The sequence below is a fragment of the Cognataquiflexum aquatile genome (genome assembly GCF_003316845.1).
Classification (GTDB): domain Bacteria; phylum Bacteroidota; class Bacteroidia; order Cytophagales; family Cyclobacteriaceae; genus Cognataquiflexum; species Cognataquiflexum aquatile.
Genome location: NZ_QMIK01000002.1, coordinates 1 through 57671 on the forward strand (window position 1 = coordinate 1; position 57671 = coordinate 57671).

Annotated in this window: 51 protein-coding genes (1 of these 51 running past the window's edge); 27 read left to right on the forward strand and 24 right to left on the reverse strand. The window is 42.1% G+C overall.

Annotation, left to right across the window (positions count from 1 at the left end; all coding sequences use genetic code 11):
* Window positions 1-158: 158 nt before the first annotated feature.
* Together DQW11_RS06425 and DQW11_RS06430 are read right to left on the reverse strand one after the other, a co-directional pair.
* Window positions 159-1835: a PQQ-dependent sugar dehydrogenase gene (locus tag DQW11_RS06425; protein ID WP_113923245.1), complete on the reverse strand. Its 1677-nt coding sequence runs from the start codon at window positions 1833-1835 to the stop codon at window positions 159-161.
* Window positions 1836-1964: 129 nt separating this feature from the next.
* A complete protein-coding gene (locus tag DQW11_RS06430) occupies window positions 1965-2495 on the reverse strand; it encodes a hypothetical protein (RefSeq protein WP_157966055.1) in 531 nt (176 codons plus the stop codon).
* Between the two features lie 318 nt (window positions 2496-2813).
* On the opposite strand from DQW11_RS06430, the gene DQW11_RS22220 reads away from it, so the two are divergent.
* Together DQW11_RS22220 and DQW11_RS06435 are read left to right on the forward strand one after the other, a co-directional pair.
* Window positions 2814-2984, forward strand: a complete 171-nt coding sequence (locus tag DQW11_RS22220; RefSeq protein WP_157966056.1) for a hypothetical protein — start codon at window positions 2814-2816, stop codon at window positions 2982-2984.
* A gap of 99 nt (window positions 2985-3083) precedes the next feature.
* On the forward strand, window positions 3084-3962 hold the full coding sequence (locus DQW11_RS06435) for a hypothetical protein (protein ID WP_113923247.1): 879 nt from the start codon (window positions 3084-3086) through the stop codon (window positions 3960-3962).
* Between the two features lie 63 nt (window positions 3963-4025).
* Here DQW11_RS06435 and DQW11_RS06440 read toward each other — a convergent pair whose 3' ends face one another.
* The 9 genes from DQW11_RS06440 to rbfA all read right to left on the reverse strand — a co-directional run bounded on the left by DQW11_RS06440 (window position 4026) and on the right by rbfA (window position 14140).
* The gene (locus tag DQW11_RS06440) at window positions 4026-4520 is read right to left on the reverse strand and encodes a hypothetical protein (protein WP_113923248.1); all 495 of its coding nucleotides are present in this window, start codon (window positions 4518-4520) and stop codon (window positions 4026-4028) included.
* Window positions 4521-4627: 107 nt separating this feature from the next.
* Window positions 4628-5134 carry a hypothetical protein gene (locus DQW11_RS06445; RefSeq protein ID WP_113923249.1) on the reverse strand — a complete coding sequence of 169 codons (507 nt, stop codon included), beginning with the start codon at window positions 5132-5134 and terminating at the stop codon, window positions 4628-4630.
* An 88-nt stretch (window positions 5135-5222) separates the two neighbouring features.
* The gene (locus tag DQW11_RS06450) at window positions 5223-5570 is read right to left on the reverse strand and encodes a hypothetical protein (RefSeq protein WP_113923250.1); all 348 of its coding nucleotides are present in this window, start codon (window positions 5568-5570) and stop codon (window positions 5223-5225) included.
* A 328-nt stretch (window positions 5571-5898) separates the two neighbouring features.
* Window positions 5899-6816, reverse strand: a complete 918-nt coding sequence (locus DQW11_RS06455; RefSeq protein ID WP_113923251.1) for a hydroxypyruvate isomerase family protein — start codon at window positions 6814-6816, stop codon at window positions 5899-5901.
* 1 nt (window position 6817) lies between these two features.
* Window positions 6818-8131: a Gfo/Idh/MocA family protein gene (locus DQW11_RS06460; RefSeq protein WP_113923252.1), complete on the reverse strand. Its 1314-nt coding sequence runs from the start codon at window positions 8129-8131 to the stop codon at window positions 6818-6820.
* 27 nt (window positions 8132-8158) lie between these two features.
* Entirely contained in the window at window positions 8159-9151 is a 993-nt protein-coding gene (locus tag DQW11_RS06465; RefSeq protein ID WP_113923253.1) for a formylglycine-generating enzyme family protein, read from the reverse strand.
* A gap of 76 nt (window positions 9152-9227) precedes the next feature.
* Window positions 9228-11294, reverse strand: coding sequence for a S9 family peptidase (locus tag DQW11_RS06470; RefSeq protein WP_113923254.1), 2067 nt, complete (start codon window positions 11292-11294; stop codon window positions 9228-9230).
* A 1230-nt stretch (window positions 11295-12524) separates the two neighbouring features.
* On the reverse strand, window positions 12525-13748 hold the full coding sequence (locus DQW11_RS06475; protein ID WP_198669858.1) for an ABC transporter permease: 1224 nt from the start codon (window positions 13746-13748) through the stop codon (window positions 12525-12527).
* Between the two features lie 17 nt (window positions 13749-13765).
* Window positions 13766-14140 (reverse strand): 30S ribosome-binding factor RbfA, encoded by a 375-nt coding sequence (gene rbfA / locus DQW11_RS06480; protein WP_113923256.1) that lies wholly within the window; start codon window positions 14138-14140, stop codon window positions 13766-13768.
* A 93-nt stretch (window positions 14141-14233) separates the two neighbouring features.
* Between rbfA and DQW11_RS06485 the strand changes: the two genes are divergently transcribed.
* The 22 genes from DQW11_RS06485 to DQW11_RS06580 all read left to right on the forward strand — a co-directional run bounded on the left by DQW11_RS06485 (window position 14234) and on the right by DQW11_RS06580 (window position 42344).
* Window positions 14234-15640, forward strand: a complete 1407-nt coding sequence (locus DQW11_RS06485) for a hypothetical protein (RefSeq protein ID WP_113923690.1) — start codon at window positions 14234-14236, stop codon at window positions 15638-15640.
* 230 nt (window positions 15641-15870) lie between these two features.
* Entirely contained in the window at window positions 15871-16530 is a 660-nt protein-coding gene (locus DQW11_RS22560) for a LuxR C-terminal-related transcriptional regulator (RefSeq protein WP_113923257.1), read from the forward strand.
* A 137-nt stretch (window positions 16531-16667) separates the two neighbouring features.
* The gene (locus DQW11_RS06495) at window positions 16668-17258 is read left to right on the forward strand and encodes a DUF4255 domain-containing protein (RefSeq protein ID WP_113923258.1); all 591 of its coding nucleotides are present in this window, start codon (window positions 16668-16670) and stop codon (window positions 17256-17258) included.
* A 2-nt stretch (window positions 17259-17260) separates the two neighbouring features.
* On the forward strand, window positions 17261-17878 hold the full coding sequence (locus DQW11_RS06500) for a hypothetical protein (protein ID WP_113923259.1): 618 nt from the start codon (window positions 17261-17263) through the stop codon (window positions 17876-17878).
* Window positions 17879-17909: 31 nt separating this feature from the next.
* The gene (locus DQW11_RS06505; RefSeq protein ID WP_113923260.1) at window positions 17910-19325 is read left to right on the forward strand and encodes a phage tail sheath family protein; all 1416 of its coding nucleotides are present in this window, start codon (window positions 17910-17912) and stop codon (window positions 19323-19325) included.
* Window positions 19326-19365: 40 nt separating this feature from the next.
* Window positions 19366-19797, forward strand: a complete 432-nt coding sequence (locus DQW11_RS06510) for a phage tail protein (protein ID WP_113923261.1) — start codon at window positions 19366-19368, stop codon at window positions 19795-19797.
* A 2-nt stretch (window positions 19798-19799) separates the two neighbouring features.
* Complete coding sequence (locus tag DQW11_RS06515; protein WP_113923262.1) at window positions 19800-20297, forward strand: phage tail protein; 498 nt, start codon at window positions 19800-19802, stop codon at window positions 20295-20297.
* Between the two features lie 10 nt (window positions 20298-20307).
* The gene (locus tag DQW11_RS22225; RefSeq protein WP_157966059.1) at window positions 20308-20478 is read left to right on the forward strand and encodes a DUF5908 family protein; all 171 of its coding nucleotides are present in this window, start codon (window positions 20308-20310) and stop codon (window positions 20476-20478) included.
* A complete protein-coding gene (locus tag DQW11_RS06520; RefSeq protein WP_113923263.1) occupies window positions 20478-21194 on the forward strand; it encodes a CIS tube protein in 717 nt (238 codons plus the stop codon). The genes DQW11_RS22225 and DQW11_RS06520 overlap by 1 nt, the downstream gene beginning before the upstream one ends.
* A gap of 9 nt (window positions 21195-21203) precedes the next feature.
* Complete coding sequence (gene vgrG, locus DQW11_RS06525; RefSeq protein WP_113923264.1) at window positions 21204-22973, forward strand: type VI secretion system tip protein VgrG; 1770 nt, start codon at window positions 21204-21206, stop codon at window positions 22971-22973.
* 6 nt (window positions 22974-22979) lie between these two features.
* Window positions 22980-23273, forward strand: coding sequence for a PAAR domain-containing protein (locus DQW11_RS06530; protein WP_113923265.1), 294 nt, complete (start codon window positions 22980-22982; stop codon window positions 23271-23273).
* 4 nt (window positions 23274-23277) lie between these two features.
* Window positions 23278-23694, forward strand: a complete 417-nt coding sequence (locus DQW11_RS06535) for a GPW/gp25 family protein (protein WP_232826698.1) — start codon at window positions 23278-23280, stop codon at window positions 23692-23694.
* A gap of 6 nt (window positions 23695-23700) precedes the next feature.
* A complete protein-coding gene (locus DQW11_RS06540) occupies window positions 23701-27291 on the forward strand; it encodes a baseplate J/gp47 family protein (RefSeq protein ID WP_113923266.1) in 3591 nt (1196 codons plus the stop codon).
* Complete coding sequence (locus DQW11_RS06545) at window positions 27291-30272, forward strand: hypothetical protein (protein WP_113923267.1); 2982 nt, start codon at window positions 27291-27293, stop codon at window positions 30270-30272. The genes DQW11_RS06540 and DQW11_RS06545 overlap by 1 nt, the downstream gene beginning before the upstream one ends.
* Window positions 30273-30274: 2 nt before the next feature.
* On the forward strand, window positions 30275-34375 hold the full coding sequence (locus DQW11_RS06550) for a PKD domain-containing protein (RefSeq protein WP_113923268.1): 4101 nt from the start codon (window positions 30275-30277) through the stop codon (window positions 34373-34375).
* Between the two features lie 11 nt (window positions 34376-34386).
* Complete coding sequence (locus DQW11_RS06555; protein WP_113923269.1) at window positions 34387-35964, forward strand: contractile injection system tape measure protein; 1578 nt, start codon at window positions 34387-34389, stop codon at window positions 35962-35964.
* Between the two features lie 12 nt (window positions 35965-35976).
* A complete protein-coding gene (locus DQW11_RS06560; protein ID WP_157966060.1) occupies window positions 35977-37425 on the forward strand; it encodes an eCIS core domain-containing protein in 1449 nt (482 codons plus the stop codon).
* Window positions 37426-37434: 9 nt separating this feature from the next.
* Window positions 37435-38748 carry an ATP-binding protein gene (locus tag DQW11_RS06565; RefSeq protein ID WP_113923271.1) on the forward strand — a complete coding sequence of 438 codons (1314 nt, stop codon included), beginning with the start codon at window positions 37435-37437 and terminating at the stop codon, window positions 38746-38748.
* A gap of 78 nt (window positions 38749-38826) precedes the next feature.
* Window positions 38827-40347 carry an eCIS core domain-containing protein gene (locus DQW11_RS06570; RefSeq protein WP_113923272.1) on the forward strand — a complete coding sequence of 507 codons (1521 nt, stop codon included), beginning with the start codon at window positions 38827-38829 and terminating at the stop codon, window positions 40345-40347.
* A 209-nt stretch (window positions 40348-40556) separates the two neighbouring features.
* A complete protein-coding gene (locus tag DQW11_RS22530) occupies window positions 40557-40685 on the forward strand; it encodes a hypothetical protein (protein WP_262511050.1) in 129 nt (42 codons plus the stop codon).
* Entirely contained in the window at window positions 40682-41455 is a 774-nt protein-coding gene (locus DQW11_RS06575; protein ID WP_157966061.1) for a hypothetical protein, read from the forward strand. The genes DQW11_RS22530 and DQW11_RS06575 overlap by 4 nt, the downstream gene beginning before the upstream one ends.
* A gap of 553 nt (window positions 41456-42008) precedes the next feature.
* Window positions 42009-42344, forward strand: a complete 336-nt coding sequence (locus DQW11_RS06580) for a zinc ribbon domain-containing protein YjdM (protein ID WP_113923274.1) — start codon at window positions 42009-42011, stop codon at window positions 42342-42344.
* A gap of 135 nt (window positions 42345-42479) precedes the next feature.
* On the opposite strand, the gene rpiB is transcribed toward DQW11_RS06580, so the two are convergent.
* The 3 genes from rpiB to glyA are packed head-to-tail and all read right to left on the reverse strand — an operon-like array spanning window position 42480 to window position 45053.
* Window positions 42480-42917, reverse strand: a complete 438-nt coding sequence (gene rpiB / locus DQW11_RS06585) for a ribose 5-phosphate isomerase B (RefSeq protein ID WP_113923275.1) — start codon at window positions 42915-42917, stop codon at window positions 42480-42482.
* Complete coding sequence (gene tatC, locus DQW11_RS06590) at window positions 42910-43767, reverse strand: twin-arginine translocase subunit TatC (RefSeq protein WP_113923276.1); 858 nt, start codon at window positions 43765-43767, stop codon at window positions 42910-42912. The genes rpiB and tatC overlap by 8 nt, the downstream gene beginning before the upstream one ends.
* A 17-nt stretch (window positions 43768-43784) precedes the next feature.
* Window positions 43785-45053, reverse strand: a complete 1269-nt coding sequence (glyA, locus tag DQW11_RS06595) for a serine hydroxymethyltransferase (RefSeq protein ID WP_113923277.1) — start codon at window positions 45051-45053, stop codon at window positions 43785-43787.
* A 390-nt stretch (window positions 45054-45443) separates the two neighbouring features.
* Between glyA and DQW11_RS06600 the strand changes: the two genes are divergently transcribed.
* Complete coding sequence (locus tag DQW11_RS06600; RefSeq protein WP_113923278.1) at window positions 45444-46283, forward strand: ABC transporter six-transmembrane domain-containing protein; 840 nt, start codon at window positions 45444-45446, stop codon at window positions 46281-46283.
* A gap of 12 nt (window positions 46284-46295) precedes the next feature.
* On the opposite strand, the gene DQW11_RS06605 is transcribed toward DQW11_RS06600, so the two are convergent.
* From DQW11_RS06605 to DQW11_RS06615, 3 genes are all read right to left on the reverse strand, one after another.
* Window positions 46296-46979, reverse strand: a complete 684-nt coding sequence (locus tag DQW11_RS06605) for an SGNH/GDSL hydrolase family protein (protein ID WP_113923279.1) — start codon at window positions 46977-46979, stop codon at window positions 46296-46298.
* A 20-nt stretch (window positions 46980-46999) separates the two neighbouring features.
* Window positions 47000-49267 carry a TonB-dependent receptor gene (locus tag DQW11_RS06610; RefSeq protein WP_113923280.1) on the reverse strand — a complete coding sequence of 756 codons (2268 nt, stop codon included), beginning with the start codon at window positions 49265-49267 and terminating at the stop codon, window positions 47000-47002.
* A gap of 72 nt (window positions 49268-49339) precedes the next feature.
* Window positions 49340-49702, reverse strand: coding sequence for a hypothetical protein (locus DQW11_RS06615; RefSeq protein ID WP_232826699.1), 363 nt, complete (start codon window positions 49700-49702; stop codon window positions 49340-49342).
* 146 nt (window positions 49703-49848) lie between these two features.
* On the opposite strand from DQW11_RS06615, the gene DQW11_RS06620 reads away from it, so the two are divergent.
* A complete protein-coding gene (locus DQW11_RS06620; RefSeq protein WP_113923282.1) occupies window positions 49849-50223 on the forward strand; it encodes a UDP-glucuronosyltransferase in 375 nt (124 codons plus the stop codon).
* On the opposite strand, the gene DQW11_RS06625 is transcribed toward DQW11_RS06620, so the two are convergent.
* A complete protein-coding gene (locus tag DQW11_RS06625; RefSeq protein WP_113923283.1) occupies window positions 50220-50450 on the reverse strand; it encodes a hypothetical protein in 231 nt (76 codons plus the stop codon). The genes DQW11_RS06620 and DQW11_RS06625 overlap by 4 nt on opposite strands.
* A 142-nt stretch (window positions 50451-50592) precedes the next feature.
* On the opposite strand from DQW11_RS06625, the gene DQW11_RS06630 reads away from it, so the two are divergent.
* On the forward strand, window positions 50593-51498 hold the full coding sequence (locus tag DQW11_RS06630; RefSeq protein WP_113923284.1) for an AEC family transporter: 906 nt from the start codon (window positions 50593-50595) through the stop codon (window positions 51496-51498).
* Window positions 51499-51535: 37 nt separating this feature from the next.
* Here DQW11_RS06630 and DQW11_RS06635 read toward each other — a convergent pair whose 3' ends face one another.
* The 6 genes from DQW11_RS06635 to DQW11_RS06660 form a co-directional block, all read right to left on the reverse strand.
* On the reverse strand, window positions 51536-54520 hold the full coding sequence (locus DQW11_RS06635) for an AsmA-like C-terminal region-containing protein (RefSeq protein WP_113923285.1): 2985 nt from the start codon (window positions 54518-54520) through the stop codon (window positions 51536-51538).
* A 75-nt stretch (window positions 54521-54595) separates the two neighbouring features.
* Window positions 54596-55393, reverse strand: a complete 798-nt coding sequence (locus DQW11_RS06640; RefSeq protein WP_113923286.1) for an inositol monophosphatase family protein — start codon at window positions 55391-55393, stop codon at window positions 54596-54598.
* Between the two features lie 168 nt (window positions 55394-55561).
* Complete coding sequence (rsmI, locus tag DQW11_RS06645) at window positions 55562-56245, reverse strand: 16S rRNA (cytidine(1402)-2'-O)-methyltransferase (RefSeq protein ID WP_113923287.1); 684 nt, start codon at window positions 56243-56245, stop codon at window positions 55562-55564.
* 1 nt (window position 56246) lies between these two features.
* Window positions 56247-56474 (reverse strand): 4a-hydroxytetrahydrobiopterin dehydratase, encoded by a 228-nt coding sequence (locus tag DQW11_RS06650; protein WP_113923288.1) that lies wholly within the window; start codon window positions 56472-56474, stop codon window positions 56247-56249.
* A 12-nt stretch (window positions 56475-56486) separates the two neighbouring features.
* Window positions 56487-56753: a DUF493 family protein gene (locus DQW11_RS06655; protein WP_113923289.1), complete on the reverse strand. Its 267-nt coding sequence runs from the start codon at window positions 56751-56753 to the stop codon at window positions 56487-56489.
* Window positions 56754-56862: 109 nt separating this feature from the next.
* Window positions 56863-57671: the final stretch of a SurA N-terminal domain-containing protein gene (locus DQW11_RS06660; protein WP_113923290.1), read on the reverse strand. The gene runs 1306 nt beyond the window's last position; 809 of the gene's 2115 nt are visible here — the last part of the coding sequence; its start codon lies beyond the right edge, outside the window; it ends in the stop codon at window positions 56863-56865.

Here is a 57671-nt window from a genome sequence, read left to right on the forward strand (position 1 = left end):
GCGGCTGGGCCGCATTCCCCCCAACCCCCTATGATATCACGGTATCAGTCCACCGAGCTTGCCGAGGTGGAGAAAAATGTTGTTTATCTTCTGGAGTAAAAGTGGTTAGTAAATATCAATTCATATCCACTAGTATCTACAAATATCCAATATCATTCTCAATCCAAAACCCTATAAATCTTCCCATCCGCTTTGGTCAAAACGTAAACCTGACCTGATTTATCCTGACCGAATTTCAAATCTACCCTAGGCTTGCCACATAATTCCTGTAAAGTAGGCTCCCTTCCTTCATACTTGATTCCGACTTTCTGCATTTTAGGACTCGCTTCATTCAGATCGGAAACAAAAACCTTTCCCGATGGCACATCTCCGAAAAGGAATTTCCCCTTGAAAATCCCCGAATTAGGGAAATAACCTGCAATGATCGCCAAGCCCTCGTCATGGTCAAACTGCAAAAAAGGGTAAGTCGCTCCTAATTTTTCATCATCTGAAGGCAATGCATAGACCTTATCCATATCTCCTTTTGGATTGATTACAAAAGATCCTTCCCTCCTTGGCCAACCATAAAACTTCTCCGGCTCGATCAAATTGATTTCTTCGATGTGTTTGTGTCCTATTTCGGAGGCCATCATTCTTCCCTTTGGATCCCAAAAAATCCGGTTGGGATTCCTGAATCCATAAGCAAAAACTTCAGGTGCTTTATTCATTTGACCGACAAACGGATTGTCTTTTGGGATGCCGTATTTTCCGTTTTTGCTGTTATTTCCTTGCGGATCTATCCTGAGGATGCTGCTCCAAACGGCATTTCCTTTGTGGTCTGAAATAAAGTCGAAACCATTTTCGGCACTGCCGCCATCACCGATACCGATATAGAGCAAGCCATAATCTTCTTCCCCTTTTTTGGCATGGGGATTAAAGGCGATTTCCTGCATGCCATGAATCTGTGTGACGACATTTACGCGGAGGAGCTCGCGGCTTTCACCAACAAAGGATTTTGAAGAAGGATTTGCTGTTTTCCATTCGGTCAGGACCCACTGCATCGTCACTTTGATGCTGTCGGCATAGGCAAAATCCGCAGTTTTGGAACCCGGCTTCTCTGTATGGGAAGTATAGAGCAATCCATTGTCGACAAATTCGGGATGAAATGCATAGCTGCCAAATCCTGTGGCCAATCCCGGTTTGGATACAAAATCCGGCCGAAGGGCTCTCAGGTCAAAGAATAGCTTTGGCTTTCCATTGACCAGCTCATACATTTTTCCATGCTGATCCTGCACAAACAGCCTCCCTGAAACAGGTTCACTTTCCATTTTGGTGATTTTGGCCAATGGTGAAATAGAATCGGAGGCGGGAATTTGGGTAAAAAATTCAAGTTCTAAAGACAATCCCGAATCCATTGTTTTCTCCGGAATCGGGTCTTCCAAGGCTTCCCCGGCTGCACTTTCTAATTCAGCCGCCGGCCCAAAAGAATGCATGTAACTTAATAAAGCATCTATTTCGGCCTCTGAAAGCTGACTGAAAGCCGGCATCAGCACCTTGTATTCATCTAACAATATTTTGGTCCGCTGATCTCCGTTATCCAAGAGCTGTTGTGGATTTTTGATAAAGGATTTGATCCAATCAGCCTCGATTTGGGTAGTCAGGCCGGTGAGATTGGGACCGATAGTCTTTTGGGTGAAGTTGTGGCAGGAAGAGCAATTTTGCTCAAACAAGGACTTTCCAAAGGCTATCTGTTCTGAGTCAGTACTGATTTCCTGACCAAAAGGATGGTTATTTTTTGTGTTGCATCCAATGATCAGCAGTAAACCTAAAGCAATGGAAAGGGCTTGTTTTTTCATTAAAGCATTTATTGGGATTACCTTAAACCTAAAAATTTTTAGTCAAGATTGAAATATAAATATTTTGGAGGTGGGACTTATTTCGAACGTCATTCTACACGAATCCAGATACAACTTGACGTAAAACACCTAATTCTTTTTAGACCTATCCATAAAAACTATTGGAAATTGGGATTGAAAAATTTGTCTCGGTAAATCGTTTAATAGAATATCCCATTCGTTAGCCATTAAACATGTAATAAACAAAGATTTTCCATCCTTTAGGCATAATTTCGTGTAATGATATGAATCCCATGGAGTAAAACCAGTAGATTTCCTATACAATTGAGGACTCATGTACACTTCAATCTTTTCTATTTCATGAAACCCAAATTGTTTCCAAGCTTCTTTTTCAAAAAAACGAATTGATTCTTTCTCCGGATAAATTACCATTTCAGTATTTTTATTTACAAAAAAATAGTTTAAATGAATGATTATCGTTGGCAAAACCATTAAGACTCCGTAAAAGAACACACCAATTTCGATAAAGGCACGTAAATCAGATACACCAAAAATAAATGCCATCACCAAAACAAAAACGACAATTGCAATCAGGTAATAAAAAACTGATCGAAAATGGCTTAATGAATTTTCAAAAGTCATTTTATATAGTAAATTCATATTTTTTAGTTTCCTGCGCCTGGGTGTAGTTTAGCGACTGATGCTGCGACTGAGTGTATGTCGATAGTTATCGGCATGAAATTCCACCTTTTATGACTCCATCCACGATAGCCATCGGGATACAATTGGACTATTCAACCACACGCTCAAACGAAAGATAGTTCTCAGTAGGTTGAATTACAAATTCACCTAGAGAAATGCCATTATTCACCTAGGTGGGGCAATTTCCAGTAATAATTATAGAAAAATTAAGAGTTATGCATTCCTTTCTAACATAACTTAACATGCCTGAAATTTCTAATTCCTTTAAATTAGGACATGAAATATTTCACCTGCCTGATTCTTGTCGCAGCACTGATTGGTTGCGCAAAAGATAAAAACACAGATCAATCCATTTCAACAAATTATAAATTTGAAATTACGGATTCCATCAGAGTCAATCACCTGGAAGAATTGAAATTGATTGATATGGAAGACGGAATGTTCTAGGCAAAAGAAGATGGGCTTTCAACCTACATTATTTTTGACAAATCCGGTACCATTACCTCTCCTATTGAGCTCAAAACAGACGGACCAAATGCGATAAACATGGTCTATTCAGGAGGTTTTTTTGATGGGAAATTTACCATAATGGATTTACATAAGGGATTGATTCAGTTTTCAAATGAAGGAGAGATAATCAAAAATATCCCTATACCCGAGGATTATCTATATATGCATCCTTACAATAGACCTGCCTTTAGATTGGGGAATAAAATAGCATACTACCGTCCTGAGAGGGATCTTAAAGATTGGGAAGACCAAGAGAAATTCTATCGAAAATATTACAATGAACCACTGCTCGAAGTTTTTGATCCCATTACAAAAGAGGTAGCGCTGAAAATGGAAATCCCCGAAACTTCAATCTACAAAGACGGCAATTTTCATTTCTTATTTCATCCGAAAATCATAAAAAAAGGGAAACTTTGGTATTTATTCCTGATGGCTGAAATGAAGTTTTATGTCTATGAAGAACAGGACGAAGAGCTGATTTTTAAAGAAAGTGTCAGTCTGAATGTGAAAGATCAAATCCCTTTTCCACAAGCCAATTTACAAAACACATCGGAGTTATTTTCCAAGCTGGAAATGGTAGTCCCATCCATGATAGAACAACTTTATGTGATCGAAGACAAAATCATTCTTATTTACAAAAAAGGCGCTGGCGAAAATATCGTGAAGAATTACGACAGGGAAAACCAAGCTGAGTGGATGGATTTCTTAGGATCCTTACCGATATATGCGGCAGTTTTTGATTCAGATTACAAATTGCTCCAAGAAAATATTGAATTGCCATCAGGAACAATCTCAACCCCTATTGTAAACAAGGAAGGACAAATTTTTGTCCAAAAAAATCAGAGGCTTCTTGGGGAAGAAGATTGGAATACATACTATTTATTAAAGCTAATTGATGGAAACAAAACAGATTGATCATTTCAGTTTGGCGGAGGTAGGCTATTCTACAACTAAGTGGTGTGAGATAAATAATTATGGTTATAATTCTTTATCACGAAAATAATATGTCCTAATTTTTTTATCTGAAATCATACTTATAAAAACTCTTGGAGCCCCTAACACAATTCCTTCATTATCCTTTAACTTAGTAGTATCAAATTTTTCAACTGTATACTTTAAATTATCATTAAAAACATCATATTTACCTTTATTTAAAACTATTCCCTTTGCGCGGCGGACTTCATAGTATATTACCGTTTCTCTAGCCGAAGTCCATACAATTGAATAAGAACTTCGATCTACTTCAGCAATTCTTTCTATCATCCATAACGTATCAAATTCACTATTTAACAATTCTTTAAAATCATTGTCAAGAATTGCTTGACTTCTCGAATAATATGCAGAACCCGCATATCCCGGAAAAATTTTTTTTTGCTCAATAAACAACTTATCGAAAAGTTTTCTATAGTTTTTCGAAGAACAACAAGAAAAGATCAATATTACTACTACAATAAAACTCAGGTTACATTTCATTTTTTATACAAGTATGGTATGGAATAAGGGCCAACTTTCATAGGATAGAAAAGACTAAATCCCCACCTAGGTGTAGTTTAGCCCCTGATGCTGCGATTGGTTGAGGATCACATTATGAATAGGACCAAGACAAAAACCTTTCGCGGTCGATTCTTTTTTGACTTTAGGTTTATGGATTCCCAATTTCCTTCAATGTAATTATAACAATCTTCGGATAATTCAAAACGCAGAAAGTGAGCTTCCCTTGCAAATCGCATAACATAAATATTGTCAGAAATCCTTTCCCTAGGTTTGAAATAATCGAAGTCCAATCTAGGGAATTTGTGGGGATCGAGATAAAAGTATGGGTTATTGGTGGCAAGATAAAGACTGTCTGAGTTTAGAATAGCTTTCATTGACTGATCCAAAATACTCTCCAGCTCGCGTTCTGGGAGATATAGTGAAATTCCCTTTCCACCTTTTACCACACCGACCGCAATTGGGTCAAATATTTTGATGGTGTCTACCTTTGAAATAGAAGATCTGCATTCTGCATTATGATCTTGAGAATATCCAGAAATTGATAAAACTGATGAGAAAAACGAAAACAGCAACTTAGATACAAGATTTTTCATTTGTTTTTGATGATTTTCCCGCTAGGTGTAATCAAACGTTGGATGCTAGGACTGGCTGTATGCCGATGACAATCGGGATGCAATTGAATTAAGCTTTTTTCTGCCGAACTAGCCTATATTTCTTGAATTTCAACTTATTTTTACTCAAAACCTTCATAGTGAAATTGCGCTCGGATATATATCCTGATATAATAGCTGCCATTGGTCTTGGATCGGGGTCACATTTGAAGAAAAGTGTGTTTTCCTTTATTTCCCATATGCCGGTGCATGATGATTTTATACTACCCCAATCAAAAATGTATAAAAATTCCCCGTTTTCCTTTAGTTCTAACACGTAATCGCCGCCCTTTCCTTTTTTCCTTTCAAATACACCCGGTTCAAGGGTTGTAGTGCGGATAATCAGTGAAAATAAAACAATTGATATCAAATTAGTCATTATCCTTAAAGTGGGGTTCGATAGGGTATTTTTCGGGTTTATCCCTTAATCGAAAGGTAGTTCTCAGTAATTTGAATTACAAATTCTACTAAACAAAAAGGTGAGGTCCAAAACCCCACCTCTTCACAATTATTTTGACAGTACATTCTACCTAAACATATCCGCTTTTCTGTAAGCCGCAATCAATGCTGTTTCCCTCTCCTCTTTTGTGACTATCTTCTTAGCGCCAATGGCGTCTTTGCGGGCTTCATTTTTCTTTTTATCTCCGTGCCTTGGCTATTTTTTTCCTTTCTCTCCGTGCTCTCAGTGTGCTCTGCGGTGATTTTTTTTACTTAAACATATCCGCTTTTCTATAAGCTGCAATCAGGGCCAACTCGCCTTCTTTTCCGGGAATGGCATTGCCGTGTTCCATCCCGCAGACGCCTTTAAATCCTTTGTCATCGATGTGCTTGAAGACGTTCAGGTAATTGATTTCACCTGTTCCGGGTTCTTTTCGTCCAGGATTGTCCCCGATCTGAATATAGGCTATTTCATCCCAACAGGCATCCATCATCGCGATCAGGTTGCCTTCGTTGCGCTGCATGTGGTAGGCATCATAGAGGATTTTGCAGGAAGGACTGTCGACCGCCTTGCAGATGGCGTGGGTTTGGTCAGAAAACCTTAGAAATAGCTCCGGTGTATCACTCAATGGCTCCAAAACCATCACCAATCCACTTGGTTCCATGACCTCGGCACCACGCTTCAGCGCTTCGATCACATGGGAAGTCTGGATTCCCATGGGCAGTTTTCTTTCAAAAAAGCCAGGAACAACCGTTGCCCATTTGGCATTGACACGCTTGGAGGCCTCCACGGATTTTTTGCAGGTAGCAACAAAGTTGTCGATAAACTCCTGCTTGCCGGAGGCGAGGGAAATTTTCCAGTTGTCACCTCCGTCTACCACAAAAACCCCCATGCGCATGTTGAGCCTTTCGAGGGTTTTGCCGATGAGATTTTGGTCTTCTACAGGACGGACAAGCAGTCCATTGTCCTCCAAAGACCGGAATCCCTGATCGGCCATAAATTCCAATTGAGACAAAAGTCCGTCTCCGGCGTGGGCTTTGAACATCCCAAAGTGGGGAGCATAATCCAGGTTAAATGGCTTTCCGGCCTCATTGCTTTTTGCAAAGGAGGAAAGGCTTGTGCCACCGGCGAGAGCAGCAACTGCAGATCCCAAACCAATATTTCTAACAAAATTTCTCCTTTTCATATCAGATTACTTTTGTTTTGCCCGGAATCGCAAAAGGATAGTAGCCGTCTGCATTTGGCAGGACTTTCGGCATCGCATCCCAAGCCAAAGTATTTGGCATCAGATTGACATCAGAATTAAGGGCCTCATCCCATGTGACAACTTTGCCCGAATAGGTTGAATTTCGGCCAAGAATAGCTGTCATCGTACTTTTTGCAGCATTTTCCGCATCAGCAAATTTGTATTCTCCCTTCACAATGGCAGCGAAAAGTTCGTCGTGCTCCACCTGGTATGGATTTGGATTATTGTCCCTATTGTGGGAATAAATGGCGTTTCCTTTGTAATCTGAAATATTCCCATGGTTTCCGGCACTTAAGAAAACCTTTCCTTTTGTCCCTTGGAAAGACTCATCAACCCTATTGGCTGCTCCCGGGAAATGGCGGCATTCGCTGAAAATTACCGTTCCGTCAGCATAAGTGAAGGTGATGCTATGGTGGTCAAAGATTTCGCCGTGCTCTTTGCCGGTTCGGACCTGACGGCCTCCGGTACCGTAAGCCGACACAGGGTAACTGTTTTTTACCCAATTGGCCACATCGATATTGTGGACGTGCTGCTCGTTGATATGGTCACCGCATAGCCAATTGAAATAGTACCAATTCCTCATTTGGTATTCCATCTCGGTCTGACCAGCTTGGCGTGGATTGACCCATACACCTCCGTCATTCCAATATACCTGTCCACCAACTATGTCACCGATGGCGCCGTCATGAAGACGCTTGATGGTTTCTCTGTAATTGTCCTGATAATGTCTTTGAAGACCAACCACGACATTGAGTTTTTTCTTTTTGGCTTCTTCGGCTGCTGCAAGCACTTTTCGGATACCGACTGCATCGACGGCTACAGGCTTTTCCATAAAAACCTGCTTGCCTTGCCTTACTGCTTCCTCAAAATGGTCCGGTCTGAATCCCGGAGGTGAAGCCAATATCACTACATCGGCCAATTTGATCGCTTCTTTGTAACCTTCAAAGCCCACAAACTTCCTGTCTTCCGGAACATCGACTTTGTCTTTTCCATATTTTTCGAAAATCGGAGTATAACTTTTATCAATTCTGTCTCTGAAAGCATCTGCCATCGCGACGAGTTTGATATTGTGTCCTGTGTCAAAGGCCTGGAAAACGGCACCCGTTCCCCTGCCACCACAGCCGATGACGGCAAGTTTGATTTGATCAGTTCCTGAGGCATAAGCCCCCGGCATGCCAAAAGGCTGAAGTATTATTCCTCCGGCAAGGATTGCGGAAGTTTTGATAAAGTCCCTGCGTTGATTTTGGTTATTCATGAGTGTATTGTTTTATGGTTATTTGCTTTAATAATCTGTAATCGGAGCTCTGTCATAATAGGCCATGATCTCTGCCTGACTTGGTGGATTGAGCGGTCTAACAACCCTCAAACCAAGGAACGGAGCTTCAGGAAACCACCATTGGCTTTTGGGAATCTGTGGATCTATCCTCTTCCATTCTGCCTTTGATGCTGTTCTTTTGGCGGTGCGAAGGTCTGTAGCAGGGCTGTTATAATGTCCTCCCCGAATCGCTCCCGGATATAGTTTTTTGATTTCAATGGTAGGATCTTTCACTTGCTTATCCTTCCTGCTCTGGTAGGTATCCGCTGCATATTGATCTGAGGTCCATTCCATTACATTGCCAAGTACATCGTACAATCCCCAAGGATTTGGCTTTTTCTGCCCAATATTGTGGGTTATGTTTCCACTGTTGGCAGAGTACCATGCGTATTGATCCAAGAGTTTTTCATCCTCTCCAAAAAAGTATTTGCTTTTTGAACCTGCCCTTGCGGCATATTCCCATTCTGCCTCAGTAGGCAATCTGTAAAAAACCCCTGTCTTAAGATACAGCCACTTACAGAACTGAATCGCACCATAATTGGTCATTCCGATGGCCGGCTTCCCTTCTTTGCCCATCCCGGCTGTCATGTCCAAGTATGGAATACTTGGTCTGCTTAGCCCGTCTACCTGTGCGGGAAGTGCTTTTTCTGCAATGGCGGTCTCATAATTTTTATCCAAAAAGAGTTCAAAAATATCCCAGGTAATCTCATGAGTTCCCATCCAAAAGGGAGAAATCTCTACCTCATGGACCGGACTTTCATCAGGCAATGTTCCTTCGCTTCCCATCATGAATTTGCCTCCTTGGATCGGGACCATTCCGAAACTTTGACCCGAATCAGGAATCTTTTGGGAATAGGGAGTAAAAGCTTCTTGCTCGAAAAACTTCCATGAAGCAATTGTCACCAATACGGCGGAAACCAACATTACCAGGAAGCCACTTCTTTTCAATATATGATTCATATCATCGGTTAATTTGAGGTTCTTAAGCTAATTATGGGATTCAAAAGAAATTGATGGATTGGTTTTTTGTCTATGGTCATTTGCTTTCTCCTGTCGGTAATTCGACTTCTTCTCCCCAAACATATTTGGCAAACCATTGCCAGTTGTGCCAAGTGGCTGCCAATCTTTCCTTGGGCTTGGTGATGCCGTGTCCAAAACCTTTGTACACCACCAATTCTGCAGGCACATTTTGATCCCTTAATCCCTGAAGTAATTCATAGGCATTTGGAATCGGAACCCTTTGGTCAAATTCCCCGTGTTGGATCAATGTAGGGGTTTTTGCGTTTTTGATGTTGGTCATGGGGGAAGTTTTGCGGTAAATTTCCTCATTGTCCCAAGGATTGGCTTTGAGATATTGGATAGTAAATGGATGGATATCCGTGTTGACATAGTAAGTCATCCAATTGGAAATCCCGGCACCGACACTCACCGCTTTGAACCTGTCAGTATTGGTAGTCAAAAATGCCGAAATATATCCTCCCTGACTCCATCCCATGACACCCATCCTTGTCGTATCGATCAGATTGCTTGCGCTGAGATTATCAACGCCGCTCAGGACATCCCAAGCATCTCCTACTCCTAGATTTTCAACATTGAGAGATCTAAATGCCTCTCCGTATCCTGCCGACCCACGGTAATTGGGTTGGAGGACAAGGCAGCCTTTGTTCAGCCATTGCACAATCGGATAGACATACCCAGGAACAGGGGATGGTGTATCTATCCCCGTTGGACCGCCATGAATTACCACCATCAAAGGATATTTTTTGGTAGGATCGTAGTCCAAAGGCTTGTGCAAGACACCTTCTATCAGGGCTCCGTCTTTACTTCTCCAGACCACCACTTCGCTTTGGGATACCTTCCAATTTTCAATCTGCTTTGTCAGGTTGGTGACTTTTTTTGCAGCAGGTTTTTGGACGTTGCTTACCCAGATTTCATTGAGTTGGTTTCCGTTGCGGGCATTGACAGCCAGTTTTTCCCCAGTTTGGGAAAAAGAAACCCCCGTCACCATTTCCGGAAATCCTTTCAAGATCGTGAAGGTACCGTCTTTGGGTTCAATCCTATAGAGATGTCTCTGGGTCTTTTGCCAAAAAAGTCCATAAATCCCTTTGGGATTCCAAGTCAATCCTGATGGATTTTCATCAAGATTTGATGCAATCTGCCTGCTATTTTTGGATCCCACATCAATGACAAAAATTTTCGAATTGGTATAAAAATTTGAAACAGTATCATCCACATAGCTTGTGTACAGCAATTGTTTGGAATCGGGTGACCAGTCCTGAAAGCTATCAGCACTTGGATTTTGGACCAAAATCTGACTTTGTCCGCTTTCCAGGTCCAAAATTGAAATATCAGATTTAGCAAATGAATTGATCAGGGGATTGGGCTGATGATTGAATGCAATTTTTTTTCCGTCAGGAGAGACTTTGAAACCGTTTACATTAAAATCCCCTTCGGTCAGTCTTTTTGGCTTGGCTTTGGAAATGCATCCATTTGCAGTTTTGAGGGAATCGGCCGTTTCATAACAAGGCAATTCAGATGGATTGGGCTGATCGGGATCAAATGGGATTTCCCATATATGGGTCAAAGAATAATCTATATCATCCAAGAAAAAAGCACCATATCTGCTTTCGATTTTCTTTTTGGAAGGATCATCTTTTTCCCTTTTGGTAAAAATTATCCTCTTTCCCCCCGGATGCCATTGAAATGCACTTACCCCATCGTCTTCTTCGGTTAGTGGTATTGATTCCCCACCATTCAGGCGCATAGCATAGACTTGGGTCTTATTGCCCTTATCCGCCAAAAAAGCCAGCCACTTGCCATCGGGTGAAAATGTCGGTGCAAAACTGCTGTTGCCCGGATTGTTGGTAATCTGAAAAGGTTCGCTTCCATTTTTGACGATCCATATCTCTGTGTCAAACCTATTGTCCTTCCAGTCAGAAGTCTGTTGGGTAAAGGCCACCAATTCCCCACTCGGTGACATCACCACCGCACCTACGCTCCTGAGAGAGATTACTTCTTCAAAAGTCGGGTTCTTTTTCTCGTTTTGGGCCGAAACCTGAACAGTGAAAGCAAGAACAAAAGCTGCCAAAAGGAAATATTTCATATAATTCGTGTGGTTAAGGATCTAAAAAGATTGAAAGAATTTCAATTTAACATTTGGAACCAGAATTTCATACCAAATTTTGATTGCCGATTTTTTAACATCCCAATAAATCTAGATTGATATTTTTCCATATCATTAACAATAATGGTATTTTATTAAATATAATGTATATTTTTAGCTATTTTATTGAATTAATTTTAATGTAATGGATGTTTTGCTAACTTTGATTCATCAAGAAAGACAAATGGTCTTCTCACACATTGTAGGGTGTTGAAACTGGCAGACAAGCCCTCCGGTCTCGGGGGTAGGGATCTCAGAATAAAGCAGACATGGAGCTCGTGTTTTGCCTAACTGCCCTGTGGAGGTTCGAATCCTTCTCCTACAGCAAGAATAACAAAATCAAAAGGAGTGCAAAAGGCACTCTAAAAATTGAAAAATTTATATTGTAGGATGTTGAAACTGGCAGACAAGCCCTCCTTTCTCGGGGGTAGGGATACCGGCATAAAGCAAACATGGAGCTCGTGTTTTGCCTAACCGCCCTGTGGAGGTTCGAATCCTTCTCCTACAGCTGGTTATTTTGGGTTTATTGTTAATTGACTAAAGCTGTGAGCATGTATTCACAGCTTTTTTATTTTTATAGCAATCGGAATTATTTACCACAGAGTGCACCGAGACCGCGGAGCTGGAGGGAGCAAAGAATAGAGCCCGGCATTCATAAATCGTAATTCCCAATTTAAATTGTACTTACTACATTTCACCTCCCACCTTTTTTCTCTGTGAACTCTGAGGCTTTATTGGTGATTATTTTTTTTTATCGCAAGGAGCGCAAGGGTTTCGCAATGGTCGCAAACGGAGAAGTGTAAATTGACCACAGAGATCACTGAGAACCCAGAGAAAATCGCAGCAGATTTTTGCTTTTTCCAAAGCATTATTCATTTAAATTCCTTCTGCGCCAATATTTGTTTCTCCACAAACATTCCTCATTCTTAATTTCTCCCTTTTCCTCTAAGCCCTCTGAGTCCTTTGTGGTAAAAATTTTTTTTTCACCGTAAAGGAAAAGAAGGTTTCGCAATGGGCGCAAAGGGAGAATCGGCGAGAATAATAATTTACAGCAGAGCTCAGGGAGGAAGCAGAGTTTCTTTTCTCTTTTTTTCTCCGTGTCCTCTGTGGGCTCTGTGGTGATTTTATTTTACTCTGTGGTGATTTTATTTTACTCCAAATATTGAGAAATCAAAGATCAGTAGGCGTGACCTTCGAGGCTATGAACGCAGGACGGAAAGAGGCAAAAAAAGTAATCGCAAAGACCGAAATACTCGTCCAGAAAAAATCCGACCAAATCATTTTGACAGGATAAGCATCCACAATTGAAGATGAAATCCCCAAAGTGACCAATCCAAACCGGTCCTGAATCCAACAAACAAGAAAACCCAAAACCAGGCCGATTACTGCCCCACTCAATCCGATGATGGCTCCCTGCTTCAGATAGATTTTTCGGATGAGACTTTCTTTGGCACCCATCGCAAACAAAATGGCATTGTCTTTCTTCTTTTCAATGGCGAGCATAGACAGGGAAAAAAAGATGTTAAACGAGGCGACAGCCAAGATGAAACTCAAGGTCAAAAAAACAAAAAGCTTTTCGATCTTGATCGTCCGGAGGATTTGGGCGTGCTGTTCATCGGTATCCTTGACGGTATAGTCTTCCCCCAAAAAGGAAATCAATCTGGATTTGACGTTTTGGATATTTTCTCCTTCTTTAACTTTTACTTCTAGGGCAGTTCTCTTTTGGCCGTAATTGAGCAGGTTACTCACAAATCCTATCGGCGCAAGGATGAAATTGTCGTCAAATTCCTTTTCAATACTGAAAAAAGCGCCGGGTTTCAAAATCCCTTTATTGTACAGCTGACTTGGATCAATGGAACCGGCACTTCTTGGGGCCTTGGGATAAAAAACCTGAAGCAGATCCAGGTCATTTTCCAGGTCTACAGACAGAAAGTACCCGACACCTCTGCCCATGATGGCTTTAGGCTGATTTGGGGTCCCCAAACTGAGATTTCCCCAGGTAAAACCTTTTTCAAACCTCCCCTGTTCCATGTAATTGTCAGAGACACCTTTTAATCGCGCCAAATGCTGGTAATCCCGGTATTTGAACAAGGCATTGTCCTCGATCACTTCTGTCAAAACTTCCACCCCTTCAATCTTAGAGATGGATTCGATCCAATCTTTTTCGGCCAAAAATGACTTACCAAACTTGGATTCAATCTTCAGCTCCGCATCAAATGAAGCATACAATCCCCTGACAAGCTCTTCCAAGCCATTGAAAACCGACAATACGATTACCAAAGCCATGGTTCCTACTGCTACCCCAATCATTGAAATGCGGGAAAGCACAGTGATAAAGTTCCGTTTCTTTTTGCTACGGAAATAACGATAGGCTATAAAAAAGGAGAGGTTCAAGGATCCTGAAAAGTTAATTATTCTTCTTCATCCTCGTCCGAAGCTTCGGGAATATCCAATGCTCCGATCACCTTGTCCATGTGCTGGGCATATGTCGCCGAATCATCGATAAAGAAAGCAAGTTCGGGTACAATTCTCACGGATTTTCCGATTCTGTTTCCCAAATGCTTTCTGATCTCACTTTTTTTATCATTCAATATTGCAAAGACAGCGCGGTCTTTGTCTACCAAAAAACTGAGATAAATTCTTGCCACACTCAGGTCCGGGCTGATAATCACCCTCGAAACTGTGATGAAGGCAGATCCGATAATATGCTTTGCTTCTTTTTGAAAAATTCCACCCAATTCCTTTTGGATAAGTTTATTGAATTTCTGTTGTCTTTTACTTTCCATATCTCTAATTATTGTGACAAATTTAGTGAATTTAAATGCGGAACACTTAATTTCGACCCTGCAGTTTGTCCAATCCTTAGAAATAGCCTCAGTTTGTTAAGTTTTTTTAGAATCAACGATCCGTTCAGATTAATCGCCATTTTGGTGATTATGCTGCTGATGAGCACCGTTTATATCTGGTTTGTGGATATCCCGCTTCTTCAACCCGAAATGATTTGGATGCTTTTGGGTGAGCGGATGGCGGACGGTAAGCACATGTATATAGACATCATTGATGACTCCGGTCCGCTGTCTGCAGGCGTATTCTGGGTTGCCCACATGATTTTTGGCAAATCCGCGCTTGCTTATAAGGCCCTGGCGGCTTTTATCGTGCTTTTTCAAGTTGTGTATGTCAATTACCTATTTATCAGATACAAGTCATTTGAGGACAATACCTACATTCCGGCTTTTGTGATGGCATTGTTGTTTTATGTTTCTTTTGACCTGGTGACACTTTCTCCTGCCCTGATGGGAAGTACTTTCATTGTTTTGGCATTGGGACAGTTGTTTTCCCAAACGGTCCTGCAAAAGGAAGGCTCCGATGCAGTTTTGTTGGTGGGGATTTTTGGCGGGATTGCTGCCTGTTTTCATTTTCCTCTGGCGACATTTCTTCCGTTCTTGTTGGTCTCGGGGATTGTGGTCAGCGGTTTTTCTTTCCAACAGATCATTGTCTCCCTGATAGCCTATGCCATGCCATTGGTCTTTTGTGCTTTATACTATTTTTGGATAGATGGATTTGAAGCTTTTTTCTATGAGTTTATTATCGCACCGAGATTGATCGAAAGTTATGCGCATGTCAGGTACAGGGATTTGGCTTTGCTTTTTGCCTTGCCATTGTTTTTATCTGTGATGGGCTTCTTTGTTGGATTTATTTTCAAGTCTCAGACTGTCAACCAACAGAAACAGCTTCAGCTGAATCTCATTTTTTCCATTTTTGCGGTCTCCTCCCTGTTATTGACAAACAGGCGGACACCCTACCAATTTATCGTCATCCTGCCTGCCCTGACCTATTTTATTTCATTGCTTTTGGTAGTGTACAAAAAAGGGATTGCCATCCAAATCCTGACAGCGGTTTTTGTAATTGGAATACCGGCGACCGGGATTACCTGGACTTTGCTGCAGATCAATTCAGGAAAAATCGAATCTTATGCAGTATCCTTTGAAGAAAAACATGAAGTGACCAAAGGCAAACAAGTCCTGGTGCTTGGAGAAGATATGGGATATTATCAGAATGCCACCCTTGCTACACCCTATCTCCATTTCAGGCTTTCCAAAAATGTCCTCCTAGACCAGGAAGATCTTGGGAACACTGTGAAGGTTTACGAAAATTTTTTGAAAGAAAGACCGGAAATTATCATAGATGAAGAAGGGGTTTTTGCCCGGCTTTTAGAAAGAATTCCCGTTTTATCGCAGCAATATGAAAAGCATGGTACAAGTTTTTTTCTCAAAAAAATCAACTAGCAGTTTATCTTGATAATTAAATAATTTTTATTTTTTTAATTCAATAATTTTGAAAAATCCAGTTGTAGAAAATGGATTTTTATTGTTAAATTTATAATCCTCTCAAAAATAAGGCTTTATCAAAAAGTTATTTCAATTGGATTAATGACCAAGGCTTAACCCAAACAAGCCTTACCAAAGCCAAAAAAACAGAGGCCATTATCTTGGATCATTTTTAAACCCTCTACGCCATGCAAAATCATTTTATTATAGGAGAAAATACCCTATTGTCAAAAGGATTAAATTTAGTGTTGGAAAATCTGGGGCAGACAGAAGTGGGGAATTTAAGTTTTGAGGATATCAGCAACCAAATACTCAAACTCAGCGAGAAGACGGAATTCCTTTGGATAGTGGTTTCAAATGAAAAAAATTCTCCTCTAAAAATTTGTAAGCAGATCAAAATAGAGCTTCCCAAGTCCAAAATCTTTGTGTTCTGCGAAAGCAAGGACCCTATCTTGGTCAAGGATTTTCTAAAAGCAGGAATTTCTGGCTATTTTTTACCGGACTGTAGCGTTAAGAATATCAAAGAAGCCATTGGTCAAAGTGAAAAAGGCAAAATCTACATAGATCCCAAGCTGAGGTTGTTCCTGACGCAAAATCTCCTAGACATAGGCCAATCCAATACTACCCTCCGTGCGCTGACAAAAAGAGAAAAAGAAATCCTCCAGCTGATCGTGGAGGAATATACCACCCAAGAAATAGCAAATAAACTTTTTATCAGTTTTTGCACGGTAGAAACCCACAGACTCCACCTGATCCAAAAAATGGGCGTACGCAATACCGCAGGGCTTGTACGGGAGGCAGTTGCACGCAATATCTACCAGACATCCATGAATTCCATGACTTTTTAAAATCCATATTTTCATGGATTTTTTTGCAGGATATAATGGTCAAATTTGAATATCCACACGAAGCCGGAGGTTTTTGATTTTCAAAAAATTAACCACGGAAACTGTTTCATTTCATTTTTGACATTTTATCTCGCAACATGATAGACCAAGTATTAAATACGGTAATTGTTTTGTTGAACGACCATATCGGTACATCCGCGCCGGATGTCATTCTTGGTAACTTATCCATGGTAGATTCCGTGCAGGTTGATAGCGAAAACAGTATTGCTGACCGAGTAGTATTATCAGTGGTCAATATCCAGCAGGAAAGTACCCTGCGAAACATGGCTGCAAACAGACAAATTTTTGACAATTCAGGGTTGCCTAGAGGTGTCGCTCGAAATCCGGGGATATTTTTGAACATTTACCTGCTGATAGGAGCCAATAAGTCGCAATACAATATTGGACTTCAAAGGATCTCCCAGGTAATTTCTTTTTTTCAGCGTAACTCAATTTTCACTGTTTCAGAAATTCCAAACCTCCCCGATTTCGGCCTTGAAAAGATCATTTTTGATCTCCATTCGACCAATTTTGAGGAACTCAACCAGCTTTGGGGCATCATGGGAGGAAAATATATTCCCTCTGTAGTCTATAAAATGAGATTGGCATACATAGACAGTATCGAAGAGGGCATGGAGATTCCTTTGGTCAAAACGATCGATGCGCAGTTCAACAACAAGACACTTTAGCCATGGATAGGATCATTTGGAAGTTCGAAAAATTGTTTTCAATCCGGTTTGACAACCAGGCATTCCCCTATTCCGGCGCCAATGGAGGTTTGATCACTGATTCCCTGACCATCGAACCTGACCTGCTGACTGCATCCTTATTCAAAAAACATGATATCCATTTCAGAGTCAGGCAGGACATGTTGTTTTGTTTTGTCCGAATCAAAAACAACGAAGACTCTCCCTATTTCAGGTTGCCAAGTAATTTCAGCGCTAGATTTTTATTCAGTGTCAAAAATCCGGTCAAGGAACAAACAGGTGTATCCGTCACCCATGGCAAAGAAAACCTCTATAGGTTTAGAATCAATGTCAGGGCCTCCGCCACCTCCATGTCACTTTCAGGGGCAACCATGGGTCCCCTTCCATCCAGAGATTTGGCCCATGTTTTTACCCCGGGAAACCCCGGCAGCTGGGCTACCAAATCAGTCAATCTCAGTGGAAGTTTTGGAGTGATTGATATCGTCACAGAAGGTTCAAGTACACATAGAATATATACAGATGTAAGTACCCAATCCCTATTCTATACCGCTGCAAATGGTAATGAAAATGAACATTTGTTCACCATTCATTTAAACAACTGAAAATAACAAGAAACCATAAAACCATTATCCAATGTCACAGATCAATGAATCCGCAATCAAGACACCGGGAGTCTATATCAATGAAATTCCCCTCTTTCCTCCATCCGTAGCCCAGGTCGAAACTGCTGTTCCGGCTTTTATCGGCTACACGCAGAATGCCATCAACGAAATCGGAGAATCACTGGAAAATGTCCCTACCAAGATCTATTCTCTAAAAGAATATGAAAACTATTTTGGGAAAGCTGTAAATGAAGAGGGCATCGAAGTGTCCGTCGATATCACCACATTAAACGGGGTGAGGATATCCATGACAGGAGATGCAACCATCACAGATTCATCGGAATTTACGATGTATTATAACATCAGAATGTATTTTATGAATGGAGGGGGACCTTGTTATATCATTTCGATAGGAGATACCTCCGGGGCAGCGAATCCTGACGATTATGACGCCGGGCTTTTGGCCTGCGAAGCCGAAGATGAACCTACCCTCATCGTTTTTCCCGATGCTGTAAACACGCTCAATCAAGCTGATTATTATACTTTGATATCCTCAGCTATTGACCAATGTGCCAAACTTCAGGACAGGTTTACAATTCTGGATGTCCATACCGCCGGAACCAACAACACCACCACCATCAGTGGATTCAGAACTGCGTTCACAAAAAATGACAGCCTCAATTATGGTGCAGTCTACTATCCATTCCTAAAAACAACATTTGATTTTGCCTACACTGACGCAGACGTCGATGTTGTAATTACCACCAATGGAGTCGCTGCAGCGGCTGTAGCTTTATCCACTTTGGTCAATACCGAAACTTCCGTCTACAATTTTGCACTATCCAAAATAAGAGAAAAATTAAGCCCTACACTTCCTCCTTCCTCAGCCATGGCCGGTGTATTTGCCAAAGTCGACGGATCAAGAGGAGTATGGAAAGCTCCGGCAAATGTCTCCCTCAATGGGGTATATGACCTTTCCGCCAAAATCAGCGAAGCCGAGCAAGGGGGAATGAACATTGATCCCACCTCAGGAAAATCAGTCAATGCCATCAGGCTTTTCCAAGGAAAAGGATTTTTGGTATGGGGAGCAAGAACTTTGGCAGGTAACGACAACGAGTGGCGCTATGTCAATGTCAGGAGGTTTTTTATCATGGTGGAAGAATCTTCCAAAAAAGCAACGATGCAATTTGTCTTCGAACCCAATGACGCCAACACCTGGGTCAAACTCCGTGCAATGCTCGAAAACTATCTGACCCTCCTCTGGAGACAGGGAGCTTTGGCAGGTGCCAAACCTGAGCATGCGTTTTATGTACGATGCGGTTTGGGTCAAACGATGACGGCACAGGATATTCTGGAAGGAAGGCTTATTGTCGAAATAGGAATGGCCGCTGTCCGTCCAGCTGAATTCATCATCCTGCGCTTCTCTCACAAAATGCAGGAATCATAATTCTCTCAATTAATTCTAAAAACATTTAACCAAAAATATCATGGCTAATTATCCTCTTCCCAAGTTCCATTTCCAGGTTGACTGGGGAGGAACAAAAATCGGATTCAGTGAAGTCACCGGACTAGAAGTGACCATCGAGCCCATAGAATACCGGGACGGTGCAAGTCCGGAATATTCCAAAATCAAAATGCCCGGCATGCAAAGTTTTTCAAACATCACCTTGAAGCGGGGCATCTTCAAAAGTGACAACCAATTCTACCAATGGTGGAATACTGTGGCCTTGAATACCATCGAAAGAAGGGATTTGATCATCTCTCTTTTAGATGAAGGCCATAAACCGGTAGTGGTATGGCGCGTAAAAAACGCCTGGCCGATCAAAGTCCAATCCACGGACCTCAATGCAACCGGAAATGAAACGGCCATTGAAACCCTGGAAATTGCCCACGAAGGTCTCACCATGATAAACGAGTAGCCATGTTCTCATATCCACCGGTAGGTTTCCATTTTTTAGTAGTCTTTCAGCTATTTCCCCAAACCCCAAATGATTTCAGGTTTCAGGAAGTCAGTGGATTAGACATGGAAATGATGATGGAAACCGTCATTGAAGGGGGTCAAAACAGGTTTACGTGGGAACTCCCGGTAAGAGCCAAATACTCCGACCTGGTTTTGAAAAGAGGAATGTTCATTGGATCGGGGATTTTGATGTGGTGCAAAAATGCTTTTGAAAATTTTGTTTTTGAACCTGTCAACATCATCATCAGCCTTCTCAATGAAAATCATATTCCCATCCAATCCTGGTATGTGGTCAATGCCATCCCAAAAAAATGGTCAGTCTCCAGCTTCAATGCTGAACAAAGCTCCATTGTCATAGAATCCATTACTCTGAGCTACCAATATTTCAATATCATCAGTCTGGATTCTGCGCTCTCTGTGGCAGGAAATATCAGTGCATCCGGCAGTATCGGAATTTAACCATTCTCCTATGCCAATAGAAATCAAAGAACTCCAAATTAAAGCTGCTGTGGGCAACAATCCAGGGAATCAAACTCCAACAAATCCCAATCCACCGGATTTGGAGCAATTGAGGCAGGAAATTGTAAGGGAAGTGACTGAAGAAGTCTTAAGAATGATACAGCTAAAACTCGAAAGGTAATGATCGATCTTGGCCAAAAAGCCGAAAAATTATACGTACAGGCCTACAGCGATGCAGAATTCAAAATCCCTGTCCCTGACAACAAGTTCAGTGCATTGGTCAACCCTGCGACCTATAATGTTTCCTACAAATTTGAATTTGACTCCACCCAAGCGCCGGGGACCTCAGGAGCAAACATGAAATTCAACAGAATTCTTCCCGGAGATTTCCATTTTGATTTCTTGTTTGATGCCACAGGGGTGGTCAAAGACATGTCTGTCCTGAGCCTTGGCATTGCCAATCCTTTTGAAAAACCAGCCAATGTCACAGAGCAGATCGAATCCTTCAAGCACAAAATCATTGATTACCAATCAGACAAACACCGGCCATACTACTTAAAAATCCATTGGGGAGAGCTCTTGTTCAAAGGAGTGTTGAAGCAGATGGATATTGAGTACAAGGTTTTTGCGCCTGACGGCAAGCCGATCAGGGCCGTTGCCAAATGCCAGTTTGCAGAGAGTATCGCAGATGTGGAAAGAGCGGCGGAAGAAAACCGGGAAAGTCCGGACATTACCCACGAGCGGATTTTTAAAGGAACAGACCGATTGGATTTACTTACAGAAAGAATCTACGAAAATGATATCCACTATATCAATGTAGCCGGATTCAATTCCCTTGACAGTTTTCGAAACATTCGAACAGGTACGAAAATCTACTTTCCCCCTTTAGCTAAATAAACCCAAGAAATGATTTCAACTGCCCTACATGAACTTGTAACTTCGAAAATCCTTTTGGGAACCGGTCCCGGTGCGCCTCCAGATCAGGAAGTTTCGGGCCAAATCCAAATCCTGGACATTACGGTCTACAAGGAACTTAACAAAATCCCTTTTGCAGTTATCAAACTGGCAGACGGTTCGGCTGCAGATTCAGATTTTTCGATCGGCAACAGTGGTGAGTTTGCATTGGGCAAGAGCATCGATATCCAACTCGGATACAGTACTGATGACCAGTCGGTTTTTAAAGGAATCATCATTGGGAATTCCCATATCATCAGCGGCAGTCAGACAACCTTTAACCTGACCTGCAAACATGAAACAGTCAAAATGACTGTGGCCAAGAAAAACAGGCATTTCAATGAGCTCAAAGACAATGAGATTGTCGAAAATCTCCTTCAGGAAAATGGATTGACAGATTTTGATATCCCCTCTTTTGGAAGTTCACATGAGCAATTGCTTCAGGCAAATGTCAGTGATTGGGATTTTATTCTCAGCAGAATCGACTCTAACGGTATGGTCTGTAAAATCCAAGACGGCACTTTTTCCGTCTTCAGGCCAGATCCATCGCAAGATCCTCTTTTATCTCTGACTTACGGGGCAGACATCATTTCTATGAAAATGGATACCGATGTAAGGTCTCAGTCTACGGCAGTAAAAGCGTTTTCTTGGGACTATGCCAACCAAACACTTTTAGAAACAGAAGGGGCAGACGTGGAAGATGCTTCCCCCGGAAATATTCAGACTTCAGATTTGGCAGACATCAATGGGCAGGAATTTGAAATCAAAACCCCGGTGATGCTAACGAATGAAGCCCTCCAATCCATTGCTGATTCCAAAAAGCAAAAACAGGCACTCTCCAAAATCAAGGGAAAAGTTACCTTCATGGGCAACTCCGGGGTAAATCCCGGTGACTGGCTGGAACTTAAGGGTATAGGAGACCAATTCAGCGGCAAAGCCTTTGTAAGTGCAGTACAGCATCGGTCGAGAAACGGCAATTGGGAAACTGAGGCAAGCCTAGGCTGGGAGGAAGATTTTTTTACCGAGAAATACAATCCCTTTTACTCCAGTTCAGGAAGCGGTCAATTCTCAGCTATCCAAGGACTACAAATCGGAATCGTTACTGATATCATTGATCCCCTAGGGGAAGGCAGAGTCAAAGTCCGCCTGCCGATGGTCAATATGAATGACGAAGGCATTTATGCCCGAGTGGCAACGTTGGATGCCGGAAACAACAGGGGAACATTTTTCAGACCTGAAATAGACGATGAGGTAATCATCGGTTTTATGAATGGTGACCCTTCCCATCCTATCATTCTTGGGATGGTCCACAGCAGCGCCAAGCCGACACCACTTGAACCCGAAGAGTCCAATGACAAAAAAGGCTATGTCTCAAGGTCTGAAATCAAAATCACGATCCACGATGGGGATAAAAGCGTCGTCATTGAAACTCCCGGCGGAAGGAAATTTACCATGGATGATACAGCAGGAACAGTACAGGTAGAAGATCCTATCGGTAATGTCATGTTGATGGATGACAACGGTATTTCTATGGAATCCCCAAAAGAAATCAGCATCAAAGGCGGAACCAAAATTTCACTCACAGCTCCGGAAATGGCCTTCAAGGCGGATATGAAAATCAGTATGGAGGCAGGTGCCACCTTAAATCTAAAAAGCAGCGGCACTGCGGACCTCGAAGGTGCCATGGTCAATATCAAAGGAAGTCTAGTCAAAATAAATTAAAAATATATGCCTCCAGCAGCAAGGATCACAGATATGCACATTTGCCCAATGGTGGAACCAGGGCCTGTTCCTCATGTGGGTGGGCCCATATTGCCTGCCGGCGAACCAACAGTCCTGATCGGAGGGCTTCCTGCCGCAAGAGTAGGGGACAAAGCAGTGTGTGTCGGACCCCCGGATACGATTATCGCCGGTTCAGGTACGGTTTTGATCGGTGGCAAACCTGCCGCAAGGATGGGGGATTCTACGGCACACGGAGGAGTAATTATACTAGGTTGTCCCACTGTAATCATTGGAGGATAGAAATATGGAAAATATACACCGGTCATTTCTTGGAACAGGTTGGAGTTTCCCCCCACAATTTGAAAACGAGGGAAGCAAAACCAAGATGCTCAACGACGAGGCCGATATCCAAAGCAGCCTCGAAATCCTGCTTTCGACCAAAAGAGGGGAAAGGGTGATGCGCTCTGACTATGGCTGTGACCTCCACGAACTGGTGTTTGAGCCGCTTACGACGACATTCAAAACCTACATCACAGACCTGATCAGAACCTCGATTCTCTACCATGAACCAAGAATCGAAGTCGAAAAAATCGAGCTCAATGATACCGGGGAACTTGAAGGAAGAATCTTGATAACCATTTCCTACAAGGTCAGGGCCACCAATTCAAGGTTCAACTTTGTATTTCCATTTTATAAAACTGAAGGCACTGAACTGACTTAAAGCATTATGGCCTGCAACGACAAAAACCCATTGACCAGAGAAGGAGTAGACCGGTTGACAAGAAAACTGGAAGCCCTTCCTCCCACCTTTGCCAAGGTGGACGAAAGGTCTATGGAAGATTTGATCCTCTTTGCAAAAAAATATGCAGCCTACATCAAATACAAGGATTTGGATAATACCGATGCAGGCACTTGGGAATCCTTAATGAAAGTGGATATTTCGGTAGTGTTGGCTGTTTTGCTTTCACTTGATATGCTTGAAGTGTCGGACTATATCAAGCTCCTTTACAAAAGAACCAAACTTGGGATCGCTGCTTCTGATGATGCGGAAGCAAGTTTACAGTTCAAATTCCTTTTCGATTTACTCTTTTCTCTGGCCAAAACTATTGATGAGCAGTGTGGATTTTTGAAGGAGGAAATAGACCACCAACAAACCATCAAGTCTGTTATCCAAACCAAACTCAATACACCATTTTCAAAACTATATAATTTCAGGGCGGACAATATAGCTTTGTTATCCACGTCTAATCAGACCGACAATACAGCTCCGCTGAACACCATTGATTCTCACCAAGCGCTGACATTGAATTATTTTTCTCTCACTTCTGAAAAACTGAAAATCACCATTCCAGGAACCGAGACCAGGGAAAAAATCAGCCATGTCATCAACCACAATCTTTTCAATAACCAGATTTCCCTATTGCTAAGCGGAATATCTTCCATTCTTCAAAAAGCCCAAGAACTTTTTACCAAATCCCTGAATGAATATTCCAACCACGAACCACATTATGGCTTGTTCTTGGCATTTCTGAAACTTTTCAACACTGCACAAAACAGCCTCAATGACTTTAGCGTCAGACACCTGGATTTCTATTATAAGGATGTTTTGAGGCTTAAAAACCAAAACCCTGTTCCGGACAAGGTCCATCTGACCATCGGACTTCAAAAACACATCCAACAGCATTTGTTGCCGAAAGGAACGCTTTTAAAAGGCGGAAAAGATCCAAACGGGAAAGAAATGCACTACAGCCTGACCGAGGATGTGGTCTTCAATCAGGCTGAAGTGAAGGAAATCAAAGCCTTTCAAATCCATAACAAAAGTCTTTTGGCATTTCCTGCCATCAATAGTCCTGATGGACTCGGTGGCAAATTCGAGGGAGAGGATAAAAGTTGGTTTGCCTTTGGGGACAGAAAAATGATGCCTTCCCAAGAAGCAGGATTTGCAATAGCCTCCAATCTTCTCTTTCTCAAAGAAGGAGAGAGAACGGTCAAGATCACAGTCAACTTTGAAAATCCGCTCCGATCAAAAACGGCCATTTCTAGATTTGGAATACTCAGAAATCAAAAATCCATTCCATTCGATATCACCCTCACCGGAGAAAAAGATTGGGTTTCGAAAAGGGTGGATGCCACATTTTCCGAAAATCAAAATGATTTGAACTTTGAGTTTTTTCTAGGGGTGGAGGAGCCCCCGATTCTTCCATACCTCGAAAAGACCCATAAAAAAAACTTCAATACCGCTTTACCCTTGTTGATGGCATATCTCGATCAGGGAGCAAGCCATATTTGGTATGCCGATCTGATGAATAATCCCATAGCCTCCATCAAGGTGGAAGTCAATGTGATTGGTGTCAAAGACCTGGCACTGAGCAGCGACGGCGGTTCTATAGATGCGTCCAAACCTTTCAAACCTTTTGGTGATTTTCCCAAGCTGAATGCGAGTTTTTACATTGGTTCCAGAGAAATATTCCAAAAAAAGCTGGACTATATCAAAATCAACCTTCCCATTTCGGTACCCATCTATTGTGAATACCTCCATGGAAACGATTGGGAATCTTATCCATTTCCCAAAGATGGGAATGGCTATCTGGTTCAGAAAAACACAGCCGGCAATCTTCTCAAACAGGCTTCCCTAGACTTCAGAAGCAATGAATTCCTTCGAGCCAAATCCTATGAGGGTTTTCTCCGAATCAGGCTAAATACCAGTGCATATTCCCTTGCAACCCATATGTCCGATGTCAATAAGGCACTTGACAACATCGTGATCAATTCTCAACAGGGAAGTTTTCAGCCGATGGTTGCTTCCAAAGTTGAAACTAAAACACTTTCGGCAAAGGCCTTAGCGGTGGAGAATATAGGACTTGAGCATAACATAAGCGCCCAATTTGAAAAAATAGCTGAGATTTCGGGTTTGTTGAAAGTATCCGGCAATTCCGTTCCTGTTCCCAAAGAAGTCATTTCGGAGTCTTTTTCCATAGATTACAATGCATCCGAAAGCATCCCGATCAATGGAATATCAAATCCAAAACATGCATTTTTTAACCTCTCTCCTTTTGGGTATTATAAGCCTATACCCGGAGAAATGTCGCTTGTCCCCCGGTTCAGCCAAGAAGGGGAGCTGTTAATAGGAATAGCAAAAACCGAAACTCCTATAACTATTAATTTGCTTTTTCTTCTTGCTGATGGCAGTTCCAACCCTTTGAAAAACCAGGAAACCGTCACTTGGTCATTCTTAATTGAAGAAAACCTATGGTCGGTATTTGAGGACAATCAAGTCATCGACGGGACAATCAACCTCACAAGAACAGGAATAGTAACCTTGAGCATTCCAAAAGAAGCGGGATTGATTCATACTGCTTTTACTTCAGGGCTCATTTGGGTCAAGGCTTCCGTCGCTGCAAACACAGACGCAGTCTGTAAAATCATAGATATCAAAGCCCAAGGTGCCTTGGCCGAATTGGTCCAATCCGAACAGGAAGGCATTGAATTCAGAAATCTCCTTCCTGCAGGCACGATCAGCAAACTGAAACTTTCTGACAGTGCCATCAAATCCATATCCCAACCTGCTGATTCTACAGGCGGAAGGGAAAGGGAAAGCGACCCTGACTATTACCAAAGGGTCAGCGAGCGGCTAAGACATAAACAAAGAGCTATCAGCATCTGGGATTATGAGCATTTGATTCTACAGGAGTTCACCTCCGTCTACCAGACAAAATGTCTCAACCATACCGGGTTTTATGAAAAAAACGGAGAGAATATTTTCTGCGAAAACTTCCCCGGACATGTGACTGTTATCTGCATTCCCGACCTCAAAAACAAAACCAACATCAATCCCCTTAGACCCTATACTCCCATTTCCACACTTACCGATATCAGTCTGTTTCTTGAAAAACTGAAAAATCCATTTGCGCAGCTACATGTGGTCAACCCACAATTTGAGGAAGTGCAGCTGGAGTTTGAAGTCAGGTTTCATGACAACATGGACGAGGTGTTTTACAGAAATCTCCTCGACATAGAAATCGAGCAGTTTCTCTGTCCTTGGGCCTGGGATAGCAACCAAAAGATCACATTCGGAGGAAAAATCAACAAGTCAACCCTCATCAATTTTGTGGAAGAAAGACCCTATGTGGATTTTCTCAGTTGCTTCAAAATCCACCACATCATCAGAGACGAGGAGGGTAAAGTCGCCAAGAAGAACTCTGATTTAGAGGAAATTACCGCATTGGGTTCGAGATCGGTATTGGTTTCGCATTTTGAGGAATCCAATCCATCCGCTCCACGCCATATCATCCAAGTAATCCAAACCTGCGACTGCTGATGAAGACCTCTCCGACCATACCAAAAAATCCCATTCTAGCCCATTCTTTGGACTTTGAGCGGCTACGTCAGGAAGGATTGGGCTATATCGAAAAACTGTCTAGCAATATCTGGACGGATTATAACAGCCATGATCCTGGGATAACCATCTTGGAGGCACTTTGCTATGCCATCACAGAACTCGGGTACAGGTCCCATTTTGAAATCAAAGACCTCATAACCCAAGCTACCGGGCAGACTTTTTTCACGGCTAGGCAGATCTTGACTTCTGCGCCTTTGACGATTACAGATTATAGAAGACTGTTGGTAGACATCCCCGGAATCAACAATGCCTGGCTTTTTACCGACGCAAAACAGGAAGTCCCCATTTTCCTCAATTGCAAGGAGGACAAACTACAGTACGGGAAAACAGATCAGAAATTGGTATTAAAGGGACTTTATACGGTCTTGGTGGATCTTTCCATTGACCTCGAACTCGGAGACCTCAACACCGGGGACATTGAATTGGAAAATATCCCCTTTTCTTTTTCTCCCATGGTCGATATGGAAGCCGGCGAGTTTCAACTCAAATTTGAACTACCCAGCATCAAAGAGGTAAACAAAAAAGTTCTCACGGCTGATACTTCCATTTTTACTATTGAAAAAAATCCTGCTAAGAATTGGTTCTATCATTTCAAAATCGAATTGCCGGATGGAGAAATCGTGGAGGTTCCATTTAAAGTGAGCATCCCAAAAAACCCATCCAAAGGAAAAATTCTTGACAGCCATGTGGCTTTTATGTTGCAGGACATTCCATTTGCAACCTTGATTATGGGAAGCTATTTGGAAAAAATATCCAAAGCCGATACTATCCTCAAAAACGCCATCAAGACCCTCCATGAAAACAGAAACCTGTGTGAGGATTTTGTAAGCGTAGAACCCATTGATTCTGAGGAAATCGCATTTTGCTTTGATGTCGATGTCACCGCAGATACCGATATCGAGCAAGTGCAGGCTGAGATTTACTACACCATTGAGAATTACCTCAATCCTCCGGTTTCATTTTTTACCTTAAAAGAAATGACGGAAAAAGGCGTTCCGACGGAAGAGATTTTTGAGGGACCTAGACTGGCACATGGCTTTATCGATACCGAAGAAATAGAAAACGCACAGCTGAGATCAGTCATCTATGCCTCCGATATCATCAATTTACTGATGGATATCAAGGGAATAAAGGGGATCAGAAATTTTCTGATGACGAAATATGATAGCGGTGGAAAACCGGTCGCCGGCCAAAAAGGAATTTCTTGGAGCATGCCTGTAGCTTCCTTGCAAAAGCCTGTGATGAGTACCGGTTTTTCAAAAATCCTTTTTTTCAAAGATGGTTTTCCGTTTTTGTCCCAATATGAAGAAGTACGGGATACCGTTCAGTTGCTTCATGCCCAAAGGTCCATCGGAAAGTTGGTTCCCACTTTTGCCGATCTCCCTGTTCCCAAAGGACGACAAAGAGATACCATGAACTATTGGCCGGTCCAATACGACTTGCCGATGGTCTATGGCGTAGGGGAATTTGGACTTCCCTCACATGCAGACAATCTCCGAAAGGCACAGCAGCAGCAGATGAAAGGGTACCTGATGTTTTTTGAGCAACTCTTGGCCGATTTTAATTCCCAGCTTTCCAATGCCAAGAGCCTCTTTTCTACTGACGAAATCAGGCAAACCTATTTTGCCCAATACCTTGGAAACATCCGGGAAATAGACGGTGTCCTTCATACAGATTTGGAAAAAGCCATAGCCAACGATCCGCTCGATCCTGAAAGTCAGGCATTATGGCAAAGACTTTACGAAAATCAAAACCTGTTTTTTGAGAGAAGAAACAGGTTTCTAGACCATCTTCTTGCCCGGTTTGCAGAGTCTTTCAATGACTATGCCCTACTCATGTACCGAATCAACCTCGACAACATCAGTCTTGAAAAAATCGAACCTCAGGAAATCATCGACATTAAAATCCGGACCCTGCAAGCCTATCCCGAAATCAGCTATTCCAGGTCCTTGGCATTCAATTATTTTCCACAGGATGAAAATTTTGAACTTGATGAAACCAGGCTTTGGGATACCGATAATGTGTCCGGACTGGAAAAACGAATCAGCCATTTGACCGGAATCAGTGATTTTACAAGACGGTTTCTGTATTGTATCAAAAATGTTGAGATCATTTGCGCGGAAAAAGAAGTCGGAGAAACAATCCACTGTATGCATTCATTTTCCCTGACTTCCAGGAACGGAATCAGACTGGTTTCCAAGAAATTTGAGGACAAAGCACAAGCTGAAGCGGTATTGACTGAAGTGATGGAATTGGGAACCAACCCTGAAAATTACCACTATACTACCAAAAAAATTAAGCTCAAAAAGCAGAATGTGATCATTCTTGAAAGTGTAAATACTTTTCCAACCGAAGCAGATGCCCTTGCCATCATACAGGACATCACCGAAGAAATGGCCATGGACTGCAATGACCCGGAGGGCTTTCACCTGATTGAGCACCTACTTTTGAGACCCAAAAGCAAGAATTTCAAATTGATGGAAGTCTGTCTGCAGGATTGTGACTGTCCCTGCGAGCAGGATATCTATTCCTTCAGGGCTTCGGTGGTTTTGCCACATTGGCCAAAACATTTCGACGACATGGCCTTTCGTCAGTATTTCGAAAAGAAAATCTGGGAGGAAGCCCCGGCCCATGTCCAACTGAAAATCTGTTGGGTCAGCAATGAGAAGCTTCGGGAATTTGAATCAAGTTATAACTCCTGGATCAAAGAACTGGCAACTTTCAAAGCGACAGGAAATAACCATGCAACGTATCAGGAGGCCAATGACAGGATGCTGTCAATATTGGCAAAACTCAACTCTGTGTATCCAAAGGCCACACTCCACGACTGTGAAGAAAGTGATGCCGACAAAAACCCGGTCATGCTGGGCAAAACCATTTTAGGAACTCAAAAATTATAATCATGCAGCCTTTACAATCATACCCCGTTTTTGAAGCTGATCAGGTGCTGTCCAATGGACACCTGAACAACTTGTTGAACTACCTGGAGCAGCAGGAAAGGCTGACGCGTATCAAGCTCGTGGGCAGAGGTATCGTCTGCGGACTGGAAATCAACACTTCCAATGCTGCCATCAATATCAGTAAGGGCTGCGGATTGACTTCCCAAGGATACCTGATGCAGTTGTGTGATACCAACTACACCCATTTTATCTCCTATTCGCCGCTGGTTCTTCCAAATGACCTGTATTTTTTGACCCAATGTGGCGAAGAAAACCGGGACAAAGTTCCTTATTTTGGCACCAAGGATATCCTCCAACTCATCCCTGACAGCGACAAAGAAACTGAAGGGAAAAAGTCAATAAGTACTATTAATAAACAAGATTATGCCGTTGCCATATTTCTTGAAGCCGAACAGATAAACCTCAAAAACTGTGACACGCAGGATTGTAATGACAAGGGCAGTAGAATGGACTTCATTCTCAGGGTTCTTTTGGTCAAAAAGTCACTTTTCGATTCCGGCAAGGCCATTACTTTCAATTCCATTCTTCTCAAGCGCTTCAATGTCCCTGTTGCAGATATGAAAACCTCGGAGGATATTTTCAACGGATTTCTGGCGATCACCGATGACAGTACCCTGACCAAGCTTTCCGAAAACCTCATCCGAAGTTGGGATAAATTTGCAGTTCCCCTTGGGCTTCCTGCTGAAAATCCACTGAAAGGTTTAAACCTGATAACAGTCAAAAAGAAGCTGTCCGGCAAAACAGGCCAAAGGATTTTTGTGCAGTATTTCTATGATTTTGTGGACGACCTGCTCAAAGCCTACATTGAATTCAGGGCAAAAATGAGAGAGGTTTTTGGTGAATGCTGTGCGGACGAAATGGATTATCCCATGCACCTGACCTTGGGATTGGCAAATGAAAACACCCTTCTGGGAAAAAGGAATACCAACAGACATTATTTTGAATCCTCTCCGATATTAAATGGACAGGGGAAAAATGCTGACGAAGCCATCTTACTTTTGGAAAGATTGGTGGCCATGGTCAAGGGATTTATCGGAGATAAACTTCAGAACAGCGAACCCATCACCATTACCCCAAGTACTTTGGGAAATGATTTTATCGGCTACAGGGCCATTCCTTATTACTATGATTGGAAGGCGGTCAATCCTGTCTGGTACTTTAGCAGAAGCTACAGCGGCAACCAAAGGTACAATCTCGGTTACCGTGCCGCACAACAAACCGATGCTCCGGAACCGATCAAAAATCCGCTTTTGTATGACCTCGAAAGGTATAATGCATTCAGGATTGAAGGCCATATCGGAAAAAATTACCGAACCGCCTTGCCAGAAATCATCCGTCAAAAACAACGTTTCAACCTTCCTTTTGATGTTTTGGCGCTCAATGCCATTGACTTTTCGGCAATATTGAACGGCAAAGAAATCCGTTGCCATGTGGAAGACCTCGAATCTGATTATCGGGTGATGATCACCGGCATCGTTTGCCAGTTGCAGCAAATCATGGCCTATGTCGGTAATCTCCGCCCCAAAAGAACCATCGAACCAAATAGAGATCTGGGTGGATTGACCTTGAAAAGGGATTTCTATATATCCAAAAATCTGGTGGACATGCAAAAAACCATCAAGGCTGACATTTCCAAAAACCAGGCTATCAGTATTTCCAATGGAGACATCATCAAAAATCTTGCGCTGCGCGATGTAGAGGAAGGAGAAAAACTGGCTGATTTTGTGTCCAATAATGTTTCAGATTTCATAGTTGGCCAAAAGCCATTTTTCGAATATATCATCAAGCAACCGGATTTGTTGTTGATTTTCCTGCAGCAATTGGCAGAAATAGTGAAGTACCTGCTTTCCTTCGATTTGGACAAATTCGATGAAGATGCATACAATAAATTGTGGACTCCATATTCCAAGACCGTTGCCAGCCTGATCAAAGAAGCTGCAAACTCTGAAAATGAAGAGATCAAGAGGTATTTCTCCCCAAGCAACAATGAACTGCTTTTCAAATGTGCCAATGAAAAACTCTTTGCCTTGAAGGAAGAATACCTCAAAAGGTTGGAGCAATACCATGCCGCCATCAATTTCAATGAGTATTTCAAAAAACATCCGGGATTGGAACATAAGGCCGGCGTGACCAAAGGGGGCACTTTCATCTTGGTATATAACGGTGAAGTAGAAAGAGTTTTGACTTTGCCGGAATTGGCAAATCCAAACTTAAACCTTGACTTATTTACTAGAAATAACATGACAAACTTGTTGGCAAAAGAGAGTTTGGCAATAAAATCAGAACCTCAAAAAGCCAGTATTTCTAAAAACATTGGAAAAGATATACAAGAACTTGCCATCACCGCAAAACGCACAGAGTTTGAATTTGCCTCTGACCTGATCAAAAAACTGAATCTCGGAGACGCAGCCAAAAGTGTACTTGATGCACTCAATATCAGAGACAAAGAAATCCGGGATCAGGCTACTCCGATCGCCAAGGGAACGGTAATAGCTGATTTCTATCTTCCCTATCTCTGTTGCAGTGACTGTCCACCGATCGCTTATGTGATCCCTGAAGAAAAAAAACCTGAAAATAAAGGTCCTGTGGCCAATGCAGGTCCGGATCAGAACATAACGATTAATGATACTGCTACTATTACCTTGAATGGATCTGCATCCACCGACCCAGACGGAACGATCGTTTCATTTTCCTGGACCCAACTAAGCGGACCAACAGCAGTCATCAATACACCTAATCAGGTGCAGACCACTGTCCAGTTCCAAAATCCGGGGCAATATGTATTTGCGCTCAAAGTCACAGATGACAAAGGCGCTTCTGCCCAAGACTCCGTAATCATTATTGTAAATCCCCCTGTAAATAACCCTCCTGTTGCAAACGCCGGACTGGATCAGGACATTGACTTTAATCCTACCACTCCGGTGACTGCCATTTTGAATGGATCGGGATCAACGGATGGAGATGGCACAATTGTAGGGTTTTCCTGGTCTCAGCAAAGCGGTCCTTCAGCTGTTATCAATACCCCCAATCAGGTGCAATCCACAGTTATATTCCAAAATCCCGGTCAATATGTTTTTGTACTCAAGGTGACCGATGACAGGGGTGCCGATGCCGAAGACAGTGTTGCCATCACCGTAGTGGCTCCGCAAAACAATCCTCCTGTGGCAGAGGCAGGAGAGAATCAGTCCGTTTTTGTCAGGAATCCCAACACTGCTGCGACGGTTATATTGGATGGAAGTAATTCCTCCGATCCTGAAGGAGGTACACTTGCTTTCAGTTGGACATTTGAAGGCGGACCAATGAACCCGACAATCACCAATCCGAATCAGGTGAAGACAACGGTTACCGGACTTTTGATCGGGGAATACAAATTCGGACTGAAAGTGACTGATGTTGGCGGAAACAGTGCCGAAGATTCGGTCGAAGTAAGGGTAGCAGTAAGAGATGGTGGAGACGATATCAGGACAAAAACCTGCGGACCACTCAGCGATATAATCAAAGTCTTTGAGACATTTGACAATACTGACTCCAATGACCTGTTTAAAAGGTTTATCGAAATTTATTCCCCTTATGGACAGATCAAGGAGTTCTTTACTTTGATGAGACAAATAGCAGGAGAAACGACAGACAAACAGATCGAATTCTTTGTCAGTGAATTTGTCAATACCGGATTGCTTTCCCAATTCGTGGAGTGGCTTCAGTTATTGCATAATATTATTATGGAATTTAGAGAACTCAGAAGTTTGGCTTTTGAACTATACCGGATCTTAAATCTCTTGGCGACATATATAGTCTGTATCCAAAAAGAGGATTTTGATCAGGCAAAAATCCCAATGGAAAATATCTTCTCATTTATAGAGGAGCATGCTATGGTGTGGGCATCCATGCGGGGAACCGGCGCATTTGGGCGAATTGAAACCCAGCTTGTCCTTAGGATTGCCAATGATATAGGAGCGGCAATAGCACAGACAGAGGAAAATGGGGAAGTGAGCACCAAACCAAAATATCTAGAACGACTTCAGAAAATTGGGAGTATCATCTGACTTGAAATACGATGTCCGGAATCCAAAACCATAAAATCCATACAGCTTCCCTTCAGGTAGATTTTGAAGGGATGGAGGAAGGATTGGGAGTGCAGGACAGTCTTGATTTGTTGTTTTACGAAAAAATAAAACCTGCTTTAGAAAAAGCTTTTGACAAATATGGAGATCCAAAAGCCACCGTTGTCTTTGATAAACTTGAACTGGATTGTGGGCAGATTTCATATGAAAACTGGGAAGAGGATTTATTGAAACAGGTTCTTATTCAACTGGAGCAAAATTTAAAATCCCTTCCTAAGGGAAAAAAAGAAACTGTTCCTGCAGAAAAAAAAGCAGAGGAAGTTTTTTTCTATTTTCTGAGAAAAGGATATTTCCCTTGGAACAGTCCTTTTTCATCACCGATAGTTTTGGAAAACGCAATCCTCCTTGATACTCCTTTTTTTGAAAACCTAAAGAAAACAATTCAAAAGTCTTCAGTTCCTCTGGATAGGATTTTCCTTTCTTTCTCTTCTGCCTTTATTTCAAAAATTTTTGAATCCTTAACCCAAAAATCAAATCCCACTATTGTCTCCTTGGTGAATTATTTCCAAACCCAGGCTCCTTCAGCTTTCCAAAAAGAATTGATGGTGGCTTTGCTTCATTCATTTCCAAATCAACCTCCATCTTCAGTTACCTTTTTTTTACAAGTTCTGATTGGAAAATTTTCAACAGCTAGCTTGTCCTACTTGGCGGAATATTTATGCCTGAAATTGGTTGGAGAACAGGAACTCAGAGAAATATTGGATTCTTTGCTCTCCCAAACACATGCACCTGATTTTAGAACCAATCTTTTCTATTTGATGGAATCGATGGTTAAAATTGATCCTATGGTTTTGCAGAGAAATGGAATTGGGCTTCAAAAGGCAGATTCCGAAAACAACCTTTCTTTGACAGAAAAAGTGGTGGACAGCAGTTTAAAAATTATCCGGGAAAAGGACTACATCAAACCTGGACTTAGCAACAATCCATTTGAAAGTGAGAAAAACATTGCACCATCAAAATTGTCTACCCCTGTTTCGGATCCAAATTATAACCCGGATCAGGAAATAGAGGAAGAGATTTTTGTCGAAAACGCAGGCTTGGTTCTTTTACATCCATTTTTGGCCGGGCTCTTCAGCAACCTACAACTGACAGAAAACGGAAAGTTTGTGGCTGAATCCGACCAATCATTGGCTGCAAGGATGCTTCAATTTTTGGTATTTGGAGAAAATGAACATTCTGAAAATTTCTACCCTCTCAATAAAATCCTTTGCGGGATGGGGGCTTCTCAGGTTTTGGATGTGGAAATTGACATCAGTCAGGAGTTCAAAATTGAAGGTGAAGAATTGCTTCAGGCGGTTATCGGACATTGGTCTGTATTGAAAAACACAAGTATTGACGGTTTACGGGAAACTTTCCTGCAGCGCAACGGCAAAATAAGCCGGGTAGAAAAAGGGTGGAAACTCCAAGTGGAGCGCAAAACAGTAGATGTACTTATGGCTAAGCTGCCATGGGGAATGGGCATCATCAAACTGCCTTGGATGAATGAAATGATATTTGTCGAATGGGAATAAATCAAAATGACTATGGCCATCACCAGTTCCAAAGAAAATAGAGAGCAGAAAAAGAATCCCCAACAAAGCGGGACTTTTTTCCAAGCAAAACTTACCGTCAGCAGCCCCGGTGACCAATATGAAAAAGAGGCCGATGAAGTTGCGGAAAAGGTGGTATCGACGGAAGGAAAGAATTTGGATACGCAGCCTGCCGGGATGTCGGGGTTGAGACTGTCACCTGTTTCCTCAAAAGACATCCAAAAAAAATGTGCCGAATGCGAAGAAGAGGAAAAAGTGCAGATGAAAGGCAATGGACAGGAAGGTCCGGTAAACTCCGAAATTGAAAATGCAATCCAAACGGCCAAATCAAGCGGCCAAAAGTTGCCTTCCGATACCGAATCTTCCATGTCGGAGCGCTTTGGGACAGGATTTCAAGATGTCAAAATCCACCATGATACCAAATCGAACCAGCTGAACAGAAAACTCAATGCCCGGGCATTTACTACGGGAAACAATATTTTTTTCAAAACCGGGGAATATAACCCAAAGACATACGAGGGAAAGAAATTGTTGGCCCACGAACTCACCCATGTCGTGCAGCAGAAAGGAAAAGGAGGTTTGGCAGAAGATTTGGATGAAAACGTCGGAATCGGTGGTGCCATGATCCAAAGGGATTTGGCAGTGGAACCACCAAACGAAACAGCGGAAGCAGTGGAATTGACCGAAGCAGAGATCCAGGCAGCCATTACTTGGAACCAACGAAGATTCCATGATCCATTTAACATCATGAATGTGCGGGATGTAATCGGCATCGATAAATACCCTGCGGTGATTGACCAAGAGTTTGTAGAAGCATTGGTAAGATGGCAGGCCATGTTTGATTTGACCCAGGATGGAAAAATGGGTGCAGATACCACACAGACGATTTTGACAGAACTCAATGCGGAAGGTGCTGCACATGAAGCAGAAACATTGGCCGTCGACAATACCGTGGATACAGTAGATGTTGTCCCGAGAACATACAATACCTGCGCACCGGGACTTCCATTTGAGTTCAACTGGCAAGTGGCCTTCAGGACTACCATGCGAAACGGCTTCATAATCCAACGCATCGACAACACTTTCAATGCACAAATGTGCAACGGTACAGCATACACCGGCTGGACCCCGATCCGAAGGTATTGGGAAGCTTGGCGGGTGGATGCAGTCGGAAATGTCCGTCCTATGGTTGCCGGAGTAAATGACATGTTTACCAGACCATTGAGGCCTGGTTCGAGCGGAAATTGGGTGATGAGAGGGACGCTTTATACCACAAAAACACTTCCTGCCACATTTGTTGCAAGTTCGGTGGCGGATGCCGGTATATTACAGGCCACGCTCACCAATCCCGGAGATGACTTCTTGGGTTATGTTGCAGGCAGGAGAAGAGTCGGGGGAACATGGAATTGTTGCACACCTATACCAACACACGTTGCTTCTTAACAGAAATGTATGGCGAGTACTTTTAATCAGGTTTTCAAATATTTAGAAAGTACCGTTCGGTCAAGACTGGAAAATTTTTTCCATGAAAAGCCTTTTCAAAAAGAGCCTTTTGATCTTTCCGCCATCCAGAACCCAGATCCGATTTTTTCATTTATCGACCATTACAACTTAAGTGATGAAAACATCATTCTGCTTTCCGCTGCTTTGGTTCCGCATCTGTTACCCGGTTTTTTTGATAGGGTTATAAGAGAATATCTGCCTCAGGGCGGGGATTTTCCAGAGTTTGGCGGGACAAAATCCGATCAGCACAGAGGCCTGATTCCCACTGGGGAAACCGTTCTTTTCATTTTGGCGGGGATGGATATTCAGGCAAGATTAAACTACCTCCCGATCCTTGACCAATCCAATCCATTGATAAAACACAGGATTCTGTCTTTGGAGTCTGTCAAAACCGGCGAACCCCGAATGAGTGGCAGACTGGTCATGGACCCCGAATACGTAGAAGTATTGACAACAGGGAAAATTTCCCTTCCGACATTGAGCATCAATTTCCCGGCAGAACATCTCCAGTCGGGGTTGACCTGGGAAGACCTTGTGCTTCCTGATCAAGTCTGGCATCAAATCAATGAACTTCAGTCCTGGCTCAGGCACAAAGACACTTTGTTCTCGGATTGGGATCTGGGGAAAAAGATAAAGCCGGGTTATAGGGCATTGTTTTATGGACCACCTGGAACAGGCAAGACCATCACGGCTACACTTTTGGCGAAATACACCGGAAAGGAAGTATTCAGGATCGACCTGTCCATGGTCGTATCCAAATACATTGGGGAAACCGAAAAGAACCTTTCAATGCTTTTTGACAAAGCAGAAAATAAAGATTGGATCCTCTTCTTCGACGAGGCAGATGCGATTTTTGGAAAGCGGACCGGGGTCAGAGATGCACATGACAAATACGCCAATCAGGAAGTTTCTTACCTTCTCCAAAGAATCGAAAGCTACAACGGGCTCGTGATTTTGGCTTCCAACTTCAAAACCAATATTGACACTGCCTTTATCAGGAGATTCAACGCCATCATTTATTTCCCTCCACCCAAAGCAGAAGACAGACTGTCATTGTGGGAAAAATCCCTGCCAGGCCAATTCAAGCTGGGCAAAGAAAACGGACTGAGGGAAATCGCCGAAAAATACGAACTGACAGGCTCCCATATCATCAACATTGTCCAATATTTATCTCTGACTGCTTTGGAAAGCAATGATTTTTTATTGACCAAGGATCAATTGGTAAAAGGGATAAAGAGGGAAATGGAGAAGGAAGGGAAGTAGGGATTGAGAATTTGAGCAACAAGTGTAAAACCCCCAGGAACATCGCAATTCTTTTTGGGTAAAAAATATTTTTGAGAGATGGAAACTGTAAAAGAAAATAAGAACTCCCAGTCCAAGCCAAAGAGTCTTGGAAAGGAATCTTTTTTTCCGGCCTCTCATGTCCAGACCAAACTTCAAGTTAACCAACCCGGTGACAAATATGAGGTAGAGGCGGATCAAGTCGCTGAACAGGTAATTCAAAAAATCTCGGTTTCGGCAAGCGATACTTCCTCTACAAACCCAAGAAATGAAAACAATTTTAATCCGAAACCATCAAATTCTCCAGAAACAAACGCTCCAAAAACCCACGTTTCGTCTTTGATTCAAACCAAATGTGAGTCTTGCGAAACAGAAGAAAAAGAAAATCCTAAAGAGGAGGAAATCCAAAGAAAGCATGAACCTCATGTTTTCCTTCAGGCTGATAACAGTCAAGAATATTCCACCCTGATGGCCAAAAGACAAACTTCTGATTCCAATACAGTTTCCCCTCATACCACCGCCCAACTTTTTGCCTCTAAAGGAGGAGGTGATCCTTTGCCCAAAAATACCCGATCAGAAATGGAACGGGGCTTTGGTGTTGATTTTTCAAATGTAAGAACACACACCGGAGCCTCTGCTGTGGACATGAGTAAGAACTTGGGTGCACAGGCATTTACACATGGCTCAGATATTTATTTCAATTCGGGAAAATTTGAGCCCAATAGCCAAAGTGGTAAAAAGTTATTGGCGCATGAGCTGACGCATGTGGTGCAGCAGGGGAGTGGGATAAACCGGATGATAATGAGGAAAGTCGGCGGCAAAACCAAACTCGAAGAGTTTCAGGAAAAAACATATAGTTTGAAGAATCATCAGCCTTCAACAGGAACAGGGCTTTTTGATGTTTTTTTTGATCCATTTGGGGGTTATGGGTTTTTAATGTTGGATGTAAATTTGAAATTTGATTTTATAAATAGTGGGGCGGGAAATTATCCGAAAGCAAAAGCAGCTGATTTAAATTGGACTGATACAGAGAAAGAAACTTGGAAGAATAATTTTATTGATACGATTTATTTTAAATGGAGTCAAAATTTCAGCTTTCGCTCTACTGACCCAGATTTGAAAGGGCAAAAAGCTCATGTATATGTTAGCCCTATTGCCGTGGATACAAATTTTCATTATGTCGTAAACGTTAAAAAAATTCCTAAACCTAAAGAGCATGGTCCGGAGTCATCGGTGACAACGAGCTTGACAAAGGATAAAATAAATTCTGCAGAATTTGACTCATATGACCTTGAATTTGAATCAAAGGATCCAAAGGATTCAAGCATAAATGAAAAACAACAAGCCGCTACGCATGAATTTGGGCACATGCTAGGCTTAGGCGATGAATATGTTAGTCGTTTTACTAATACAGTTAGGCATTCTGCTTTGGTGCAGTCCACTCTTGGGCATACTGTCGTCAGAAGTAATAGCAATAATATTATGTCGTTGGGCGATACGATTGAGAAACAACATTATGTAACTGTCCTCGAAGCTTTGCAAAAAGTAACTGGAAATAATAAATGGGAATTCGCTCCTTAACCTTTGGGGTTAGCTCCGCTTTGTGGAATTAATAATTCCACCACTTTATTTTTTAGGAATGCCCCGCCAAGGATTCGCATAGTGCGTCTGGGGTTCATAACTCTTATTCAGAATTTTAAATTTTTAATTCATAATTGTCCTAAGACTATAATGCCTTTTCACCTGAAAAACTTATCTTAATCCCCTGAAAAAGAAAACATACTTTGTAGATGATTTTAAAAGTAAAAAAACCAACCTCCGTAACTACCAACCCAGAAAACCAAATCGATCAATTGGTTTACCAGCTTTATGACTTGACAGAGGAGGAGATTTGGATCGTGGAAGGGGGTGAGGGATGAATAATTACATAAAAGAAATAAAAGCAATAGCGATTTTTCTAAGTTTTATAATTTTTTCCTTTGGCATTATATACTTAATACAAACGTATGATCCTGATTATACATTTATTTTATATTTCATTGCTTACATAAGTTTTACAATTATTTTATCATTTATTGATGGACGAATAAAAAGTAAATTTTTTAAAAAGTTAGTTTTTTATATTTCAATGCCTGGAGCAATTTTGATTGTGATAGGAGTTTTGATTTTTCCTTTCTTAAATTTGATAAAAAATGCATTGATTTATTTTGTATTAGTTGTTGGAATCCCAATTTCCATATTTTCCATTTTCGAGTATTTGCAATTTGATTTTTTTTCTAATTCTGTCACTGCTGTGTATGTGAAATGGACTTTAACTGTTTTTATTGCAGTCTTATTTAATTTCCAAATAAGGAAATTTATTAATTTCATGTCCGAAAGTTCTTCTAGAAATTCTGAAAGAGAAATTAAAATTGTAGAACAAACAGACTATTTACTTTCTGAAAAAAACATCAAGTTCACTATTTATTCTATTTATTTTTTTGTAATAATATTTTCCAATATCTCTTCTTTTGAAGAATGGTTTCACCAAGAACAAATAATTAATAATAAAGCAATTGTGCAATCTTTTGTAACCTTTATAGCTTTTGATAGGGCTCTTTCGATTTTAAATACATTGGAATTTAAACCTTCTGATTTATTAAATAAAATAATAAAGTCTTCTTTAAATGCATTAAATAGAAAAGACTAAATCTAATCAAAGGCTGTTGCCCCAACTCGGCGTAGTCTATTGCCTTTTAGCTTTGAGGTTCAAGCATGCGTAGGGTGGAATTTGTAATTCCATCCCCTTATTTTTAGGGATTTAAAATCCCAATTTTGAGAAGTTCAATCCTTGGCTACTTCCCACTGAAAAAAAATCCTATGCCACTGAAATGCAATTCCCAATAACCGGGAGGCAGAACCATTTCATCCCTCCGGAATACTTCCCAAGTTGAGGGGGGTACTTCCGAAGTACCCCCTCCCACTTCATTACCTACCCATTTCACCTTTTTACTGACACGGGTCGCCTTTTTGCTGACAGCGGTCGCCTCGGAGGTGACCTGTCTCGACTATTTGGTAACCTGTGTCGCCTTTTTGGTGACACGTCTCGTCATTTTGGTAATCCGTGTCGCCTTTTTGCTCCTCGCTGTCGCCTCGGAGGTGACCCGTCTCACCTTTTTGGCTCTCGCTGTCAGCTTTTAGGCGACACGATGATTCTCTACCTTGATGTGTTAAAATAGCCAGACTTCCCTTACCTTCACCCCATGGAAAATCTACCCGCTTGCCCGGCCTGCAAATCTGAATATACTTACGAATTGGAAGGCAAATTTGTCTGTCCGGAATGTGGCTTCGAATGGGAAGCTGAGGAAGCAGTTGCTGAAGAAGGACTTGTTGTAAAGGATTCCAACGGAGCAATTCTGGCAAATGGGGATTCAGTGACCATTATTAAAAACCTACCCGTCAAAGGTGCTGCTCATCCCATCAAGGCCGGCACAAAAGTCAAAAATATCCGGCTTGTAGAAGGTGACCACAATATAGACTGCAAAATCGAGGGATTCGGTTCCATGGCCTTGAAGTCAGAATTTGTCAAAAAAGCTTGAGAAGGAAGTAGGAAGTCAGAAGTAAAAATTTCTAAGATTTAATGATCAAAACTAGAAATCTGGTGGCAGTGGACTGTCGACCGTGGTCGGTAGTCTCATAAAAAACATCCTCCCCATTTTCATGAGGAGGATTTGTTATTTACAGGCGATCTTATTCACCCTTGTGGCATGCCTGCCCCCTTCAAAATCTGTCGTCAGAAATATATCCGCAAGCTTGGCTGCCAAATCAAAAGGAATAAACCTTGCAGGCAAAGCCAATACGTTGGCATCGTTATGTTGTCTTGCCAAAGCTGCAAGATCCTCATTCCAGCAAAGTGCTGCCCGGATTCCCTGATGCTTATTGGCGGTGATGGCAACACCGTTGCCGCTGCCGCAGATCAGGATTCCCTGCTTGAATTCACCTGCTTCGATGGCATTGCACAGCGGATGGACAAAGTCAGGATAGTCTGCTGAAGCTGCGGTATATGGACCAAAATCTTTGACCTCATAGCCCGCTGATTCCAATACTTTGATGAGCTCGGTTTTATATTCAAAACCGGCATGGTCTCCTCCTATGGCGATTCCTTTATCCATTGTCTTTGTATTTCAGGTTGTCCTCCAATTCCTTCTGAGCCCTTTGCTTTTCCAATCTCTTGGCAACTAGGATCCCAACTTCATAAAGCACCAATATCGGCATGGCAATCAAAATCTGACTGACCACATCAGGCGGAGTAATCAAAGCGGATACAATCAAAATTACCACGATAGAGTGTCTTCTATAGGCTTTCAACATGGCAGCGGTGACCAATCCTGACATGGATAGGAAATAAATCACTACCGGAAGTTGAAACATGATGGCTGAAGCCAAAACAAGCATACTCAAAGTCCCTATATAGGAAGTAACGTCAAATTCATTGAGGATACTTGGATCCAATTGGTAATTGGCCAGAAAATTAATGGAAAGCGGCGCAAGGATAAAATACCCAAATGCAGTTCCTAAGAAAAACAGAAGACTCACAAAAAACACCGCACCGCGTGCAGCCTTTCTTTCTTTGGAATACAATCCAGGTGCGATAAACTTCCACACTTCCCAAAATATATAAGGAAATGCCACGATCAATCCCACGACCATACTAGAAGTCATGTGCATGGAAAACTGACCCGTCATCTGCCTACTTTGAATCGTAAACGGCAATTCATCAATACACAAAGGAGGAACAGATAATAAATCCGAAAGCTGACAAAGAACCCTGTAGGTGATAAAATCAACTTTGGAAGGTCCAAGAATGATTATCCCAAAAACAAACCCTTTTGCCAGAAATGCGGCTACTGAAAATATTAATATGGCTGCAGCCGACCGCAGCAAATGCCACCTCAACTGCTCCAAATGGTCCAAAAAGGACATGCCTTCTTCTTCCTCTTCTTTATACTGATCTAAGGCCACGTTTTTTTCTAAGAAATTTAATACAATGGAAACTGAACCATCCAGTCGTTGACTTCGGATTTTATTTTGGCCAATTCAGCCTCTTGGTCGTGGTTTTTTAGAGCTCGGTCTATCAACCCGACTATTTTGCGCATGTCTTCTTCTTTCAATCCCCGTGTGGTCACCGCAGCGGTTCCCACTCTCATTCCGGAAGTGACAAATGGCGATCTGGTATCAAAAGGGACCATATTTTTGTTGATGGTGATATCCACTTTGCCCAAAGTCTCCTCTGCAAGTTTTCCTGTCAGGTCTTTGTTGCGGAGGTCGATCAGCATCATATGATTGTCAGTACCACCGGAAATGATCTTATATCCCAAACCTACAAAAGTATCCGCCATGACCGCCGCATTCTTTTTGACCTGAAGGACATAATCCATGTAGTCATCAGAAAGAGCCTCTTCAAATGCGATTGCTTTGGCTGCAATGATGTGCTCCAAAGGTCCTCCCTGTGTTCCGGGAAATACACCTGAATCCAGCAAAGCTGACATTTTCCTCAATTCACCTTTAGGCGTCTTCAACCCAAACGGATTGTCAAAATCATCACGCATCAAGATCAATCCACCTCTTGGACCTCGGAGAGTTTTGTGGGTGGTGGTAGTCACGATATGGCAATACTCCAAGGGGTCATTCAAAAGTCCTTTGGCTATCAATCCTGATGGATGTGAAATATCTGCCAATAACAAAGCGCCGACTTGGTCCGCAATGTCTCTCAACCTCTCATAATCCCAATCCCGGCTATAGGCCGAAGCGCCACAGATCAATAGCTTTGGTTTAACTTCCAACGCCTTCGCTTCTACTTTATCATAGTCGATGACTCCTGTCTCTTCTTCTACACCATAAAAATGAGGTTGGTATAATTTTCCAGAAAAATTGACCGGCGAACCGTGGGTCAGGTGGCCTCCATGCGAAAGATCAAAACCTAAAATAGGATCTCCCGGATTTAGTACCGCCAAGAAAACAGCTGCATTGGCCTGGGCACCGGAGTGGGGCTGGACATTGGCCCAAGTAGCACCAAAAAGCGCTTTTGCCCTATCTATGGCAAGCTGCTCAATCTGATCCACAATCTCACATCCGCCGTAATACCGCTTGCCGGGAAGCCCTTCAGCATACTTGTTGGTCAACACGCTTCCTGCTGCTTCCATCACCTGCTTGCTGGTGAAATTTTCCGAAGCAATCAATTCAATTCCGGTTTTTTGACGGTTTTCCTCTTTGGCAATAAGGTCAAAAATGGCCTGGTCTCTTTTCATGGGGGGGTATTTTAATAGGTCGGCCAAAATTAGTTTTATTCGACGGATTATCCAATGAAATCAAGGAAGAATAGGGCAATCAAAATCAAAGACCCCTTGGATAATCTTAAAAATAGCAGCATTAACCCTTAAATGGGTATTAGGTCAAATTTTGATAGAATTTTTGTTAAAAAACCATTTTGGTTTTAAGTATTCCCCTTTCTTCCAAGGATACTATGGCCTTATCCAGTACAAAGTGAAAGGCTCCATAAATTTGTTTAAGCCAATGACCCCACTATCAAATATGGGTTTTTGACGCTATCCCTTTCCAAAGCCCTTTCTGTTAGAATATGAATATTTCTTAATTTTAAGAATTCCAGCATCAAAGCTTTTAAAGAACCTTCCATTTGTATGAAAAAAATTTTCCTCAGATTCAAAAACCGCCTTAGTGTGACTTTTGGGTTGTTGATACTTGAATCAATTGGAGAATTGCTTTTCCCTTTGGTAATTGGATTTGCGATTGACGACCTATTGAATAAAAGCTACGAAGGATTATTCCAATTATCAATATTGGGTTTTTTTACAATTTTGATAGGAGCCGTCCGACGTTTAATTGACTCAAGATTTTATGGATACATCTTTGTCAATCTGGGAACGGAATTAGCAAAGAGTCAATCCAAACTTTCTCCAAGTAAAAAATCGGCACAACTAAGTTTGCTAAATGAAATTGTTGAGTTTTTAGAAAATTCAATGCCATCACTTTTTACATATGTCGTAGGCCTATTTGGTACAATGTTTATTCTATTTAAACTGAATCTTCCGGTGGCAATTGGATGTTTGATATCTTCTTTCATCACGCTAGGAGTTTACATAGCGACATCCTCCAAAACTACCCGCCTAAATTCCGGGTGGAATGATGAGTTTGAAAAAAGAGTTGATGTTATGACAAAGAATAATGACGCTGAAACAGTACAGCATTTACAAAGATTTATGAAATGGAATATCAGGCTTTCAGACCTGGAAACTGTAAACTACTCACTTGCATGGCTTACCGCCATTGGTTTATTGGTTTTTACGGTTATGACGACTTCGATAGAATCAATAGAATATGGGGCGATTTTTTCGGTAGTCATGTATGTCTACCAATTTATAGAAGGCTATACAGAAGTACCATTGCATTACCAAGAATGGCTACGTCTTAGAGAAATCTCTTCAAGAATAAATATCAGCCTTGCCCAGAATAAAGGTTAAGGATTAAATCATTCAAATGAAACTTTTCAAGGTCTCAAATATCCTTTTTGCTATCCTTTCCATTCCCAAATCCCCCGGATGCCTGCCAACACTTTCATTTGCAAATAAGCCAATGGCCATATTTTCTTCCTTAAATCCTAAATCTGTTAGATGGACCAATTTCCAATTATTGGCCTGTGCTGACAAGGTCAGTTGCTGATTCACTTTTTGACTGTACCAAAAAGTAGTCGTTACGATAACTTCCATTTTCCGGCCGTTGGCAAGGTAATCAACAAATAACTTTATTGATTCAGAGAGCTCATTTCCGCTGATCTCAGCTTCTCCAATATTTTCTCCAAACCTGATAATGAGTATATCAGGATTAAAATCCCTGAGGTGTTCATAAAAAGAAAAGTCAAAGGAGGAAAAGCCCCTCTCAAAAGGGTAAACGTTTTCACTTTTTAAATTGGCCTCAGGTTTTTTTGATTTGACCAAAGATTCCAAAACAGAAAAATAATCTTTGCCCGGAGCACTTGCTGCCATCCCCCAATTGCCGTTCCATCCAATTTCGGGAGCCGGTGGATGCCAGGTGATACTATTTCCTATGGCTAATATGTTGGGGTCAGTTTTTGTAATTAAAGGGTTTTCTTTCGGTTCAATACATGCGTAAAGACCCAAAAAGAAAACCCAAAATATTACCTTGATATTTTTATTCATTCATGATTTTTATATTCTTATCAGAAAGGAATCCTCACATTCAGCGCGATATTCCTTCCCATTTGGTTGACTCCAAAAGGCCTGAAAAGGGATAAGTGATCCAAATAAGCTTTGTTCAACAAGTTGGTACCGCTGACATAGACGTCCATGGTGTTACTTCCTACTTTAAGATTTCCTCCGATATTCATCCCCAAAAGGAAATATCCCGGTGTCGCTTCCTCCAAAGGCGCTGCTCTTTCCTGGTCAAAAACCAAAGAACCCAATACACTGATGTATGGTTTTTGAAGAATTCCGATATCATTCAACCTGAAATCCACATTTTGGTTCCAACGGAAAGCAGGAATGTAAGGAAGGTAGCTAAGGTCACTTCTTCTCTGACCGATAACCATCGCATAAGAAGTCGACCCGCTGATCCATTTGACGGATGTCGGCTGGATGTCCAACTCTATTTCACCGCCATAAAGCCTGGCATCTGCCTGCTCAAATGACCAAATATCCAAATCTTCCTGCACTTCTCCGGTAGGGGCAAAGAAAATATAATTGTTGATGCTGTTGTAGAAAACTTCTCCGGAAAGCGCAAATCCTTTGCCGCTGTAACGGATACCAAAGTCAGTCTGAATGTTTTGTTCTCTTTCAAAAGATGCATTACCCTTTTCAAATCTTCTTGTTCCGGGATGGACACCGTTGGAAAACAATTCCGCCAAATCGGGTGCCCTGAAACCCTGAGCGATGTTTAACCTGAATCTCCATTTGTTGTCTGGTCTGAAAGTCGCTCCTCCACTGGTAGTCACACCGTCAAATGTCCTCTCAAGCTTCCTGTCCTCAGGTTCTCCCGGTAAGATAAATCCGAAATCAATGAAATGTGGAGCACTTGCATCTACATTCACTTTTCTGTAATCATACCTTATGCCTCCCTGGATCACCCATTTGTCTTTGTTATAATTCAATAAGCCATAGACAGATCGGTCGTCTTTTCTGGCATCAGGGATCAGAAATTCCAATGCATCATCGTAGTTGATGGTATTGAGCACAAAGCCCTGAACACCAAAAATCGCTTCCAAATGAGGATTAAGTGTCTTGAAGTACTTGAGGTCATACATGACATTGGTCTGGTTCAGGCCCAAATCCACATTGGCACCACCGGATTCCAGTTCCTCTCTCAGGTTTTTGTGCAAACCAAAAGTGGCTTTGAACTTGTCCTCACCCAAAAACACATTGGTCTCCGAGGAGAAAAAATGGTCCGTTACGTTTTGGTAAGGAACCTGAGTACTGCGGTCTCCCCTAAAAGTCGCCAATTCATCGATTCTGTTTTCATCGAGTATACCGAGCTTCTGCTTCATGTAAGTATACCGGAGTCGGGTATCTCCCCATTTTTTTTGAAGTCCCACACCTGCTTTGAGGTTTTGGGTATTGAACCTGGTATTGCCCATGGTCCTGCCATTTCCGTCAATGTAATCGGCATGGGATTCCAAGGCACCGTTCATGGACCAAACAAATCCATTTTCAGCAGCTCCTTTGACACCGACTTCAGATCGTAAACCAAGGTTATTGCTGTATCCCCGCAGGTTGACATAGCCATCTACATCACCCTTGGCAGCATCGTTTTCCTCAATGAGGTTCACAACACCTGCCATCGCCCCTGATCCATAGATCAAAGAAGCGGGGCCTTTGATCAACTCGACATTACCGATACCTGTCTCTGTCAATCCCAAACCATGGTCAGCTCCCCATTGTTGGTTTTCAAATCTTCCTCCCTGATATACTGACAACACCCGGCTGAATGAAAGCCCCCGGATGACGGGTTTGCTGATCCCGGGTCCCAATGAGATTTCATTGACTCCGGGAGTTCTGGTCAGGGCAGTCATCAGACTTGGTGAAGGCATTTTGAGAATTGCCATCCTGTCAACTTTTTCGATGCTGATAGGAGAGCTTTCCTTGCTCATGATATAAGCTCCTGAAATCACAACCTCATCGATATTGGTCGTAGATTCCTCCAATTGGATCACAACAGCCTTCCCTGCGGTACTTGGTCTCACGGTCTGAACTTGGGTGGAATATCCGATATAGGATATTTGGAAGGTGATGTTTTTTTCCGGTAGAGAAGTAATTTTAAAATTTCCTTCGAGGTCAGTTACTACCCCGCGATTGAGTTCGGGAACGAAAACTGAAACACCCGGCAAAGGTGAATTGGTGTTTTTATCAAGGACTCGTCCTATGATGGTAAGGTCTTGTGCTGCCAATACCCCAACTGAAATCAGGGTAAGGGCAATTACGAATAGTAGTCGCATTGCTTGAATTGCTAGAAAAGATGAATGGAAATGAAAATGGGTTGAGTCGGGATGAACTCAAAAGAATAAAAATCAGGCAATAGCAGGCGGACCCCGGTGGTCAAATCCAATCTGTAACCAGGTAAAAAATTCTGTTGAAGTAAATTTGGAATCAAAACTCTGATCAAATACGACCAATTCAGGTACTGGAACTTCAAATTGATAAACGATATAATCAGCATGTTCTATCAGATCCAGGATAATGAGTTCCTCTTCTGTATGTCCATGGTCAGGAAGTGATTCCTGTTCGTAAGTAAGAATCGGGTGGGCGTGGGTGATGATCTTCCCATTCAGCTCATGAGAGTGAAAAAACAACACGCCATTCGCCAAAATGCTGAGCATCAAAGCCAAGCTAAAATGACTGAGGAATGGGACTATATCGCGGAATTTTTTCACTTATCTCAATAATTCAAACAGATAGCGCAAATATATATAAGATTGTTAATCAAAAATTACCATTCATAATTTTATTCCCTGTCGAATTAAATTTTTAGAATAGTCTAAAAAACAACCTTTTGCCATATTTTGAGTAGTTTTCCGGTATGGTTGATTTCAGATTCAGACCCGAAACCTATTTTGAAGCCGAGCTTACATCGGTACTTTTGATAAGACTGGACTTTCCTGAAAGTCAGTGGGGGGAGGTAATCAGCATCTATGCCAACCTTTTGGATGGGATAATCCACTATGAAGCGGTGGATTTTTATGGCAATGACATCAACCTGAGTCCATCCAAAAGTCTTGAGCCCTTGTCTACTCAAGAAGTGATTTTTATGATCGAAACAATGGAAACAGATTGGGACAGTGCACAGGGGAATATGGGACTGACACTTTTGGGAATCCCGGAAGTGGAGAGCAAATACTATCCTGATCTAAAAAAATATTTTTCTGAAAAGAGGAAAGGATTTGGGTTGGATTAAAAATCCAGAATCGTCTCGTAAGCCCTGCTGAGTGAATGATAGGTTCTGAACCAATACTCATATGTCTCAAAAGAGATACAATCACTGATTTCCAATCCTTGAAAAGTCACTTTCTTGATGCTGTTTGATGGAAGCCAACTTCTCAGGTCATTGGCCTGATCGATGGTGAGTTGGGAGAGTTGGACGATTCTCTTTCCTTCAATTACCAAGGGGATCAATTTCATCATATCTGATTATTTTTCTTACAAATGAAAAGGAATCACTTTTGGAATTGGTTAATTATAAATTACGATTGTGTTAACTTTAAAATTTACTCCTTATTTTGATTACCAAAATTCATCCTGGTCAGAAGCTTTGGCACCTTAGTACATGGTAAACATCATTCTCATTGTTGTTTTTTTGCTTTTGGGCTTTTTCTTGCAGCGGTTCAAATTTGTTCCCGCAAATACCTCCAAGTACCTGAACAGTTACCTGATTTACATAGTCCTACCGGCTTTGGCATTGCTGTATTTACCCAAAATCGAATTGCGGACTGAGTTATTGTTGCCGGTGGCGGCGGCATGGATTGGATTTGGGCTTTCTTGGTTGATTTTTGGATTGCTTGGCAAAAAGTACAATTGGGGAAATTCCGTCACAGGATGTCTTGTGATTACAGCCGGCTTGGCCAATACCTCTTTTGTCGGAATCCCGATAATACAGGCACTTTATGGTGAGGAAGGCGTCAAAATTGCCTTGCTGATAGATCAGGCCGGGTCATTCATTATTGTCAGCAGCGTGGCAGTCATCGTGGCATCGATTTATAGTGTCGGCAAAAAAAGAAAGAGAGACATCACAAGAAAAATCCTCACATTCCCACCTTTTTTGTTCTTTTTGATCGCCTTTGGTCTCAACTTTTATGGACTTGAGGTAGGCTCAAAATTGGATTCATTACTTCAGCTTGTTACAGTTACTTTGACTCCTGTGGCCTTGACTTCTGTAGGATTGCAGGTAAAAATGGACTTTGCTGCCTTGAAGTCAAAGTTTCTCTGGTATGGACTTTCCTACAAACTTATTCTGATTCCTTTGGTGATTTTGCTTCTTTTCAAGTATGTGTTCCGATTGGAAGGTTTGATCCTGCAGGTATCCGTCATGGAGGCTGCCATGGCGCCGATGATTACGGGATCGATCATTTCCATCACCCACGACCTCGAACCCAAACTTGCTTCTCTCCTAGTAGGAATCGGGATACCGATTTCATTTTTCACTTTAGCTATCTGGTATTTTATCGTGGCCTAATAACCTTACCCCCAATAACAAATAACCAAATACCCAATTAATCCAGCTTCGTCGAATCCGGCTTGGCTGGTTTTGGCTTCAATAATCCTTTCAGGACTTTTTTGGCTTCGTCCACAGCTTTGGTTTTTGTCTCCTCTATTTTCTTATCGGCTTCTTTCTTGACGCTGTCCTGAACCATATCTGCTTTGAGTTTCAGTTCTCTTTTCAAACTGTCTTCTGCCGCTTTAAACTGTTCTGTAACTTCCTGTTGGATAATTGCGGTTTCATTACTTACCCTTGATTGGAGGGCTGTGGCCAGGAGGTTTTCAATGCTGTTACCGCCGGCCAAACCAACTTTAGGCGCATTGTAAGTGCCACCGAGCCTGATCGCTACAGGAATAATCGTGGATTCGCTGACCTCATTTCCTGAAATAGCTGCAAGAAGGGTATTGGCCTGTGCGCCAAACTTTCCGGCAGGAACCTGCATATTGACCAGGTAATTGATCGTCCCGTCAAATCCGGTGCTGCCTTGGATATTGGCCTGGTAATCCCACAGTTTGACATCAAAAGGCTTCACGTCAAGAACCCCATTATTGATTTCTATGGGAATAGAAAGGTTCTTGAATTGGATGGTATTGGTATCATTCAGCTTGGTAAGACTGGTTACACCTTGGATGATCGGACTGTCTTTCAAGGCGGCTTCGGCGATTTTCAACAGACCTTTAACATCCAGGGAAGAAAGAATCGGCATCATATCCTGTCCCAATTTTCCTGAAAAAGCCAAAGTGGAGTTGAAATTTCCTGTCAGATGCTGGGCAATCGGTGCAAAAGCCTTGATTGTATTGAAGGATTGGAAGGCTTGCGGAATGCTGAGGTTCGCAAGGTTCAGGTTAAAATCAAACTTGGGTTCTGACAAATCTGTAGGGTCATAGGAACCGTTCAGGGTCATTTGACCGCCCAATGTACGCATCGATGCATCAGAAAAACTCAGCACGCCATTTCTCAACAACATGTTTCCTTTTACTTCTTTCAAAGTGAGGTTGTCATACAAAACCTCCTGTGCAGCCACAGCCATAGAGAAATCGATGTTTTTTGGCAACTCAATGACAGTCAATGCGGCTGTGTCGGCAGCGGTAGACTCTGTCATCCATTCATTTACGTTGAATTTGCTTGAAGTCAGGCTAAGTTGTCCTTTCAGGGTCTCATTTTCATTGAGAAAATAATTCATGTAGTTGGAAAGAAATCCCGTCGCCTGAAGCGGACTTTGGCCAACCTGCGCATCGAACTTGCTTAGATTGATTCTGTCAGGGGAAAAATCCGCAATCGCCTGATCGATTTTGATACCTTGGGGAAGGTCAGTTGACGAAAAAACAAATTTACTGATACCTACATTGCCGCGGGTATCGAGTTTATTGTATCGGCCTTCCTCCACATCTTGGTATGAACCTTTGGTCTGAATATCTGCCTGTATTTTTCCTTCCATATCCATGTCTTCCATTGGGAAAATGGCAAGAATCTTACCCAAATCCACGGTTCCATTGACTGCGCCATCCCAGTTGAGTTGGGTAAAATCACTGATCTTCATGCGACCGTTGATGGATTCATCTTCCAAGACAAATCCAAATTGACTCAGGTCCACAATAAAGTCATTCATTTTTCCGGTGTTGTTTTGAACCGAGGCTGAAATGTTCAATTTGTCTATCGGCGCAGGATAATCGGCACTTTTGATGTAGGCATTGCTGAGCAATAATTTGGCATCGATATTTGGGATTACCTGTGCGACAGAATCATATTTTCCTTTGGCCTGTGCGTTGACATCCAATAATCCTTTCAGGGTCATTCCTTCGATTGGGAAAACAGAAGTCAGTTCCTCCAGATTCAGTTTTCCGACCAAAGCTCCGTCCATTTCATAACTCGTAAGGTTTGCCAAAAAGAAACGCCCAGAAATCGGATTGCTTCCAAAATCAAGGTTGAAGGTGGGGATATTGACGATGGTATTGTCCAGGTTGTCAGTTTCGTTTTTGACTTGCATTTCGATGTTAACATTACTCACAGGACGGGGAAGATCCGGATATTGGAACATCCCGTCTGCTACATTCAGTGATACATCAAAGGCGGGAAAGCTGGTTTCATTGTAAATACCTTTTACAAATCCTTTAAAATCCATGGTACCGGAGGTTTTCAAATCTGCAAAACTCTCCGTGTAGATACCAGGAACCAAAGACAGGATGCTTTTGAAAGTATTGTCTTTGCCGCCAAAGGATAGGTCAATTTCAATATCCTCAGCAGGCATCGCGATGAAACCCCTCAAATCAAAAAGAAAGTCATTGAGGGCATATTCCCCTTCACCGAAGGTAAACTTCATGTTGGCCATATCGATGTTCATGGTGGTCTCTCCCTTGAATTGCTTGTTGGTCAGATAGTGGATCTCTTCATAGGCTATGTCCCCGATCAGGGCGTCCATTTTAACAGGCAAATCATAGACATCTGCAGTAAAATCCCCACTTCCTTCCATATTGATGTTTCCCAATGCCATAAAATACTGCAAAGACCTGTCATCATAAATCAGGTTGAAATTATTCACCCGAATCAAATCAACTGCAACCTCGAAGTTGCTTTCTGCAACAGTGTCCTCCTCTGAGGGATAGGTGATGTCATAGTTGGCGGTGCCATCTTCCAAAACCTTTACAAAAAGACTACCTCCATCTAAATGGATTCCGGTGAGTGTAGGAATATCTCCAAACAACACCGACTTCAGATTGAAATCCACTTGGAGTTTGTCCATATGCACCAAAGTATCGCCTTGGAAAGGTTCATTGCCAACAATTCCAAATTGCTCTACTGTAGCGGAAATGTGTGGGAACCTTTTGAAAACGCTCAGACTGACATTATCGAAGTCATAGTAAACCTGCGCGTTTACCGAGGAGGCGATTTCTTTGTCGATTCTTTCCAATATTTTTCCTTTAAAAACAAAAGGCAAAGCAAGAAGAGAAACAAGTAAAAAAATAAAAATACCGAATATGATGAGCAGTGTTTTTTTCATGATGGAATGGATTAAGGCAATCTTAATAACGGAGGAAGGTGTTTTTTGGATTCCATTTGGAAGAACCCAACTTTTCTATTTTTTCCAGATTTTCTGGATATCTCTGCCGAGTTCGTCGTGGACTAGGCCATTGGTAGCTACAATTTTCTTACCAAAAAGGAAATCATCCCCCATCTCAAAGTCAGAAACCCTTCCTCCGGCCTCCTGGATGATGATGATTCCTGCTGCCACATCGTAAGGCTTAAGGTCATATTCAAAAAATCCGTCGAACCTGCCACAAGCCACATAACACAAGTCCACAGCTGCACTTCCCATGCGTCTCAATCCGTGACATTTTTCCATCAAGAGCCTCAAAACTGCCAGGTAATTATCTATTTCACCAAAGGCACTGTATGGAAAACCGGTTCCGATCAAACTATCCCCCAAGGTTTTTGCAGGGCTGACACTGATTTTCTTTCCATTACAATATGCCCCGTTTCCTTTGAATGCCGAAAAGCATTCGTCGAGGTTAATCTCATAAACCACACCAAGGACAACCTCTTTTTTATATTTGAGACCAATACTTACTGAAAAAACCGGGAGGCCATGGATAAAATTAGTGGTCCCATCCAAAGGGTCGATGATCCAGGTATAATCTTTTCCATTGGTTGACCCCGTTCCTTCTTCGGTTATAAAATCCGCCTCAGGCAAAATCCGGCTGAGTCGGTCAACAATAATTTTTTCGGCCTCTTTATCCACGTAAGATACAAGGTCGTTCAGCCCTTTTTGCTCGACTTTATTGAGGTCAAAGGATTGTCTTTCTTTGCGGATAAATGCACCGGCTTCCTTGGCGACTTTTTCGGTTTGTTGGAGGATTGCTAAAAGGCCTATCATGGTGGCGAGATTTTATGGTCAGGGATTTATTAAAGTTAAACTGGTCAAAGTCTTCAAGGATGGAAAATCCAGGCAATAATGTTTCTGCAATTTTTAATTCAAAACAATTGGGAAAAAAGTCAGGCAAAGGAAGTTATCCTCCACCGATTTGTTGGAGGATATCATTTTTTATTTCCCTTGGACTATAAGGACGATCTCTCCCTTGATGGGATGTTCTTTGTAATAGGTTACGAGTTCCTGAAGGGTTCCTCTGACATTTTCCTCATAGATCTTGGTCAGTTCCCTTGATACGCTTGCCATCCTGTCCGGACCAAATGCCTCCGTAAACTGCTCCAAGGTCTTCATCAGGCGGTGAGGAGATTCGTAGAATATCATGGTGCGGGATTCTTCCAGCAAAGATTCTATCCTTGTCTTCCTCCCTTTTTTGTGGGGAAGAAACCCTTCAAAGGTAAACCTGTCGTTTGGAAGCCCTGAGTTGACCAATGCGGGCACAAAAGCCGTAGCGCCGGGAAGACAGTTGACTTCAAGCCCTGCGTCCTTAGCCGCCCTTACAAGAAGGAATCCGGGATCTGAGATCCCCGGCGTCCCGGCGTCACTGACCAAGGCAAGCACTTCTCCACGTCTCATCCTGTCGACTAATTTTTCAACTGCTTTATGTTCGTTGAAAATATGGTAACTCTGAAGCGGACGGTTGATTTCAAGGTGTTTCAATAACTTTCCGGTGGTACGGGTATCTTCAGCCAAAATCACATCAACTGATTTCAAAACTTCGATAGCCCTGAGCGTGATATCTTTCAGGTTTCCGATGGGAGTGGGAACGAGAAACAGGTGGATATTCTTTTCTTCCGACATACTAAATCTTGTCTATGGCCTTGGCGAGTTTGTGGTCCTTTTCGGTGACGATGTCTCCTGCATCATGGGTATTGAGTTCTATGGTGACGGTATTGTAGACATTGCTCCAATTGGGGTGGTGATTTTGTGCTTCAGCTAAAAAAGCCACTCTTGTCATAAAAGCAAAAGCTTCCTGAAAATCCTTGAATTTGAAAGTTTTGCTCAGACAGTTGTTTTTTTCGGTCCACATGGTTTGAACGGTTTAAAGTGATATTACGCCTTCGATCTTCGAAGCCTTTTCATAAATGTCCAAAATTGAATCGCTGTTTGGCATCAGGGCCTTTATAGTAGCGGAGACATACTTTCCTTGGGAGGAATGTTTTAAGGTCATTTTATTATTAGGCAATAATGCGGCCACTTGTGATTCCCTGCCATTGGGAACAATAAATTTGAACATATACAATGTAGGGAAAGTGGTCTGAGCTTCAAGTTTGTCTTTGAAAGCCTGCCTGTCAAATGGGTCTTTCATCTTTTACGAATTTAAGGGATAAACACCACAGAATAAAAATAAAATCCATCTCCATAAAAAAACCCGTAGGAAGTCCCACGGGTTTTGTTTTTGATTTCTGAATGATGGATCAGAAAAATTTATATCTGTAATCTTTTACATCAGCGAGGTCTTCCAATGCCATCATGATCATATAAGCCGTCCTTTGGGACGCACTCAGGGTCAATTGGCTTTGGTAAGAATTGTAGCTTGCGATATCGGCTGCAGGAGTCATGTTGTTCAATTTGATCACAATGATACCCACATCTTCGTGGATAGGCTTGCTGATGTCTCCGTTGTTTTTCAATCCAAAAGCAGCACCGATTGCCTTTGGAGCATATCCTACACCGGGAAGAACGGATGCGTTCATTCTAAGGTCCGGGGATTTGTCCAATGATGCTTCGTTTGGAAATACAGTCTGCATTTCTTCCAAGGTGGTTTTTCCTGCAAGTTTTCCTTTGATGATTTCTGCTTTTTTGTCATTTCTGACTTGGGTCAACACCTGCGGTCTCACCTGTTCAAGGGTAGCCGTTCCTTCTTCATATTTCTTTTTCAGGTTGGCGACGATGTACGAATTGTCCAATTCAAACACTGTAGAAACAGCTCCTTCCGCCGCATCGTTGAATGCCCACCTTACGACTTCTCTTGCATTTTGGAGGTTGTTCAAGGTTCTGGCAAAAGCATCTACATTATTTGCCTGAATGATTCTGTATCCTTCTTTCTCTGCATTGGCTGTGAATTCAGAAGCATTTCCGGCACTTGACGCAAATGAATCTGCTCTTCTGAATACATCGTTTCTTGTCACGTCGCTTGGACCCAATTCCAATTCGATGGAAGCGATTTTATAAGAAGTAGACTGAGGCAAATCAGTGATAGAAATGATGTGATAACCAAATTCAG

What these genes read in the sequence shown, in the direction of transcription:
- DQW11_RS06425 (WP_113923245.1), bottom strand. Translation starts at nt 1,835, where the DNA reads ATGAAAAAACAAGCCCTTTCCATTGCTTTAGGTTTACTGCTGATCATT.
- DQW11_RS06530 (WP_113923265.1), top strand. Translation starts at nt 22,980, where the DNA reads ATGCCTCCAGCAGCAAGGATCACAGATATGCACATTTGCCCAATGGTG.
- rbfA (WP_113923256.1), bottom strand. Translation starts at nt 14,140, where the DNA reads ATGGAAAGTAAAAGACAACAGAAATTCAATAAACTTATCCAAAAGGAA.
- DQW11_RS06545 (WP_113923267.1), top strand. Translation starts at nt 27,291, where the DNA reads ATGAAGACCTCTCCGACCATACCAAAAAATCCCATTCTAGCCCATTCT.
- DQW11_RS06520 (WP_113923263.1), top strand. Translation starts at nt 20,478, where the DNA reads ATGATCGATCTTGGCCAAAAAGCCGAAAAATTATACGTACAGGCCTAC.
- DQW11_RS06460 (WP_113923252.1), bottom strand. Translation starts at nt 8,131, where the DNA reads ATGAATAACCAAAATCAACGCAGGGACTTTATCAAAACTTCCGCAATC.
- DQW11_RS06510 (WP_113923261.1), top strand. Translation starts at nt 19,366, where the DNA reads ATGGCTAATTATCCTCTTCCCAAGTTCCATTTCCAGGTTGACTGGGGA.
- DQW11_RS06650 (WP_113923288.1), bottom strand. Translation starts at nt 56,474, where the DNA reads ATGTGGACCGAAAAAAACAACTGTCTGAGCAAAACTTTCAAATTCAAG.
- vgrG (WP_113923264.1), top strand. Translation starts at nt 21,204, where the DNA reads ATGATTTCAACTGCCCTACATGAACTTGTAACTTCGAAAATCCTTTTG.
- DQW11_RS22530 (WP_262511050.1), top strand. Translation starts at nt 40,557, where the DNA reads ATGATTTTAAAAGTAAAAAAACCAACCTCCGTAACTACCAACCCAGAA.
- DQW11_RS06505 (WP_113923260.1), top strand. Translation starts at nt 17,910, where the DNA reads ATGTCACAGATCAATGAATCCGCAATCAAGACACCGGGAGTCTATATC.
- DQW11_RS06610 (WP_113923280.1), bottom strand. Translation starts at nt 49,267, where the DNA reads ATGCGACTACTATTCGTAATTGCCCTTACCCTGATTTCAGTTGGGGTA.
- DQW11_RS06575 (WP_157966061.1), top strand. Translation starts at nt 40,682, where the DNA reads ATGAATAATTACATAAAAGAAATAAAAGCAATAGCGATTTTTCTAAGT.
- DQW11_RS06565 (WP_113923271.1), top strand. Translation starts at nt 37,435, where the DNA reads ATGGCGAGTACTTTTAATCAGGTTTTCAAATATTTAGAAAGTACCGTT.
- rsmI (WP_113923287.1), bottom strand. Translation starts at nt 56,245, where the DNA reads ATGTCGGAAGAAAAGAATATCCACCTGTTTCTCGTTCCCACTCCCATC.
- glyA (WP_113923277.1), bottom strand. Translation starts at nt 45,053, where the DNA reads ATGAAAAGAGACCAGGCCATTTTTGACCTTATTGCCAAAGAGGAAAAC.
- rpiB (WP_113923275.1), bottom strand. Translation starts at nt 42,917, where the DNA reads ATGGATAAAGGAATCGCCATAGGAGGAGACCATGCCGGTTTTGAATAT.
- DQW11_RS06580 (WP_113923274.1), top strand. Translation starts at nt 42,009, where the DNA reads ATGGAAAATCTACCCGCTTGCCCGGCCTGCAAATCTGAATATACTTAC.
- DQW11_RS06555 (WP_113923269.1), top strand. Translation starts at nt 34,387, where the DNA reads ATGTCCGGAATCCAAAACCATAAAATCCATACAGCTTCCCTTCAGGTA.
- DQW11_RS06435 (WP_113923247.1), top strand. Translation starts at nt 3,084, where the DNA reads ATGGTCTATTCAGGAGGTTTTTTTGATGGGAAATTTACCATAATGGAT.
- DQW11_RS06430 (WP_157966055.1), bottom strand. Translation starts at nt 2,495, where the DNA reads ATGAATTTACTATATAAAATGACTTTTGAAAATTCATTAAGCCATTTT.
- DQW11_RS06600 (WP_113923278.1), top strand. Translation starts at nt 45,444, where the DNA reads ATGAAAAAAATTTTCCTCAGATTCAAAAACCGCCTTAGTGTGACTTTT.
- DQW11_RS06500 (WP_113923259.1), top strand. Translation starts at nt 17,261, where the DNA reads ATGGATAGGATCATTTGGAAGTTCGAAAAATTGTTTTCAATCCGGTTT.
- DQW11_RS22225 (WP_157966059.1), top strand. Translation starts at nt 20,308, where the DNA reads ATGCCAATAGAAATCAAAGAACTCCAAATTAAAGCTGCTGTGGGCAAC.
- DQW11_RS06455 (WP_113923251.1), bottom strand. Translation starts at nt 6,816, where the DNA reads ATGAAAAGGAGAAATTTTGTTAGAAATATTGGTTTGGGATCTGCAGTT.
- DQW11_RS06620 (WP_113923282.1), top strand. Translation starts at nt 49,849, where the DNA reads ATGGTTGATTTCAGATTCAGACCCGAAACCTATTTTGAAGCCGAGCTT.
- DQW11_RS06550 (WP_113923268.1), top strand. Translation starts at nt 30,275, where the DNA reads ATGCAGCCTTTACAATCATACCCCGTTTTTGAAGCTGATCAGGTGCTG.
- DQW11_RS06605 (WP_113923279.1), bottom strand. Translation starts at nt 46,979, where the DNA reads ATGAATAAAAATATCAAGGTAATATTTTGGGTTTTCTTTTTGGGTCTT.
- DQW11_RS06560 (WP_157966060.1), top strand. Translation starts at nt 35,977, where the DNA reads ATGGCCATCACCAGTTCCAAAGAAAATAGAGAGCAGAAAAAGAATCCC.
- DQW11_RS06465 (WP_113923253.1), bottom strand. Translation starts at nt 9,151, where the DNA reads ATGAATCATATATTGAAAAGAAGTGGCTTCCTGGTAATGTTGGTTTCC.
- DQW11_RS06540 (WP_113923266.1), top strand. Translation starts at nt 23,701, where the DNA reads ATGGCCTGCAACGACAAAAACCCATTGACCAGAGAAGGAGTAGACCGG.
- DQW11_RS06570 (WP_113923272.1), top strand. Translation starts at nt 38,827, where the DNA reads ATGGAAACTGTAAAAGAAAATAAGAACTCCCAGTCCAAGCCAAAGAGT.
- DQW11_RS06625 (WP_113923283.1), bottom strand. Translation starts at nt 50,450, where the DNA reads ATGATGAAATTGATCCCCTTGGTAATTGAAGGAAAGAGAATCGTCCAA.
- DQW11_RS06655 (WP_113923289.1), bottom strand. Translation starts at nt 56,753, where the DNA reads ATGAAAGACCCATTTGACAGGCAGGCTTTCAAAGACAAACTTGAAGCT.
- DQW11_RS06445 (WP_113923249.1), bottom strand. Translation starts at nt 5,134, where the DNA reads ATGAAAAATCTTGTATCTAAGTTGCTGTTTTCGTTTTTCTCATCAGTT.
- DQW11_RS06635 (WP_113923285.1), bottom strand. Translation starts at nt 54,520, where the DNA reads ATGAAAAAAACACTGCTCATCATATTCGGTATTTTTATTTTTTTACTT.
- DQW11_RS06470 (WP_113923254.1), bottom strand. Translation starts at nt 11,294, where the DNA reads ATGAAATATTTCCTTTTGGCAGCTTTTGTTCTTGCTTTCACTGTTCAG.
- DQW11_RS06630 (WP_113923284.1), top strand. Translation starts at nt 50,593, where the DNA reads ATGGTAAACATCATTCTCATTGTTGTTTTTTTGCTTTTGGGCTTTTTC.
- DQW11_RS06450 (WP_113923250.1), bottom strand. Translation starts at nt 5,570, where the DNA reads ATGACTAATTTGATATCAATTGTTTTATTTTCACTGATTATCCGCACT.
- DQW11_RS22560 (WP_113923257.1), top strand. Translation starts at nt 15,871, where the DNA reads ATGCAAAATCATTTTATTATAGGAGAAAATACCCTATTGTCAAAAGGA.
- DQW11_RS22220 (WP_157966056.1), top strand. Translation starts at nt 2,814, where the DNA reads ATGAAATATTTCACCTGCCTGATTCTTGTCGCAGCACTGATTGGTTGC.
- DQW11_RS06515 (WP_113923262.1), top strand. Translation starts at nt 19,800, where the DNA reads ATGTTCTCATATCCACCGGTAGGTTTCCATTTTTTAGTAGTCTTTCAG.
- DQW11_RS06440 (WP_113923248.1), bottom strand. Translation starts at nt 4,520, where the DNA reads ATGAAATGTAACCTGAGTTTTATTGTAGTAGTAATATTGATCTTTTCT.
- DQW11_RS06535 (WP_232826698.1), top strand. Translation starts at nt 23,278, where the DNA reads ATGGAAAATATACACCGGTCATTTCTTGGAACAGGTTGGAGTTTCCCC.
- DQW11_RS06495 (WP_113923258.1), top strand. Translation starts at nt 16,668, where the DNA reads ATGATAGACCAAGTATTAAATACGGTAATTGTTTTGTTGAACGACCAT.
- DQW11_RS06640 (WP_113923286.1), bottom strand. Translation starts at nt 55,393, where the DNA reads ATGATAGGCCTTTTAGCAATCCTCCAACAAACCGAAAAAGTCGCCAAG.